Origin of the sequence: Cellulosimicrobium sp. JZ28 (assembly GCF_015327065.1) — a bacterium.
GTDB classification, from domain to species: Bacteria; Actinomycetota; Actinomycetes; order Actinomycetales; family Cellulomonadaceae; genus Cellulosimicrobium; species Cellulosimicrobium funkei.
Map to the genome: position 1 here is coordinate 2,452,390 of NZ_CP017660.1, position 57,373 is coordinate 2,509,762.

Here is a 57,373-nt window from a genome sequence, read left to right on the forward strand (position 1 = left end):
GGTGAGCGAGCCGAGGACGACCGCGCGGCGGGCGCCCGTCGCCCGACGGCGGTGCTCGCCGGCGGCGGTGCCCGGCAGCCCGTGGGCCGACAGGAAGCCGAGGAGCGCGAAGAGGTACGCCTCCTTCGCGTCGACCGGCAGACCGAGCGCCTCGGACGTCACGACCTCGCACGCGTGCGGCACGCGCTCGGCGAGCGCCGCGCGCAGCCGGTCGAGGAGCACGGGGTTGCGCGCTCCCCCGCCGGACGCGACGACGCGGCGCACGTCGCGGCCCGCGAGCGCGTCGGCGACGCTGACCGCGGTGAGCTCGGTGAGCGTCGCGACGAGGTCGGGGCCGGTGAGCCCCGGGCGCACGGACGCGAGCCGGCGGGCCGTGTACGTCGTGTCGAAGAGCTCGCGGCCCGTCGACTTCGGGGCGGGGGCGGCGAAGTACGGGTCGTCGAGCAGGGCGGCGAGCGCCACCGGGTCGACCGTGCCCTGCGCGGCGAGCTCGCCGTCCTTGTCGTACGCGAGACGGCCGTCGGTGAGCGCCGCGACCGCGACGTCGAGCAGGCAGTTGCCCGGGCCCGTGTCCCAGCCGGTGACCGGGTCGTCGACGCGCCCCACGAGGGACACGTTCGCGATCCCCCCGATGTTGAGCGCCGCGGTGAGCCCGGCGTCCGTGTCGTCGGCGCCCGCGTCCTCGCGCCCGAGCCAGAGCGCGTCGAGCACGCTGACGAGCGGCGCGCCGTGGCCGCCGGCCGCGACGTCGGCCACGCGGAAGTCGCTGATGACCGGGCGCTTGACGTGCTCGGCGACCCACGCGGCGTTGCCGAGCTGGAGCGTGCCGCGGGCCCGCGCCCCGACGACCCAGTGGTAGATCGTCTGGCCGTGGGACGCGACGAGGTCGACGTCGCCGCCGGCGACGTCGTCGATCGCGCGCCGACCGGCGCGCCCGAGCTCCTGCCCGATGAGGGTGTCGAGCTGGGCCACCTCGGCCACGTCGACGGCGGCGGGCGGCAGCGCCTTGAGGATGCGCTCGCGCAGGGCGCGCGGCCACGCGTACTCCGTGTGGCCGAGGGGCCGCATGCGCAGCACGCCGTCGTCGCCGAGCGTGAGGTCGGCCGCGGCCGCGTCGATCGCGTCGACCGACGTGCCGGAGGACAGGCCGAGGACGATCATCGCTCTCCCTCCCCCGCCGCGCCGACGGTCAGGTCGGCTCGACGCGTCTCCGGGTCCGGGCTCGTGCGCGGGCCCGCGGCCCCCTGCAGGAGCGCGACGGCGGCGCGCGCGTTGGCACGCCCCGTCCCGCACGCGACCACGACCGTGCGGTCCGCGCCGAACCACGCGCCGACGGCGCCGGGGAACCCGGTGTGCACGACGGCGGCGTCGGGCCGCGCGGCGAGCAGCTCGGTGAGCCGCTCGTGCTCGCCCGAGCCGGGGACCGGCTCGCGCGTGAGGACGACGAGCGGGCGGTCGCCCGCGCGCACGGCGTCGAGCGTGCGCGCCCACGCCTCGGCGTCGGCCGGGCGCAGGTGCCGCACGTCGAGGCCGAACGCGTCGTCGAGCGCGCGCTGGACGTGCTGCGCGGTGCGACCCGCGGCGTGGTCGAACCGCAGGCGCAGGTCGACGACGTCGGGTGCCGTGGGGACGGGCGGATCCTGCGGCGCGGGCCCGGCGAACCGGACGGCGCGCGCTGCGACGCGGGCGCCCACCTGGTCGAGGGCGTCGAGCGCGGCGCGCGCGGACTCCGGCGAGGGGACGACGCCGCTCGCCGCCTGGCGCGCGCGCACCGCGGCAAGGGTGTGCGCCGTGCGCGCGGCGGACGCGCGCAGGCGCTCGACCGTGACCCGGCCGGACGCGACGGCGTCCACGAGGGCGCGCTGCGCCTGGCGGAACAGGACCTCGTCGTCGCGCCCGACGGTCGTGCCCAGGCACAGCAGGTCGGCGCCGGCCTCCACCGCGCGGACTGCGACCTCGCCGATGCCGTGCGGCGCGGCGTCGTCGGCACGGGACGAGGAGCCCGCGTCGTCCGCCGCGAACGTCGCGACCGCGCCCATGTCGAGCGCGTCGGTGACGATCGGGCCGTCGAACCCGAGCTCGCGCACGAGCGCGCCGACGGCGGGCTCGAGCGTCGCGGGCAGCGCGCCGAGCGCGGGGACGACGACGTGCGCCGTCATCACGGCGTCGAGCAGCGCGTCGTCGGAACCGTCGTCCGGGGCGATGGTCGCGACGAACGGCGGCAGGTCGCGCGCTCGGAGCTCGTCGAGGCTCGCGTCCACGACCGGGAGCGCGAGGTGCGAGTCGACGTTCGTCGCGCCGTGCCCCGGGAAGTGCTTGCCGCACGCGCCCGCGCCGCCGGCGTGCAGGCCGCGGACGAACGCTGCGCCGTGGCGGGCGACGAGCGCGGGGTCCGCGCCGAACGAGCGCACGCCGATCACGGGGTTGTCGGGGTCGGAGTTCACGTCGAGGTCGGGCGCGAGGTCGAGGTCGACGCCCGTCGCGGTGAGCAGACGACCGAGCGCGGCGCCGACCTCCTCGGTGACCGCGACGTCGTCGACCAGCCCGAGGGCCGCGTTGCCGGGCAGGCTCGAGCCGGTCGCCGCCTCGAGCCGGGACACGTCCCCGCCCTCCTCGTCGACCGCGACGAGCAGGTCGGGCGACGCGCCGCGCAGGCGCGCGGTGAGCCGCGCGGTGGTCGCGACGTCGGGCGTGTTGTGCCCGAACAGCACGACCCCGGCCAGGCCGTCGCGCGCCGCGTCGACGAGCCACGCCGGCAGGTCGTCCGTGCCGGTGAACCCGGGCAGGAGCACGCCGTTCACGGAGCGCACGACGTCGACGGCGCGCGCCGCCGCGCCCGAGCCTGCGGTCGGGGGCGTCACGGCGCTCATCCCTTCACCGACCCGGCGGTGAGGCCCGACGACAGGTTGCGCTGCACGAGGACGAAGAACACGAGCACGGGCAGCGTGATGATCGTCGACGCGGCCATGACGGCGCCCCAGTCGGTCGTGTTCTCGCCGAAGAACTTCTGCAGCCCGATCGGCACGGTGTACTTGCTCGACTGCTGGAGGAACGTCAGCGCGAAGATGAACTCGTTCCACGCGGTGATGAAGGAGAAGACGCTCGTCGCGACGACCCCGGGCGCGACGAGCGGCACCAGGACCTTCCAGAACATGCGCCCCCACGACGCGCCGTCGAGGAACGCCGCCTCCTCGAGCTCGACCGGGACCGCGGCGACGAAGCCGCGCAGCGTCCAGATCGCGAAGGGCAGCGCGAACGCGAGGTACACGACCGCCAGGCCCAGGAGCGAGTTGAGCATGTTGAGGTTGCGCATCTGGATGAACAGCGGGATGACGAGCGCCTCGAGCGGCACCATCTGCACCATGAGGATGAGCACGAGCATCGACTTGCGGAACCGGAAGCGGAACCGGCTCACCGCGACGGCGGCGAGCAGCGCCACGACCGACGACGCGAGCACCGTGCCGAGCGCGACGAGCACCGAGTTGCGCAGGTAGTGGCCGAACCCGCCGTCGTCGATCACGGTGACGAAGTTGTCCCACGTGACGCCGGCAGGCAGGAGCCGGGCGCCGCGCGTCGCGGCCTCCGGGTCGATCGCCGAGGAGAACATCCAGTAGGCGGGGAAGAGCGAGAAGGCCAGGAGGGCGACGATCCCCACCGTCTTGGCCGCCGCCACGCCGGGACGACGGCGGCGGGTGCGCAGCACCTGCTCGGTGCGGGCACCGGGCCCGGGCGTGGCGCGGGTGTCGACGACGGCGGCGCTCACAGCTCCTCCTCCTTGAACAGGGTGCGCATGTACACGAGCGTGATGCCGAGCAGGATGAGAGTCAGCAGGACCGCGATCGCCGCGCCCATGCCGTACTTGCCCTGCGCGAACGACTGGATGTACGACCACACGCCGAGGTTGAAGACGTCCTTGTTCCCGCCGTTGCCGCCGGGCATGAGGTAGATCTGCGTGAAGACCTTGAAGTCCCAGATGGTCGACAGGATCGTCACGACCGCGAACACGGGGCGCAGGATGGGCGCGGTGATGGCCCAGAACCGGCGCCACGCCGTCGCGCCGTCGACCTTGGCGGCCTCGTGCAGCTCGTGCGGGATCGTCATGAGCCCCGCGAGCACGGTGATCGCGACGAACGGGAACCCGTGGTGCACCACGTTGAGCGTCGCGATCGCGTAGAACGACAGGCGCTCCGTGAACCAGTTGACCGTGCCGGGCTCGATCGCGCCCACGCCCTCCAGCACCGAGGCGACGAGGCCGTTCAGCGGATCGAAGATCCACACCCACACGTACGTGCCCGTGATCGCCGGGACCGCCCAGGCGACCATGATCGCCGTCGCGCCGACGCCCCGCCAGAACCCGCCGAGCGTGTTGAGGAACAGCGCGACCGCCGTCCCGAGCGCGACCGTGAGCACGACGCACGCGAGGGCGAACAGCACGGTGTTGGGCAGGACCGTGGTCCACAGGTAGCTGTCGCCGAGCAGGTCGGCGTAGTTCTGGAGCCCGATCCAGTTCGACTCGCCGCTCGCGATCTGCCGCAGGCCGTAGTCCTGCAGCGAGAGCAGCACGACGCGCACGAGCGGCCACAGGAGCAGGACGCCGAGGACGACGAGTCCCGGGGCCAGCAGCAGCCAGGGGCGCAGCGGGGAACGGTGGCCGAGGCCCGTGCGGCGCCGTCGTGCGGCGGTCGGCACGGTGCTCGACGGCGGCCGGTCGGCCGGGGCGGCCGGGGCCGGCGAGGCGCCGGGCGCGGCTCGAAGGTCTGCCATGGGAGAGGTCCTGTCGCGGGGTGCGGGGCGTGGTGCGGGCGCCGGCGGTCGGGCGCCGCCGGAGGGCGGCGTCCGGCCGCGGGCGGGCTGCCCGCGGCCGGACGCGTCAGGTCAGGAGCCGAACGTCTCGTCCATGTCGGCGGCCGCGGTGTCGGCGGCCTCCTGGACGGTCGCGCTGCCCGACAGGACGGACTGGAGCATCGTCTCCAGCGTCTTCTTGCCCTGGATCTGGCCGTAGAGCGGCGTGACCGGGACCGAGCGGCCGGCCTCGACCATCTGCTGGGCGAACGGCGCGACGATCGGGTCGTCCTCCTCGATGACCTTCTCGAGGAGCGACGTCTGGCCCGGGAAGTAGCCGGACTGCTCGCCCCACGCCTGCGCGAACTCGCCGGTCGTCATCATCTCGACGAACTTCCACGCGAGGTCCTGCTTCTCGCTGGCCTCGAAGACGCCGAGGTGCGAGCCACCGAGGAACGAGTCGGACAGACCCTCGGTCTGGCCGGGGATCGGGAAGGCGCCGATCTTGCCCTCCATGTCCGGGACGTCGGCGAGGATCTTGCCCGGCGTCCAGCTGCCGGAGATCATCATGCCGACCTGGCCCTGCTCGAACGCGGCGAGGAGGTCCGTCTCCTTCCACGTCGTCGCGGCGGCGGTCGAGAAGCCGTGCTCGGTCGCGAGGCCGGTGTAGAACTCGAGGCCCTCGACCGACTCCGGCGAGCTGATCTCCGACGTCCAGGTGTCGCCGTCCTTCACCGCGAGGTCACCGCCCGCGCCCCAGACGAACGGCATGGCGCCGTACTGGCTGTCGCCCGCGACGGGGAACGGGATGATCTCCGGGTTCGCCGCCTTGAGCGCGTCCGCCGCGGCGACGAGCTCGTCCCACGACGTCGGGGTCTCGATGCCCGCGGCCTCGAAGAGGTCGGCGCGGTAGACGACCGAGCGCACGCCCGCGTACCACGGCATGCCGTAGACGCCGCCGTCGAGGGTCGCGGACTCGACGAGCCCGGGGACGAGGTCGTCCTCGAGGCCGGCGTCCGCGATCCGGTCCGAGAGGTCGGCGAGCGCGCCGACGTCCGCGAACTCGCCCGTCCAGGTGGTGCCCACCTCGGCGACGTCCGGCGTCGTGCCGCCGGCGATGGCGGTCGTGAACTTGTCGTGGGCGCTGGCCCACGGCTGGAACTCGATCTGGAGGTCGGCGCCGGTCTCGTCCTTGAACGCGGTCGTCACCTCGTCGAAGAACGCGTCCGCGTCGGGGTTGGTGCCCTCCATGATCCAGACGGTGAGGGTCTCGCCCGAGAAGTCGGTCGCGTCGTCGCCACCGGTCCCCTCGGAGCCGGACCCGCCGCCGGAGCTGCACGCGGCCAGGCCGAGCGCGAGGACGAGGGTGCCCGTGACGGCCACCGTGCTGCGTCGCTGCATGCCGTGACACTTCCTTTCTGGTCGGCCGTCGGGGGAACGGCCGGGTCGTGTGTCCTGACGGTCCCGCGCGGCCGGTCGGCTCCCGCGGTGTGAAACTTACTTCCATCAGTGGACGTATGTGTGGAGATTACTGCCACGCGTGCGCGAACGGAAGCCACGGCGGCAGATGTTGCACGTTCTTAACAATCGCCGGGCGTCGCCCGCCTCTGGCGACCGCTCAGGCCGCGGGGCCCTGCCCGCGGGCGGGCGTCACACTCCCGCGCCGGCCGCGCACGTCCCGGCGCACCACCCCGCGCGTCACGGGACGCGCGCGGTCCACTCCGGCGTGGAGAACTTCGTCCGCGCGAGCTCCTGCGCGCGCTCGCGCTCCTCGGGGGTGACCGCACCCTCGACCGTGCGGTACCGCGAGCGGAAGTGGTCCTTGAACGCCTCGATGACGTCCTCGCGCGCCATGCCCGTCTGCGAGCGCACGGGGTCGACGCGCTTGTTGGCGCTCGTGGTGCCCTTGTCCGAGAGCTTCTCGCGCCCGATGCGCAGCACCTCGGTCATCTTGTCGGCGTCGATGTCGTACGCCATGGTCACGTGGTGGAGCACCGCTCCCCCGCGCAGCCGCTTCTGCGCCGCGCCCGCGATCTTGCCGGCCGGCGACGCGATGTCGTTGAGCGGCTTGTACGTCGCCTCCACGCCCAGGTCGGCGAGGGCGCCCAGCACCCAGTCGTCGAGGAACGCGTACGAGCGCTCGAAGCTGAGCCCCTCGACGAGCGACCCCGGCACGTACAGCGAGTAGGTGATGGTGTTCCCCGGCTCGACGAACATCGCGCCCCCGCCCGAGATGCGCCGCACGACCGTCACCCCGTGCCGCTCCGCGCCCTCCGGGTCGACCTCGTTGCGCAGCGACTGGAACGAGCCGATGATCACCGCGGGCGACGCCCACTCCCAGATCCGCAGCGTCGGGCCGCGACGGCCCTCGTCGAGCTCCTCCGTCAGCACCTGGTCGAGCGCGAGGTGCATCGCCGGCTCCTCGGGCCCCTCGTGCACGATCTCGAACGTGTGGTCGCCCCACCCCGTCGCCCGGCCGAGCGCCCGGCGCACCGCGATCGCGACCGCCTCGGGCGAGAACCCGACCATCGTCACGTCGGGCCCGAGCGCGGCCTGCACGGCGCTCGCGAGCTGTGCGACCGTCGCCGTCTCCGGCATGCCCGTCAGGGCGCCGTCGATGTCCTCGAGCGCGTCGTCCGGCTCGAGGAAGAAGTCGCCGCTGACCGCGACCCGGGCGAGCCGCCCGGCCTCCACCTCGACGTCGACCGCCACGAGCTTGCCACCGGGGACCTTGTACTCACCACGCACGCGTCCACCCTAAGCCCGACGCGCGCACCTCCGGCTCAGCGCGGCTCGACGCCCGCGTGGACCAGCCCGTAGATCGCCGAGTCGGTGAGCGCCTCCCAGGCCGCCTCGATGAGGTTGGGCCCGACGCCGACCGTCGACCACGACGTCGAGCCGTCGGTCGTCTCGATGAGCACGCGCGTGATGGCGTCCGTGCCCTGCTCGGTGTCGAGGATGCGCACCTTGAAGTCGATGAGCTCGAACACCTCGATCTCCGGGTAGACGCGCCCGAGCGCGAGCCGCAGCGCGTGGTCGAGCGCGTTGACGGGGCCGTTGCCCTCGCCCGTGGAGACGATGCGCTCGCCCCCGGCGTGCAGCTTGACGGTCGCCTCCGCCGTCGCCTCGGTGCCGCGCGACCCGGCGCGCTCGACGATCGTGCGCCAGCTCTCGACCCGGAAGTACGGCGGGCGCTCCCCCGCGATCTCCTCGCGCAGCAGCAGCTCGAACGACGCGTCGGCAGCCTCGTACGTGTAGCCGCGCGCCTCGTCGTCCTTGACGCGGTTCGTCACGCGGGTGAGGAGGTCGCCCTGGCCCGACAGGTCGAACCCGAGCTCGCGCCCCTTGAGCTCGATCGACGCCCGGCCCGCCATGTCGGAGACGAGCATGCGGATGTCGTTGCCCACCGCCGTCGGGTCGATGTGCTGGTACAGGTCCGGGTCGACCTTGATGGCGCTCGCGTGCAGGCCCGCCTTGTGCGCGAACGCGCTCGCCCCGACGTACGGCTGGCGCGCGTACGGGGAGATGTTCGTGATCTCGCTGATCGCGTGCGAGATGCGCGTCGCCTCCTCCAGGCCCTCGCCCGTGAGCGTGCGCACCCCGTGCTTGAGCTCGAGGTTCGCCACGACCGTGAGCAGGTCGACGTTGCCCGTGCGCTCCCCGTACCCGTTCACCGTGCCCTGCACGTGCGCGGCGCCCGCCTCGACGGCGGCGAGCGTGTTCGCGACGGCGCAGCCCGAGTCGTTGTGCGCGTGCATCCCGAGCAGCGCGTCCCCCGGCAGCGCGTCGCGCCCGTGCGGGAGCCCGACGGCGTCGCGCAGCTCCGCGACGGTCTCGGCGACCCACGTGGGGAGCATGCCGCCGTTCGTGTCGCACAGCGCGACGACCTCGGCGCCCGCCTCGAACGCGGCCTGCACGGCCGCGCGCGTGAACGCCGCGTCGTACCGGTAGCCGTCGAAGAAGTGCTCGGCGTCGACGACGACCCGGCGCCCCTCGCCCACGAGGAACGACACCGTGTCGGTGATCATCGCGAGACCCTCGTCGGGCGTCGTGCGCAGCGCGCGCTCGACGTGCCGGACGTCGGACTTCGCGACCAGCGTGACCACCGGCGCCTCGGAGTCGACGAGCGCCCGCACCTGCGGGTCGTCCCAGGCCCGCAGCCCGGCCTTGCGCGTCGCGCCGAACGCCGCGAGCACCGCCCGGCGCAGGTCGAGCTCCTTCGCCGCGCGGCGGAAGAACTCGGTGTCCTTGGGCACGGCGCCCGGCCAGCCGCCCTCGATGAAGCCGACGCCGAGCTCGTCGAGCAGCGGGGCGATGGCGAGCTTGTCGGCGACGGAGAGGTTCATGCCCTCCTGCTGCGCGCCGTCGCGCAGGGTCGTGTCGTAGACGTGGAAGACCCGGGGCTCGTGGGGACCGGTCCCGGGGGTCGTCGCCGAGGTCATGGTGCCTCTTCCTGCCGTTCGTCGTGTCGCGGGCGTCGCTGCGCCCGCCCCTGCGGTGCGTCTCCCGACGCCGGGCGGGGCCCTCGTGAGGCGGTGGGCCCGGCATCCGTGCCGCCGGGCGGAGGTGGTGCCCAGCAACAAAAAAACCCCCCGAGGGTGCGGGAGGTCTGCGCGTCCGGTGGGTGCTACCGGGCGCGCTACTCGATAATGAGCTGGGAGACGAGGTGTGTCACAGGGCACATGGTGCCACAGGTTCCGCCAGGATGGACCAGAGCGTCCATCCACTGAGCCGCCCGCCGCCCGTCGGCGCGACGGCGACCGAGCGAGGAGTGACGATGAGCGACCCGACCCCGGGTGGTTACGACCCGCAGAACCCTCCGACGCGGCGCTACGGCCAGCCGCCGGTCCCCCCGCAGTCCCCGCCCCCGGCGATCCGCCCGACGGACCCGCAGGCCCAGTTCCCCGAGCCCCGCACCCCCGTGAGCCCGGCGGACCCGCGCCTCACGGTCGAGGCCGGCCGGTTCTGGGCGGGAGCCGCCGCTACCGCGCTCGTCGCCGCCCTCATCGGGCTGCTCGGCGTGATCATCTTCGAGCGCATCTTCGCGATCACCCTCGTCCCGCCGCCCGACCTCTTCGCCACGGGGTCGCGCCAGGCGGCGTGGGCGATCGACGGCGCGATCCTCGCGCTGCTCGCCGCCGGGGTGCTGCACCTGCTCATCCTCAGCACGCCCCGGCCGCGCGCGTTCTTCGGCTGGATCATGGCGCTCGTCGTGGTGGCGATCGCCGTCCTGCCGTTCGCGTGGTCGAGCGACGTCACCGCGGCGGCGCTGTCCGGGCTCATCAACCTGCTCATCGGCGTCGCGGTGTGGTCGCTGCTCGCAGGCGTCGCGGGGCGGACGATCGTCGCGCGGCCCGCGCCCGTCGTCTGACCCGGAGCACCCGGGCAGACCCACCGCGCCGCAGTCCGTACGACACGGGGCGCCCCTCCCGCGGGAGGGGCGCCCCGTGTCGTGCGGGCGGGCTCGGGCGAGCCGACGCAGCCGGCGCTCAGGCGAGCCGGCGCAGCCAGCCGTGGCGGTCGGCGGCGCGGCCGGTCTGGATGTCCGTGAGCTCGGTGCGGATCGTCATGGTCAGCGAGCCCGCCTCGCCGGTGCCGATCGTGTGGTCGAAGTCCGAGCCGGCGAGCCGGCCGATCGGCGTGATCACGGCGGCGGTGCCGCACGCGAAGACCTCCGTGACGGAGCCGTCCCGGATCCCGGCGAGGACGTCGGCCAGCGGGATGCGGCGCTCGACGACCTCGTGCCCGCGGTCGGTGAGGAGGCGGATGATCGACGAGCGCGTCACGCCCTCGAGGATCGAGCCGCTGAGCTCCGGCGTCTCGACCGAGCCGTCGGCCTTGACGACGAACACGTTCATGCCGCCGAGCTCCTCGAGGAAGGTGCGCGTCGCGGAGTCGAGGAAGCACACCTGCTCGCACCCGTGCTGCTGCGCGACCACCTGCGGGAGCAGGCTCGAGGCGTAGTTGCCGCCGCACTTCGCGTCGCCGGTGCCGCCCGCGCCGGCGCGGCTGTACTCGCGGTCCACCCAGATGGACACGGGCTTCACGCCGCCCGAGAAGTACGGGCCGACGGGCGACGCGATGACGAGGTACTCCGCCTCGAGCGACGGGCGCACGCCGAGGAACGCCTCCGAGGCGTACATGAACGGGCGCAGGTAGAGGCTCGCCTCCTCGCCCGACGGGACCCAGTCCACGTCCGTGCGCACGAGCGCGGTGATCGAGCCGACGAAGTCGTCCACCGACAGCGCGGGCAGCGCGAGGCGGTGCGCCGAGCGGGCGAAGCGCGCGGCGTTGGCCTCGGGCCGGAACGTCCACACCGAACCGTCGGCGTGGCGGTACGCCTTCATGCCCTCGAAGATCTCCTGCGCGTAGTGCAGGACGGCGGTCGCCGGGTCCAGGAGGAGCGGGCCGTACCTCTCGATGCGGCGGTCGACCCACCCGTCGGTCGAGTTCCAGCTGATCCGCGCCATGTGGTCCGTGAAGACGGTGCCGAACTTCGGGGCCGCGATGGCGGCCTCGCGCTCGGCGGGCGGCGTCGGGGAGTCCGTGGGGCGGACGTCGAACAGGGCGACGAGGTCCTCCGCCGAGGAGGACGGCTGGTGCTGCGCTGCGAGGGTGCTCATCATGAGGCCTTTCACCTGGCGACCCGGGTGGTCTCCGCCTAGTTTTCCACGCCGGTGCGGCTCGTGCGGAGATCCGCGCGAGGGCACGACGACGCGGGGCGCCACCGGGTCAGAACGGGAGGGATCCGGTCCTGGGGCGATGACGACCGAGGTGCGGGGACTGCGGCGAACCGGTGCCCGGGCCCGCGAGGGCCCGTGACGGCGTGTCAGCCGGCGACGCGAGCGGCGAGCTCGCGGCCCACCTCGGCCGTCGAGCGTACTCGGCTCCCCCGCTCGGCGAGGTCGGCGGCGACGGCCGCCTCGACGCGCTGCGCCTCGTCGCCGAGGCCCAGGTGGTCGAGGAGCAGCGCGACCGACAGCACCGTGGCGGTCGGGTCGGCCTTGCCCTGCCCGGCGATGTCCGGTGCCGAGCCGTGCACGGGCTCGAACATCGACGGCGCGGTGCGGTCGGGGTTGATGTTCGCGGACGCGGCGAGGCCGATCCCGCCCGTGATCGCGGCGGCCTGGTCGGTGAGGATGTCGCCGAACAGGTTGTCGGTGACGATCACGTCGAAGCGCGAGGGCTTCGTCGTGAGGAAGATCGTCGCGGCGTCGACGTGCAGGTAGTCGGTCGTGACGTCGGGGAACTCCGCGTTGACGGCCTCGACCGTGCGACGCCACAGGTGGCCCGCGTGCACGAGGACGTTGTGCTTGTGCACGAGCGTGAGGTGCTTGCGCGGACGCGCCTGGGCGCGGGCGAACGCGTCGCGCACGACGCGCTCGACGCCGAACGCCGTGTTGAGGGAGACCTCGGTCGCGATCTCGTGCGGCGTGCCCGTGCGGAGCGAGCCGCCGTTGCCGACGTACGGGCCCTCGGTGCCCTCGCGCACGACGACGAAGTCGATCCCGCCCGGGTCGGCGAGCGGCGACGTGACGCCCGGGTACAGCTTGCCCGGGCGGAGGTTGACGTAGTGGTCGAGCGCGAAGCGCAGCTTGAGCAGCAGGCCGCGCTCGAGGACGCCGGACGGGACGCTCGGGTCGCCGATCGCGCCCAGGAGGATCGCGTCGTGCCCGCGGATCGCGTCGAGGTCCGCGTCGGTGAGCGTCTCCCCCGTGGCGTGCCAGCGGCGCGCACCCAGGTCGAACGGCGTCGTGGAGACCTTCACGTCCGAGCCGGCCACGGCGGCCTCGAGCACGGCGAGCCCCTGCTCGACGACCTCGGTCCCGATGCCGTCGCCGGCCACGACTGCCAGATCAATGGTGCGCGTCATGCCGGCGAGCCTACGCCGCGCCGCCACGCTTCGGGACGGTGGTCTCACGTCTCGGACGGGCATCGAGTTGCGTTCCGCGCGTAGGCGGTCCACTATTAGTAAACTTTCCTAAAGCCCGTCGAAGGACCGACCATGACCGCGCCCGCCACGTCGAGGGTTCCCGGCACCCCGGGGCTCCTGCGCACCATCAACGACCGCGCGGCCCTGGAGCTCCTCCTCGACGTCGGGCCGCTGACCCGGTCCCAGATCGGTGACCGCACCGGCGTCTCGCGACCGACCGCCTCCCAGATCGTCGCACGGCTCGAGCAGTCGGGACTCATCGAGCCCACCGGCTCCGTGCAGGGCGCGCGCGGCCCCCAGGCCACGCAGTACGCCGCCCGGACCGACGTCGTCGTGGGACTCGCGCTCGACGTCGTGCCCGCCGGGGTGCGCGCCAGCGTCGTCGACGCGCTCGGCCGCACGCTCGGCGAGACGACCGTCGCCGCCGGTCCCGAGCGCTCGGCAGCCGCCGACGTCCTCGCCGCGCGGGACGAGGCCTGCGCCGACGCCGGCATCCCCGTCTCCCGCGTCGCGACCGCGGTCGTCGGCGTGCAGGCCGCCGTCGCGCCGCGCACCGGCGACATCGCCCTCGTCGGGGAGCTCCCCGGCTGGCCGCGCCGCGGGCTGCGCGCGCACCTCCAGGACGCGCTCGGCATCGACGTCCACGTCGAGAACGACGTCAACCTCGCCGCGATCGCCGAGCGCGACGCCGGCCGCGACGAGGAGAGCTTCGCGCTGCTGTGGCTGGGCGAGGGCATCGGCATGGGCGCGTGGCTCGAGGGCCGCGTGCACCACGGCACCGCGGGTGGCGCCGGTGAGATCGGCTACCTCCCCGTGCCCGCCGCCGGCATCGACGACTCGGTCAACGTGCAGGACCTCGTCGGCGGTCTCCGCCTCGTCGAGCTCTGCGCCCGCGCGGGGGTCCCCGGCATCACCGAGGAGGGCTCCTCCTACGGCGACGCCGTCGCCGCCCTCGCCGCGCACCGCGACAGCACCGCCGTGCACGACCTCGTGCAGGACCTCGCGCTCCGCGTGGCGATCGTCCTCCAGCCCGTCGTCGCCATCCTCGAGCCCGACGCCGTCGTGCTCGGCGGGCCCACGGGCGTCGCGTGCGGTGCGGCGCTCGCCGAGGCGACCGCCGCCGTCCTGCGCGGCACCGACCAGCGGACGGGAGCGGTCGTCGCGAGCGCCGTCCCCGAGCTCGCCGTCCTGCGCGGCGCGCGCTCCGTCGTCGCCGAGGACGTGCGCGCCCTCCTGCTCGCCGCCGCGGGACGACCGGACCACCCGGTCGTCGCGCCCTCCGTCCCGGGGTAGTCCTCTTCACCTACCTCGCGAGCGGTGGCCGGCCGACCGTGGCACGGCCGGCCACCGCTCATCCTCGCCGCGCTCAGCGCGGGTAGCGCAGCTCGAACCGCTCGCACACCAGCGGCATGTCCGGCGCGAACTCGCGCGACAGCACCCGGCGGAAGTACTTCTCGTGCTCGACGCGCCACGACTCCAGCGACCGGTCGTCCTCGCCCTCCGCGTGCGCGAAGTCCGCGTCGACGTCCTCGAACGCGACCACCTCGACCGACGTCGTGCGGATCAGCGCGCGCGGGTGGCCCGCGCCGTCGAGCAGGATCGACAGCTCGCCGACGCGCGGCACCGCCTCGCCCGTCTCCTCGTACTCCCACAGCGCCGACGACGTCGCCGTCTTCTCCCCCGTGAGCACCGCCATGAGCAGGTCGTCGGCCAGCGCCGGGTTGTCCCCGAACGACCACGCCGGAGGCGGCACGCTCTCGGACACCGTGGTGCCCGTGACGACGCCGAGCCGCGCCATGCCCGCGCTGGGCCGCGCCAGCTCCCAGAACGCCAGGATCTCCGCCGCCCGCTCGTCCACCGTCACGTCGTCCGTCACCGGGTCTCCCTCGTCCGTCTCTCGGGTCATGCCCCCATCCTGGCGCACGGCGCCGCGCACCACCCGCACCGCCCGCCCACCGGCCCGGCCGGTCGCGACGCGACGACGAACGGCCGGCCGGGCCGGTGGGACGACGAAGGGGTGGGTGACCCCTGTCGCGCGACAGGGGTCACCCACCCCCAGAGGTGAGCCGAGCTCAGAAGTCGAGGATCAGCGTGCGGCGCTGCCCTCGGTACCTCCGGTCGGGCAGACACCTCCCGCCGACTCCGGCAAGAGCTCCTCCGTCGCCCTGCCTGCGTCAGCGTGCGGCGCTGCCCTCGGTGTAGTCGGCGTCCTGCTGCTTCCACGCGAACAGCGACCGCAGCTCCTTGCCGACCTTCTCGATCGGGTGCTGCGCGGCCTTCTCGCGGAGCGCCGTGAACTCCGGCGCGCCAGCGTCCTGGTCGTCGATGAAGCGCTTGGCGAACGCGCCCGACTGGATGTCGGCGAGGACGCCCTGCATGTTCTCCTTGACGCGGGCGTCGATGACGCGCGGGCCGGAGACGTAGTCGCCGTACTCGGCGGTGTCGGAGACGGACCAGCGCTGCTTGGCGATGCCGCCCTCCCACATGAGGTCGACGATGAGCTTGAGCTCGTGCAGCACCTCGAAGTACGCGATCTCCGGCTGGTAGCCGGCCTCGGTCAGCGTCTCGAAGCCGTACTGGACGAGCTGCGACACACCACCGCAGAGCACGGCCTGCTCGCCGAACAGGTCGGTCTCGGTCTCCTCGGTGAACGTCGTCTTGATGACGCCCGCGCGCGTGCCGCCGATCGCCTTCGCGTACGACAGCGCGACGTCCCAGGCCTGGCCCGACGCGTCCTTCTCGACGGCGATGATGTCCGGGATGCCGCGGCCCGCGACGAACTCGCGACGCACCGTGTGGCCCGGCGCCTTCGGGGCGACGAGGATGACGTCGACGCCCTCGGGGGCCTCGATGTAGCCGAAGCGGATGTTGAACCCGTGCGCGAACGCGAGCGTCTTGCCCGTGGCGAGGTTCGGCTTGATCTCGTCGTTGTAGATCGAGCGCTGGTGCTGGTCCGGCGCGAGGATCATGATCAGGTCGGCCCACGCGGCGGCGTCCGCCACGGACTTGACCTCGAAGCCCTCGTCCTGGGCCTTCGCGACGGACTTGGAGCCCTCGCGCAGGGCGACGACGACCTCGACGCCCGAGTCGCGCAGGTTCTGGGCGTGCGCGTGGCCCTGGCTCCCGTAGCCGACGATCGCGACCTTCTTGCTCTGGATGATGGACAGGTCGGCGTCGTCGTCGTAGAACAGCTCAGCCACGATGGATCTCCTCGGTTCTTCGTTGCGGTGCAGGGGTCTGTTGCGGTGTCGCGCGGAACGGCGACCGGTGCGCGCCGACGCCCACGGGGGTCTCGGTGCGAGGGTAGGCGATGGTCAGGCGGAGCGGACGACGCGTTCCAGCGCGCGGTCCGTGATGGAGCGGGACCCGCGCCCGACGGCGACGGTCCCCGACTTCACGATCTCGCGCACGCCGTAGGGCTCGAGGGCCCCGAGCAGCGCGTCGAGCTTCTCCCCCGTGCCCGTCGCCTCGATGGTCACGGCGTCGGGGACGACGTCGACCACCTTCGCGCGGAACAGGTTGACGACCTCGAGCACGCCGGTGCGGTGGGCGCCGTCGGCACGCACCTTGACGAGCAGGAGCTCGCGCTGGACCGACGCGGACGAGTCGAGCTCGACGATCTTGATGACGTTGACCAGCTTGTTGAGCTGCTTCGTCACCTGCTCGAGCGGGCGCTCCTCCACGTCGACGACCACGGTGATGCGCGAGATCTCCTCGTGCTCGGTGGGGCCGACGGCGAGGGAGTGGATGTTGAAGGCGCGGCGGGCGAACAGGCCCGCGACGCGCGTCAGCACGCCGGGCTTGTTCTCGACGAGCACGGAGAGGGTGTGGCGGGACATCGGTCAGTCCTCCAGGGACAGGGGTCGGATCGGGGCTGCATTGCGCTGCAGCCGAGTGCCTTGCTTCGCTGCGGCCCTCAACCTCCGCTGCATTCCGCTCAGTCCTCCCGGTCCCAGGCGGGCGAGATGCCCCGCGCGTACTGGATGTCGTCGTTGCTCACACCGGCGGCGACCATCGGCCACACCATCGCGTCGCGCGAGACGTTGAAGTCGATGACGACCGGACGGTCGTCGATCTCCATCGCGCGCTTGATCGCGGCGTCCACCTCGCCCATCGACTCGACGCGGATGCCCTCGCACCCGTACGCGTCGGCGAGCTTGACGAAGTCGGGCACGCGCGCCGTGCCGTGGCCGGTGTGCAGGTCCGTGTTCGAGTAGCGCTGGTCGTAGAACAGCGTCTGCCACTGGCGCACCATGCCGAGCGAGCTGTTGTTGATCAGCGCGACCTTGATGGGGATCTCGTTGATCGTGCAGGTGGCGAGCTCCTGGTTGGTCATCTGGAAGCAGCCGTCGCCGTCGATCGCCCACACCGTGGCGTCGGGGCGTCCGACCTTCGCGCCCATGGCCGCCGGGATCGAGAAGCCCATGGTGCCGAGGCCTCCGGAGTTGAGCCACGTCCGCGGGTGCTCGTAGCGGATGAACTGGGCCGCCCACATCTGGTGCTGCCCGACGCCCGCGACGTAGATCGACTCGGGGCCCGAGATCTCGCCCAGGCGGGAGATGACGTGCTGCGGGGCGAGGTGGCCGTCGTCGGGCTCCGTGTAGCCGAGCGGGTACGTCTCGCGCCAGTCGTCGATCTGGCGCCACCAGGCTTCGACGTCCGGCTTGCCCTTGGCCTCGTGCTCACGCTCGAGCTCCGGCAGCAGGTCGGTGATGACCTCCTTGAGGTCGCCGACGATCGGCACGTCCACGTCGCGGTTCTTGCCGATCTCCGCGGGGTCGATGTCGGCGTGCACCACCTGCGCGTGCGGGGCGAAGCTCGACAGCGCGCCGGTGACGCGGTCGTCGAAGCGGGCGCCGAGCGACACGACGAGGTCGGCCTTCTGCAGCGCCGCCACGGCCGGCACGGTCCCGTGCATGCCGGGCATGCCGAGGTTCTGGGGGTGCGTGTCGGGCACCGCGCCGCGCGCCATGAGCGTCGTCACGACGGGCGCGCCCGACAGGTCGACGAGGCGGCGCAGCTCGGCCGACGCGTTCGCGCGGATCACGCCGCCGCCCACGTACAGGACCGGGCGGCGGGCCGTCGCGAGCAGGCGTGCGGCCTCCTTGATCTGCTTGCTGTGCGGCTTCGTCACCGGGTGGTAGCCGGGCAGCTGCACGTCCTGCGGCCAGGAGAACGTGGTGCGGGACTGCATCGCCGACTTCGCGATGTCGACGAGCACCGGGCCCGGGCGGCCGGTCGAGGCGATGTGGAACGCCTCGGCGATGGTGCGCGGGATGTCGTCCGGGTCGGTGACCAGGTAGGAGTGCTTGGTGATCGGCATCGTGATGCCGACGATGTCCGCCTCCTGGAAGCCGTCGGTGCCGATCATCGACTCGGCGACCTGGCCCGTGATCGCGACGAGCGGGATCGAGTCCATGTTCGCGTCGGCGATCGGGGTCACGAGGTTCGTCGCGCCCGGGCCCGACGTCGCCATCGTGACACCGACACGTCCCGTCGCGTGGGCGTAGCCCTGCGCCGCGTGGCCGCCGCCCTGCTCGTGGCGCACGAGGATGTGGCGCAGGCGCTGGGAGTCCATGAGCGGGTCGTACGTCGGGAGGATCGCACCACCCGGGATGCCGAAGACGACCTCGGCACCGGCCTCCTCGAGCGAGCGGACGATCGACTGCGCGCCCGTCATCTCCTCGCCCGTCGGGGCGCCGTTCGAGGCGCCGGCCGGGCGAGCCGTGGCTGCGCGCCGGACGTCGCCGCGCGGGGCGACCGACGCGGGTGTCGGGGCGGGCTTCGGCGCCGCGGCGGCGGGCGCCGGGGCGCCCTGTCGCGGAGGTGCCGGGGTGGGACCCTGGGCCATGGTGTCTCCTGCGTGTCGTGGCCTCGGCCCGGCGGGCGCCCCGTGGGGCGCTCCGCCGGGAGCCGGAGCCGACCGTGGTGGTGCGGTCGTGCTGGTCGCGGTGTGCGGGTGCCGGTCCTCGCGGGTCTCGCGGGTGCGGCGCTCGCGGTGGCCGGGTAGGCCTGCCGCGGTCTGTCTGCCGTGCTGATGGCGTTGTGGTGGCAACAAAAAACCCCTCGGACCCGGGATGCCGGGCTGGACGAGGGGTGAGCGCGCTGACGAAGCCTGGTGGCGTGGCCTCAGCCGGCGCGCTCAGGAAGTACTACAAGGAGGATCGTCTGCACGTCTGGGACTGTACGCCCATGTCCCGGTGATGTCACGTGTCGAGGCGGCCGTCTCACGCACTGGGACGTGCGGGGCGCGGCCCGGTGCGCCGGAGCACCCGCCCCTCCCACGGCTCGAGGTGCCCGACGGCGCCCGGCCGGGCGCCGTCGTCAGCCCGCCCGGGGTGCGTGGTCACGAGGACCGACGCCTCCTCCCAGCCCGTGAGCGTCCCGGTCGGGACGTCCTGCGGGACGCCGCCGACGTTGACGAGCACGAGGAGCTCGTCCCGGACGGTCGTGCCGTCGGGCCCGGGCGCGTCGAGGGCGCGCGTGAACGCGTAGACCGCCTCGTGGTCAGGCAGCAGCATGCGGAAGTCGCCGAGCGCGACGACCGGCTCCTCCCGGCGCAGCGCGACGAGCCGCCGGTAGAAGTGCAGCACGGAGTCCTCGTCGGCCCAGGCGGCCTCCGCGTTGATCGTCGTGTGGTTGGGGTTGACCTCGAGCCACGGCGTCCCCGTCGTGAAGCCGGCGTTCGCGCTCGCGTCCCACTGCACGGGCGTGCGGGCGTGGTCGCGGCTCGCGTGCGCGAGCACGGCGAGCATCTCGCCGTCGGTCCGCAGGCGCGGGGCGCCCGTGCGACCGGTGAGCTCGCGGAAGTACCCGAGCGACTCGACGTCCTGGTACTGCTCGATCCGCGTGAACGGCGCGTTCGTCATGGCGAGCTCCTCGCCCTGGTAGACGTACGGCGTGCCGCGGTGCAGGTGCAGCAGGAGGGCGAGCGCCTTCGCCGAGGCGACGCGGTGCTCCGGGGAGTCGTCGCCGAACCGCGAGACGACGCGCGGCTGGTCGTGGTTGTCCCAGTAGAGGGCGTTCCAGCCCCGGTGGGCGAGGCCCGCCTGCCACCGGCCGAGGGTCGCCTTGAGGTCGGCGAGGTCCCACCGGACCGGGTCGTAGCGGGTCGCGCCGTGGTCGATGCCCATGTGCTCGAACTGGAACACCATGTCGACCTCGCGACGGTCCGGGTCGGTGTACCGCACGCCGTGCTCGACCGTCACGCCCGGCGTCTCCCCCACCGTGAGGATCTCCCGGCCCTGGGCGAGGTACGGCGCGAACACCTCGCGGTGCATCTCGGCGAGGAACTCGTGCACGCGCGGGCCGTCCGTGTAGTGCGGGCTCCCGTCCCCGTACGTGCCCCAGTGCACCTCGCCGTCGGGCAGCGAGCCGTCGGGCGCGACGTCCTTGGAGATGAGGTTGATGACGTCCATGCGGAAGCCGTCGACCCCGCGGTCGAGCCACCGCCGCATCATCGCGTAGACCGCCTCGCGGACGTCGGGGTTCTCCCAGTTGAGGTCCGGCTGCTTGGTGTCGAACAGGTGCAGGTAGTACTCGCCCGAGGCCTCGTCGAACCGCCACGCGCTGCCCCCGAAGAACGAGCGCCAGTTCGTCGGCTCGGCGCCCGGGGCGCCGGGCTCCATGCCCTCGCGCGCGGGGCGCCACCAGTACCAGTCGCGCCGCGGGCTCTGCGCGGACGAGCGCGACTCGACGAACCACGGGTGCTCGTCGCTCGTGTGGTTGACGACGAGGTCCATGACGAGCTTCATCCCGCGCGCGTGCAGCCCCTCGATCAGGGTGTCGAGGTCTGCGAGCGACCCGAACAGCGGGTCGACGTCCTCGTAGTCGCTGATGTCGTAGCCGTTGTCCGCCTGCGGCGACCGGTACACCGGGGACAGCCACACGACGTCGACGCCCAGCCGCTCCAGGTGGTCGAGGCGTCGCGTGATCCCGGGGAGGTCCCCGATGCCGTCGCCGTCGGTGTCCTGGAACGAGCGCGGGTACACCTGGTAGACGACCGAGCGCGTCCACCAGGGGGCCTCCGCCGGCGTCTCGGCGCCGGGCCACCCCCCGCGGCGTGCGTCCTCGGCCTCGGTCCGGGCGTGCTGCGACATCGTCGGTCCTCTCTGCTCCAGGTCTCGTCCCTCACCCTGCCCGACCGTGCCGCGGGGCGCGCGTCCGGCACGCCGGGCGGACGTCCCCCACGACCGGGTCGAAGGACGGGGCGAGCACCGGTGCATCGCTCACCACGCGTGCGCCCCGGCGAACGACGTCGGGGGCGGGTCGACGCCCAGGACGTCGCGCAGGACCGCGAGGTCGTAGGTGCGTTCCATCGCGAGGTGGCTCAGCGCGTACCGGGTCAGGCGTGGCGGCTCGGGGCGGCGCAGCCGCCGGGCGACCGTCTCGACCGCGCCCGCGAGCGCCCAGGCGGGGCGCCCCGGGACGGCGACGACCCGCACGGCGGTACCGCGGCGGCGCAGCGCGTCGGCGAGCGCGTCGCGCAGCACCACCGGCTCGGCGTCGGCGACGTTCGCGACGAGCCACCCCGGTGTGGGCCCTCCCTCGCCGCCGGGCGCGCGGGCGGCGGCGTCGGGCAGCACGACGGCGGCGCGCACCGCGGCGAGCAGCGTGTCCACGTGGGTCAGGGACTGGAGCACGCGTCCGCCGCCGGGCAGGACGAGCCGTCCGCCCCGTACGGCGGCCTCGACGCGCGGCAGGAGCGTCGTGTCGCCCGGCCCGTAGACGGCGTGCGGGCGCAGCACGACGACAGCGCCTCGGTCCGGGTGCCGCGCGACGTCGCGGGCCAGCGCGCGCTCGGCCTCCGCCTTCGTCGTGCCGTAGGCGTCGAGGTACCGGGCGACCGGCGCCTCGTCCTCGCGGGCGCGGACGCTCGGGCGGTACGGGTCGTACACGCTGCCGGACGAGACGTGCACGAACCGCGCGCCGGGGAACGTGTCGCGGACCGCGAGCGTCCCGGCGACGTTCGTGGCGCGCGCGACGTCGAGCGCGCACCAGTCGGACACGGCGGCGCCCGCGTGCACGACGGCGTCCACCGAGGGCGCGTCGGTGAGCGGACCGGTGGTGAGGTCCCAGGCGAGGTGCCGGGCGCCGTCGACCGCCGGGTCGCGGCGGGAGGACGTCCAGACCTCGTGGCCGTCGGCGACCAGCCCGCGCGCGACCGCTCCCCCGACGAACCCCGACGCCCCGGTGACGACAACCCTCACGCGCGGGTGCCGGGGGTGTCTCGGCCGACGGCGGTCGACGCGGCGGCTACCACCGGCTCGACGGGTCCGGCCGGAGCGGCGGGCACGGTCGGCGCGGCGCTCCCGAGCGGCGCGGCGGCCACCAACTGCGCGGCGGCGCGCGAGAGCGCGGCCCGGTCGGGCTTGCGCGAGCGACCGGCGAGCGGCACGCGGTCGGCGTGCAGCACGACGTCGGGCAGCGCGTCGTGGTCGAGAACGCTCGGCAGCGCGGTGCGCACCCGGTCCACGAGCGGGTGGTGCGGGTCCAGATGCACCGCCGCACCGGCGTCGGGCCGAGGGTCGGTCCCGGTGCCCGCGTCCGGCCGAGAGTCTTCCGACGCCGAGGTGACGACGAGCGCGACCCGTTCGTCGCCGTCCACCTGGGGCACCCCCACGAGCAGCGCCTCGCCGACGCCGTCGAGCGCCGCGACGCGCGGCTCGTAGAGGCCGGGGTAGATGTTCGTCGTGCCGCGGATGATCATGTCCCGCGTGCGGCCGACGAGGACGAGCCGCCCCGCGTCGTCGAGGCGCGCGAGGTCGCCGGTGCGGTGCTCTGCGGCCCGTGCGCCCGCGCACCGGGCAGGGGCGTCGAGGTCGTGCAGGTAGCCCGCCATGAGCGACGGCCCGGACAGCACGAGCTCCCCGACGCCGTCGTCGCGGCCGTCCTCGGGCTCCTCGCCCTCGATCGGGTCGAGCCGCGCGACCGTGCCGGGCAGCGGGACGCCGACGAGGTCGCCGTCGCCCGCGTACGCGAGCTTCTCGCGGGCCTCGACCACCGCGACCGGCAGGATCTCGGTCATCCCGTACACCGCGACCCACCGCGTGCCGGGCAGCACGCGCGTCGCGCGCTCCAGGAGCGCGCGGGTCACGGGAGCGCCGCCGACGAGCGCGACGCGCGGCCCGTGCGCGGGCACCGCCCCGGCCTCGATCGCGTCGAGCAGTGCCGTGACGTCCGCGGGCACGAGGTACGTGCCCGCGGCGCCGTCGAGCTGGCGCGCGAAGGTCGTGATGTCGCGGCTCGGCGGGTCGGCCGGCACGGACCACGTGGCACCCGCGAGCAGCGCCGGGACGCCGAGCAGCATCTGGTCGGTGTGCACGACGTCGCCCGGCGCGAGCGCGAACACGTCGCGCAGCAGGTCGCACCCGGCGAGCAGCGACCCGGCCGTGTGCACGACGGCCTTCGGCTGCGCCGTCGTGCCGGACGTGAAGACGGTGAGCGCCTCACGGTCCGGGTCGAGCGGCGGCAGCGCCGCGCGGTCGACCGGGCTCGCGGCGAGGCGGCGGGCGGCGCGCGAGCCGCGCGGCACCCCGGGGAGCCACGGGCCGGCGTGCACGTGCCGCAGCGGGAGGCTCGCGTAGTCGGGCAGGAGCAGGCCCCGTGACCGGGCCAGACGGCGCAGCGGCCCGCGCGAGACGGCGTAGAGCAGCGACTCGGTCGTCGCGAGCGACGGCCCGGCTGCACCCACGCGCGCCGCGAAGAGCTCGGGCGTCGAGCCGGGGTCGACGAAGACGACGGTCCCGCCCGCCCGGACGACCCCGAACGCGAGCACGACGCCCTCCGGCCGAGGTCGCACCGAGAACAGGGCGCGGTCGCCCGGCGCGAGGCCGTCGGCCGCGAGCGCCGTCGCGGTCGCCTCGACGCGCCGCGCGAGGTCGGCGTACGTGACCTCCTCACGCACGCGCGCACCGCGGCGGCCCGGCCGCGTCCAGCGCCGGAGCGCGACCGCGTCGGCGGACGCGTGCCCGGCGGCCCCGCGGGCGAGGATCGGGGCGAGCAGGTGGCGGGGTACGGCGTCGGGCGCGGTCACGCCGCCTCCCCCGCCGACGACGCGGCCGATCCGGCGACCGGGCCCGGTGCGCGCACCTCGCCGCCGACCGCCCGCACGACGAGCGAGCGGTACGCCGGGATGAGCACACCGCGGGCGACGGCGCGGTCGGTGACCTGAAGGCTCCGACCCGCCGCGGCGACCGGGCGCAGGGCGTCCAGGACGGCGTCGACCTGGGCCGTCGCGAGCGGCATCCCGAGGCAGAAGTGCGGTCCGGCGCCGAACCACAGGTGCCGCACCACCGGGTCGACGGGGGCGTCCGGGTCGAAGGGGCCCGCGTCCTGGCAGCAGGAGATCGTCGCGATCACGACCCGGTCGCCCGCGCGGACGCGGACGTCGCCCACGGTCGCGTCGGCGCGCACCGAGCGCAGCATCGCGGGAGTCGGTGCCGTGACGCGCAGCGCCTCCTCGACGACGCGACCGCGCAGCGCGGCGGCCTCCGGCCCGGCGCCGGGGTCGGCCGCGAGGAGCCGGTCGAGCCAGCCGGTGTCGGCGGCGAGCGCGACGAGGCGCGGCACGAACGACTGGATGGTCTCGGTGCCCGTGAGGACGAACGCGCCGACGGCGCCGAGCGCCTCCTCCTCCGAGAGCCCGAGCTCGCGCATGCGCCCGGGGACGGTCGCGGGGTCCCCCGCGCGGTACGCGTCGCGCGCCGGCGCGGACAGCCGTGCGAGGACGGCGCGCGCGTGCCGCACCTGGCTGGGCGTGAGGCTGCGCCGGTGCAGGCGCACGAGGCCGACCACGGACTGCGCGGCGGTCATCGCCTCACGGACGGCGGCGTCCGTCGGGGGCAGCCCGGTCATCGCGCAGACGACCGTCCCGGCCATGGTCGCCGTCTCCGCCACGAGGTCGACGCGCTCCCCCGCGAGCAGCCGCGGAGCGAGGCCCGCGAGGACGTCGGGCACGCTCACCGCGACGAGGTCGCGCACCGCGCGGGGCGTGAAGAGACCCGACAGCGCCCGGCGCAGGCGCGCGTGGTCGGCGCCCTCCATGTTGAGGAGCACGGACGGGCCGAGCACGGGCGTCCACAGGTCCGACGGCGACCCCGGGCCCACCTTGGAGAAGTGCTCGGTGTCGAGCAGCACGGCGCGCGCCGTCGCGGCGTCGGACACGACCACCCCGATCCCGGGGACGCGCACGACCGGGCCGCGGTGCCGCAGGGCCCGGATCGCCGGGTAGACGAGCGGGTGCGCCCCGCGCTGGACCCGCTCCTCCCAGCGCATCGCCGCGGCGAGCCCGGCGGGTGCGGGGGCGAGCGCCGTACCGGTCATCGGATGTCCACGAGCTCGGGCCGGTAGCGGTGGTCGGCGTACCAGCCGAGCGTGCGGACGAGGCCCCACGCGTGCGCGCGGCGTGTCGAGGCCCGCACGACGACGTCGCGGTGCGCGCCGTACCGTCGCGTGAGGCGGCGCACCGCGTTGACGAGCGCCCGGTCCTCGTGGACGTCCTCGATCGCGGTGCGCGGGAACCCGCCCGCCGCCTCGTACAGCGCCGCCGTGATCGCCATGTTGCAGCCCGGCGCCATGACGTAGGGCCCGAGGTAGGACGGGTCCTGGTTGCCGGGGCGGAAGCGCCCGAACGTGCTCGCGACGCTCACCGCCGCGGAGAGCACGCCCTGCTGGACGCGCGAGACCGGGCGGTCGTCGGTGCGCGGCACGAGCCGTCCCGCGACGAGGTCGTGCCCGCTCGCGAACGCGGCGCGCACGCGTCGGGTCCAGTCGGGCAGCGGCAGGCAGTCGGCGTCGGTGCGCGCGAGGTGCGTCGCGCCCTGCGCGATCGCCGCCCGCATGCCCGTGTCGGCCGCCGCGCCCGTGCCCTTCTGCGGCTCGTCGACGACGCGCCACCGCGTCATGCCCCACGCCGCCGCGGTCGCGCGCACCAGGTCGCCCGTGCCGTCCGACGACCCGTTGTCCACGACGACGAGGTCGAAGTCCGTGTCCTGCTGGTCGCGCAGCGCCTCCAGCGTCGCGACGATCCCGTGCGCCTCGTCGCGCGCGGGCACCACGACGGCGAGCCGCTGCGTGCTCGTCACTCCTCGCGTGAACCGCCGGGTGCTCACAGCCGCACCACCGTCGCGCCGATGCTGATGCCGCCCGCGAGGCCGACGAGCACGACGACGTCGCCCGGCCCGACCCGACCTGTCTCGAGCGCGGTCGCGAGCTGCAGCGGGAGCGTCGCGGAGGCGACGTTGCCGTGGTCGGCGACGGTGACGAGCGTGCGGCCGGTCGGCAGGCCGAGCGCGGCGTGCACGTCGTCGAGGTAGGCGACGGCGACCTGGTGCACGGCGACGAGCGCGACGTCGTCCCACGTGAGCCCCGCACGGCCGAGCGCGTCGAGGACGACGCCCGGCCCGAGCGCGAGGAACGCGTCCCGGAGCCGGGACCCGTCGATCTCGAAGTAGGTGCGCTCGAGGTCGCGCGGGTGCGCGGTGCCGCCCCCGGGGAGCATGCCGACGTCCCAGTGCGTCGACTCGGCGCCGAACGAGCTCGCGAGGATGCCGCGGGGCGCGGGGGCGCCGGAGCCGTCGCGCGCGTCGGCCTCCGCCGCGGTGGCGCGGCGCACGAGGACGGCGGCCCCGGCGTCGGACATGGTGTAGCCCGGGGCGGAGAGCAGGTAGGTCGCGCGGTCGGGGACGTCCCAGCGCACGGCGCGCGACGGCGCCTCCCCGCACGCGACGAGGACCGTCCCGTACCGGCCCGTCGCGACGAGCGCCTCGGCGACCTCGATCGCGTTGAGCACGGAGTTGCACGCGTTCTTGACGTCCATGACGGGCGCCCGGACCCCGAGCTTCGCGGCGACGATGTGGCTCGTCGCGGGCTCGACCATGTCCTGGCTCGCCGAGGCGAAGAGCAGCAGGTCGACGTCGTCGGGCGCGAGGCCCTGGGTCGCGAGCAGCTTCTCCGCGGCCGCGACGGCGAGGTCGGAGGCGTCCCAGTCGTCGGGGAGCACGTGGACCTGCCGCACGCCCGTGAGGCGCGAGACCATCGGCACGCGCGGCGCCGCGCCCGGGTTGCGCTCCGCGAGCGCGCGCTCCGCCTCGCGCACGTCGACCACGCGCTCGGGCAGGTGGACCCCGACGGCGGCGATCACCGCCGCGGGACGCACGGGTGCGGACCCGGGGGCTACCGGGCGGGGTGGGTTCTCTGGCACGCGCGACACAGTAGCCAAGCAGACCCTCTCGGACGGCGGTCGTCCACAGGTTCCGATGGGGTGAAGTGCCCATCCCCGGACGGCGGCGCGGCCGCCCCGTGGCCCTGCCGGTGCGCCACACTGACCCCGTGACTGCGACCACGACCGGACCCGTGCCCACCCGCGAACGACGTCGCGCCCTGCCCACGACCCGGCACGAGCTGCAGGTCCTCGCCGCCGCGCGCCCCGCGATGGCCGGCGTGCTGCTCGTGGGCGGCGCGCTCACCGGGCCGCGTCCGGGCGGAGGGCTGCGCCGGGTCCCGGGCCTCGGGTGGGTGACGGCCGACCCGACCGTGGGTCGCCGCATCCTCACCGACCACCGGCACTTCACGATCGTCGGCGAGGGCGGGGTCGGGCACCTGTGGGCCCAGATCCTCGGCGACTGGGTCCTCGACCTGTTCGACGGGCCCGGCCACCACGACCTGCGCACCCGCTCGCGCGAGCTCTTCACCGAGACGAGCGCCGCGGCGCTGGTCGACGGCGCGTGGTCGCTCGCGCTCGACGACGCGCGCCGCACCCTCGCCGCGGGCGGGACGGTCGACGTCGGACGGCTCGCGCGCGTGCTCGTCGGCCGGATGATGATCTCGCTGCTCGGCATCCCGTCCCCGGCGGCCACCGGGGCGAGCTCAGGGGCGGGCTCAGCGCCGGGCTCAGCGGCAGGCGCCGGGACCGGTGCGACGCCGGAGGCCGTCCCGACGGACGACGACGCCCTGGCGGCCTTCGCGACGGGCGAGCGGCTCGCGTCGATCGCGCTCGGGAGCGCCGGCTCGACGTACCTCGCGCCGGGCCAGGTCGCCGCGGCGCGGGAGATCGTCGCCGAGCTGACCCAGGGCGTCCCGGACGGGTGGCGGCACGCGCCGGCCGACCGCCTGCTGGGCCGGTGCCGCGAGCTCGGCCTCGGGCTGGAGGAGACGACCGGGCTCGCGAGCCTGCTCATGGTCGCGGGCACCGAGACGTCGGCATCCGCGATGGCCCGCACCACCGCGCTCCTGATCGACACGGGCGAGCAGCACCGCCTGCTCCGGCTCCTGGCCGACGAGCGCGCCCACCCCGTCCAGCGGGCGGCCGGCGAGCCGGACGCCGTCGAGAACGCCGTGCGCGAGGGTCTGCGCGTGACGAGCCCGGCCTCGGTGATCGGCCGGGGCGTGTCGGCCGACGTCGAGGTCGCGGGCCGCACCCTGCGCGCCGGGGAGCGCGTCATGATCCTCACGTGGGCGGCGAACGCGGCGGCCGGGCCGTTCCGCGCCGACCGTCCGTACGTGCGCGAGACGCGCCAGCTCTGGTTCGGTGCGGGGCGCCACCTGTGCCTCGGGGCCGCGCTTGCCCGCGCCGAGATCGCCGCGCTCCTGCACGCGCTGTTCGACGACGGCGCACCCCTGCGCGTCGTCTCGCGCCACGCCAAGCGGCGGGTGCTGGTGCCCGGCTACGACGAGCTCGTCGTCGCGCGCGCCTGACCCGCAGGCCGGGTCTCGTCAGCGGCACACCGGGCGTCAGCCCTGCGGGGTGACGCTCCACGTGCCGGCGGTCTTCACGGCGAGGACGCCTGGCAGCGCGAGGTCGTACGTCTCGGTGAACGCCTCGGAGTCGCCGAACATGCGCGACGCCTCGCGCGTGACCCCGAAGTATCGGCCCTGGAACGAGTCCTCGGGGCCCGCCGGCGTCCACGACACCTCCGCGCTCGTCGTGCTGCCGTCGAGCCGCAAGACGGTCGGCCCCGTGCCCGACTGCGGCCCTGCGACGGGCGGCAGGTCGTTCCAGCTCTCGAACCGCAGGGACCACTCCCCCGACGCTTCGAGCCAGATCGACTGCTGCGGCGCGGAGTCCTCGAAGACGTCCATGAGGTACGACCCGGTCGTCTCACCGAGCGCGCCCGGGTACGGCGTGACGTCCGTCGGCGCCATGAACGCGCGCGTCCCTGCGCAGTCGCCGCAGTCCAGGTGCACGACGACGGCGAAGTCGCCGTCGCGCGCGAACGTCACGGCGGCGCTCCCTGTCCCGCTCGCCGCGGCGGGTGCACCGGCGGCGACCGTTCCCGCGTCCACCGCCTGAGCGGGTGGCGCGGAGGGACGGTCGGCGAGCGGGTCGACCGCCTCCGGCGTCGTCTCCTCCGACGGCTCCTCGCGCGTGCCCAGCGGGTCCTCGGTGGCCGTCGGGCTCGGGGCGGAGGACCCCGGAGCGGCCTCCGGCTCCCCGGCGGCCGTGCACCCGCCGAGCGCGACGACCGCGACCGTCACGATGGCCAGCGGGACGACGGCGGACACGGCCCGGCGACGGCGCGGCGATCTCTCCGGACGGGCGCTCACGGGACCAGCCTCGCAGAGACCGGACGGTTCGTGCGCGCTCGGCTCACCCCCGGCGCCACCGGGCGCGGTCAGTCGCGCGCCTGCCAGGTGCAGACGCACGCCTCGTTGCCCTCGGCGTCGGCCAGGACCCAGAACGCGGGCGCGCGACGGTCGGACACGAGGTGCCCGCCCGCGGCGATGGCGGCGGTGACGCGCGCCTCCGCGACGTCGTGCGGGACCGTCACGTCCACGTGGATGCGGTTGCGCTGCTCGCGCGGCGCATCCATCTGCTGGAACCAGAACGCCGGGGCGCGCCCGCTCGGGTCGCGGAGCTCGGGCGCGGGCAGCTCCGGGGCGCCCTCGTCGAACCCGAGGACCGCGCGCCAGAACGGCTGCACCGCCGTGCCGACGAGGGTGTCGATCGCGATCTCGAGGTCCTGCACCGCCGTCGGGTCCGCGACGAGGTCGAGCTCGCGCGCCGCCGCGGAGATCTGCCGGGCGAGGGCCACGTCGCGCGCGCTGACGCCCCCGACGTCGTGCGAGGTCAGCCGGACCGTCACCGTCCCGTACCGCAGGTCGACGTCGGGGTGGTGGTTCGCCGCCTCGGCGAGCTCGCCGATCGCGTCGACGAGCTCCACCCCCGCGGTGAACGACCCCGTGCGGAACAGCGTCTGCACCGTCCTGAGGATGAACCGCCAGTCCTCGACGCCGTCGCTGTCGTGGAACTGGCGCGCGGTGATGCGGTCGTCCGCCGTCTGGGTCATGGCCGTCCTCCGGGGTGCGTCGCTGCGGCGAGGTGCGACACCACGCTAGTGCGCGCCTCCGACGCCCGCGCGCTCCGCGGTCACTCGAGGATCGCGCCGCGCGACGCCGACTGGACGAGCTTGGCGTACTTGGCGAGCACCCCGCGCGTGAACGTCGGGGGCAGCGGCGCCCACCCGTCGCGACGCGCGGCGACAGTGTCGGCGTCGACGAGCAGGTCGAGCGTCTTGTTCGCGACGTCGAGCCGGATCGGGTCGCCGTCGCGCACGAACGCGATGGGGCCGCCGTCGACCGCCTCGGGCGCGACGTGCCCGACGCACAGGCCGGTCGTCCCGCCGGAGAAGCGGCCGTCCGTGAGCAGCAGGACCGTCTTGCCGAGCCCCGCGCCCTTGATCGCGCCCGTGATGGCGAGCATCTCGCGCATCCCCGGGCCGCCCTTGGGCCCCTCGTACCGGATGACGACGACGTCGCCGTCCGTGATCGTGCCGTCCTCCAGGGCGTCGAGCGCCGCGCGCTCGCGCTCGAAGACGCGGGCGGTGCCCTCGAACACGTCCTCGTCGAACCCGGCGGACTTCACGACGGCGCCCTCGGGTGCGAGCGACCCGTGCAGGATCGTGATGCCGCCCGTGTGGTGGATCGGGTCGTCGAGGGCCCGCAGGATCTTGCCGTCCGGGTCGGGCGGGTCGATCTCGGCGAGATTCTCCGCGACGGTGCGGCCCGTGACGGTGAGCGCGTCGCCGTGCAGCAGGCCGGCGTCGAGCAGGGCCTTCATGACGACGGGCACGCCGCCGATGCGGTCGACGTCGTTCATCACGTAGCGCCCGAACGGCTTGAGGTCGCCGAGGTGCGGCACGCGGCTCGCGACGCGGTCGAAGTCGGCGAGCGTGAGGTCGACCTCGGCCTCGTGCGCGATGGCGAGCAGGTGCAGCACCGCGTTGGTGGAGCCGCCGAACGCCATGACGACGGCGATCGCGTTCTCGAACGCCTCCTTCGTCATGATGTCGCGCGCCGTGATGCCGAGCCGCAGCAGGTTGACGACGGCCTCGCCCGAGCGGTGCGCGAACGCGTCCCGGCGCCGGTCCGCCGACGGCGGCGCCGCCGAGCCGGGCAGCGACATGCCCATCGCCTCGGCGACCGACGCCATCGTGTTCGCCGTGTACATGCCGCCGCACGCGCCCTCGCCGGGGCAGATGGCGCGCTCGATGCGGTCCACGTCCTCGCGGCTCATGAGCCCGCGCGCGCACGCGCCGACCGCCTCGAACGCGTCGATGAGCGTGACGTCCTTCTCCGTGCCGTCGGAGAGCTTGACCCAGCCGGGCATGATCGAGCCCGCGTAGAGGAACACGCTCGCCAGGTCCAGCCGCGCGGCCGCCATGAGCATCCCGGGCAGGGACTTGTCGCACCCGGCGAGGAGGACCGTCCCGTCGAGGCGCTCCGCCTGGACGACCGTCTCGACCGAGTCCGCGATGATGTCGCGGCTCACGAGCGAGAAGTGCATCCCCTCGTGGCCCATGGAGATGCCGTCGGAGACGGAGATCGTCCCGAACTGCAGCGGGTACCCGCCGCCCGCGTGCACGCCCTCCTTCGCGCCCTGCGCGAGCCGGTCGAGCGACAGGTTGCACGGCGTGATCTCGTTCCACGAGCTCGCGATGCCGATCTGCGGCTTGGCGAAGTCCTCGTCGCCCATGCCGACGGCGCGCAGCATGCCGCGCGACGCCGTCGCCTCCAGGCCGTCGGTGACCTGGCGGGAGCGCGGCTTGAGGTCGGGTCCGGCGTCGGACCCCGAGGTGTGCCCAGTCATGACCCCACTCTAGGAACGGCACCGGCGCGGGGCGCGGCGGGACGCGCCGGACGCGCCGCGGCACGGAGGCGCGCCCGGCCCGTGCAGGCCCGAGACGGGCCGACCGCGGCGCGAGGCGCACGGCATCATGGGGCCGTGCACACACGCCCCGGAGCCGTCCGAGCCCTCCTGCCCGTCCTCGCCCTGGCCGCGACCGCCGCGTGCGCGGCTCCCGCGCCGTCGGGCACGAGCCCCGGCTCCCCTACCTCCGCGACGTCCGCCCCCGCACCGGACGCGACGACCGGGACGCCCGACGACGCCGCGACCGCGACGGAGACCGCGAGCGCCGAGGAGGCTCCCCAGGGGCAGGTCGAGACGCCCGAGGAGTCGTTCCGCGCGTGGCTGGCCGCGAGCCGCGCGCCGGACGTCGAGGTCGCGTGCGGCTACCTCGCACCGGAGCTCGTCGACCGGATGGTCGCCGAGATGACGGCACAGGGGTGGCCGGGCATCACGGACTGCGCGTCGATGACCACGACCACCGCCGGTCTCTACGCGGCCGTGGGCGACGTGCCGGAGGTCGAGGTCGGCGTCCGCGAGGAGCGCGCCGACGCGACGGTGCTGTCCGTCGTCTACGACGGCGGCGACTGCGGGACCGCCGTCATGGTGCCGCAGGGCACGCGGTGGGTCGTCACCGAGCAGTCCGAGGAGGAGTGCTGACCCTCGCCGCGTGGGGCTCCGTGCCCGGGCACGACGACGGGCCCGCACCTCGGGAGGTGCGGGCCCGTCGTCGTCGGGTCAGCGGCGCTTGATCAGCGACACGTCGCGGACGGCGCCGCGGTCGGCGGACGTCGCCATGGCGGCGTAGGCCTGGAGGGCGGGCGAGACGTAGCGGTCGCGGTCGACCGGCTGCCACGGGTTCTCGCGCGCCTCCATCTTGGCGCGGCGCTCGGCGAGCACGTCGTCGGCCACGTTGAGGCGGATGAGGCGCGTGTCGACGTCGATCTCGATCTCGTCGCCGTCCTCGACGAGGCCGATGACGCCGCCCGCGGCGGCCTCGGGCGAGACGTGGCCGACGGAGATGCCCGACGACCCGCCGGAGAACCGGCCGTCGGTGATGAGCGCGGTGACCTTGCCGAGGCCGCGGCCCTTGATGAACGACGTCGGGTACAGCATCTCCTGCATGCCGGGGCCGCCCGCGGGCCCCTCGTAGCGCACGACGACGACGTGGCCGGGCTGGACCTGCTTGGTGAGGATCTTCTCGACGGCCTCGTCCTGCGACTCGCAGACGAGCGCCGTGCCGACGAAGTGGAAGACGTCCGGGTCTACCCCGGCGGTCTTGAACACGGCGCCGTCCTCGGCGAGGTTGCCGCGCAGCACGGCGAGCCCGCCCTCGACGGTGTACGCGTGCTCGAGGTCGCGGATGCAGCCCTCGGCCGCGTCGGTGTCGAGCGACTCCCAGCGGTTCGACGTCGAGAACGCCTGCGTGGTGCGCACTCCCCCGGGCGCCGCGTGGAACAGCTCGACGGCCCGCTCGGTCGCCTTGCCGCCCCGGACGTCCCAGTCGTCGAGCCACTCGCGCAGCGTCGGCGTGTGCACGCTCGTGACGTCGTGGTCGAGCAGGCCCGCGCGGTCGAGCTCGCCCAGGAGGGCGGGGATGCCGCCGGCGCGGTGCACGTCCTCCATGTGGAAGTTCGGGTGGTTCGGCGCGACCTTGGACAGGCACGGCACCTGGCGGCTGATGCGCTCGATGTCGGTGAGGTCGAAGTCGACGCCCCCCTCCTGCGCGGCGGCGAGGATGTGCAGCACGGTGTTCGTCGAGCCGCCCATCGCGACGTCGAGCGCCATGGCGTTCGAGAACGCGGCCTTGGTCGCGATCGAGCGGGGCGCGACGGAGTCGTCCTCGTCCTCGTAGTAGCGCTTCGCGAGCCCGACGATCGTGCGGCCGGCCTCGAGGAAGAGCTCCTTGCGTGCGGCGTGCGTCGCGAGGGTCGAGCCGTTGCCGGGGAGCGACAGGCCGAGCGCCTCGGTGAGGCAGTTCATCGAGTTCGCGGTGAACATGCCGGAGCACGACCCGCACGTGGGGCACGCGTTCTCCTCGACCTGGGCGAGCGCGGCGTCGGACACCGCGTCGTCGGCCGAGTAGTTGATCGCGTTGACGAGGTTGAGCGGGGTCTTCGCGACGCCGTCGGCGACGACCGCCTTGCCCGCCTCCATGGGGCCGCCGGACACGAAGATCACGGGGATGTTGAGCCGCAGCGCGGCGTTGAGCATGCCGGGCGTGATCTTGTCGCAGTTCGAGATGCACACGAGGGCGTCGGCGCAGTGCGCGTTGACCATGTACTCGACCGAGTCGGCGATGAGGTCGCGGCTCGGGAGCGAGTAGAGCATGCCGCCGTGGCCCATGGCGATGCCGTCGTCGACGGCGATGGTGTTGAACTCCTTGGAGACGCCGCCGGCCTCGCGGATCGCGGACGCGACGAGGTCGCCCATGTCCTTGAGGTGTACGTGGCCGGGGACGAACTGCGTGTACGAGTTGGCGATCGCGATGATCGGCTTGCCGAAGTCCTCCGCGCCCATGCCGGTCGCGCGCCAGAGGGCGCGGGCGCCGGCCATGTTGCGGCCGTGGGTGGACGTCCGAGAGCGCAGGGGGCGGCTCATTCCGGGTCAGCTCCTTCGACGGGGTGCTGCGACCGATCCTCCGGCCGCCGGGTCACATTACGCCTCGTCGGGGCGGTCCGGCCGAGGCGTCCGCCTCGTGGTCGTGCGGCCTACGTACGTAGCTACGAGGGACCTACGGGATGTCCACGCGATCCGGACGTAAGGGTTGAACCGCCTCGCGTACCCCTGCCACCGTGGGCGAGCACGTCACGGCCGGACGACCACCGCGACGCCTCGACGGGGAGCGGCACACCGCTCGGGTCGGGGCAGGTCCTCGCCGGCCCCGACCCGACCACTTCTCTCCCCGAGGGGGCACCTCCATGTCCACGTCCACCACGTCCGCGCCGCCCGGCGCCACCTCTGGGGCCGCAGCGCGCACCACCGACCCCGTCACCCAGGACGACGTCGTCACGCGCTCGTCGGCCCGCCACGCCCTCGCGCTCACGCGGATCGGCACGGCCGTCGTCTTCCTGTGGCCGTTCACCGACAAGCTCGTCGGCCTCGGGTACGCGACCCCGCGCGAGCGCGCGTGGCTCGCGGGGGGCGCGCCCACGCAGGGCTACCTGGAGAACGGCGCCCAGGGCCCGCTCGCGAGCACGTTCGCCGCGATGGCGAGCCCTGTCACCGACTGGCTCTTCATGCTCGGGCTGCTGGGCGTCGGCCTCGCGCTCCTGCTGGGGATCGGCCTGCGCGTCGCTGCGGTGAGCGGCACGGTCCTCTTCGCGATGCTGTGGCTCTCGCAGTGGCCGCTCGCGGCCGGTTCGAACAACCCGGTCGTCGACGACCACGTCCTCGTGATCCTGCTCCTCGCCGTCCTCGCGACGACGCTCGCGGGCGACACGTGGGGCCTCGGCCGACGCTGGGCGGCCCTCCCCCTCGTGCGCCGGGCGGCCTGGCTGCGCTGACGCGCCTTGAGACCGGCACCCCCACGGGTGCAGGACCGGAGCGGGGCCGCGACGTCGCGGCCCCGCTCCGTCGTCGGGCGTCGCCCTCAGGCCCCGGCGGTGTGCGCGCCCTCGAGCTCGTCGGCGTGGCGGATGTGCCGCGTGACCCACGGCGCGAGCGCGAACAGCGCGAGCGCGAACACGAGGGTGATGGCGCCGATGCCGCCGAAGTACGCGGTGTCGGACGCGCCCTCGGTGACCTGCACGACCTGCGCGGTGATGGCCTGCCCGGCGGCGGGCGCGAGGAACCACAGGGCCATCGCCTGGGACCGGAACGCCTTGGGCGCGAGCAGCGTCGTCGCGGCGAGGCCGACCGGCGACAGGCACAGCTCGCCGAGCGTCTGGATCACGTAGACGAGCACGAGGACCCACGACGGCGCCTTGCCGTCGCCGACGACGGCCGACGCGGCCGCGAGGAAGAGGAACGACACCGACGCGAGGGTGAGGCCGATCGCGAACTTGTTGGCCGTCGTCGGGCGGTCGCCCGTCTTGAGCCAGATCCACGCGAACACGGGCGCGAGGACGATGATCGACAACGGGTTCACCGACTGGAAGAACTCGGGGCTGATGCCCACGCCGAAGAACGTCAGGTCGGTGCGGTCCTTCGCGAACGCCGAGAGCGTCGTGGCCGCCTGCTCGAAGATCATCCAGAAGAGCATCGCCGCGACGAACAGCGGGATGTACGCGATGACACGCGGCCGCTCGGCGTCCGTCACGCGCGGCGAGCGGTACATGACGATGAAGTACGCGATCGGCGCGAGGAACGCCAGGTAGGACATCGTGTCGATGAAGGTCGAGATCTCGAACCCGCCCGCGACGAGGACGGCGACGAGACCGACGAGCACCACGCCGCCCGCGATGAGGAGGAAGATCCGCGCGATCTTGGCGCGCTCCTCGGGGCGGACGGGGTTGGGCACGTGCGCGCCCGCCTCGCCGAGGTAGCGCCGGCCCGCGACGAAGAACACGAGCGCGACCGCCATGCCCACCGCCGCGACGGCGAAGCCCGCGTGGTACCCGCCCCAGGCGCGCGCGGCGCCCACGAGGAACGGCGCGACGAACGAGCCGAGGTTGATGCCCATGTAGAAGATCGAGAAGCCGGAGTCGCGGCGCGGGTCGTCGCGCGCGTACAGCTCGCCGACCATCGACGACACGTTGGGCTTGAGCAGGCCGGTGCCGAGCGCGACGAGCGCGATGCCCACCATCGAGAAGCCCGTGCCGGGGATCGTGAGGCTCACGTGCCCGGCCGCGATGATGATGCCGCCGTACAGGACCGAGCGCCGGGACCCGATCACGCGGTCGGCGAGCCAGCCGCCCACGACGGACAGCAGGTACACGCTGGTCCCGTAGATCGACACGAGCGCGAGGCCCGTCGTCTCCCCGATGCCCAGGCCGCCGTTCGCGACGGTGTCCGTGAGGTAGAACAGCAGGATCGCGCGCATCCCGTAGTAGCTGAACCGCTCCCACAGCTCGGTGGTGAAGAGCGTCAGCAGCCCGCGCGGGTGCCCGAAGAACGCGTGGTCCCCGACGATCGCCCCCGCGGCGGGCCCCTCGGCCGCCCCCACTCCGGCCGCGGTACCGGGCCCGAGGGGCGGAGCCCCGGCCTCCGGCTCGGTGCGCGCCTCGCGCCCGAGCGCGCGGCGTCGCGCGTCGTCCTGCTCTCGTCGGTCGTCGCCACCCATCCTGCGATGCTCCCACCGGCGTGCACCGCCTGCGACCGTTAGCGTGGCCGGATGCCGACGCTCTGGTGGTGCCGCCGCGACCTCCGCCTCGCCGACAACCCGGCCCTCGTGGCGGCGGTGCAGGCCGCCCGGGACGCGGACGACGAGGTCGTCGCGCTCTACGTGCTCGACCCCCGCCTGTGGGGCTCCGCGGGCGACCCGCGCCGCGCCTACCTCGCGCGGAGCCTCGCCGCGCTCGACGAGGCGACCGGCGGCCGGCTCGTCGTCCGGCACGGCGACCCGCGCGCCGTCGTGCCCGCCGTCGCGCGCGAGGTCGAGGCGCGCGACGTGCACGTCGCGGCGTCGTTCGAGCCCTACGGCGTCGCCCGCGACGTCGCGGTCGAGGAGGCGCTGCCCGACGCCGGCGCGCACCTCGTGCGCACCGGCTCGCCCTACGCCGTCGCGCCGGGGCGCCTGCGCACGCGCACCGGGACCCCGTTCCAGGTCTTCACGCCGTTCCGCGACGCGTGGGTCGAGCACGGCTGGCGCGACCCGGCGCCGCGACCGCGCGACGTGCCGTGGGCCACGCTCCGGTCGGACGGCGTCCCCGCCGACCCCGGCACCGACGCCCGGCTCCCCGCCGCGGGCGAGGCCGCCGCGCGACGGCGCTGGCGCGACTTCCTCGCGGACCACCTCGCGGGCTACGCGACGGAGCGCGACCGCCCGGACCGGCCCGCGACGTCGGGCATGTCCGTGCCGCTGAAGTGGGGCGAGCTGCACCCGCGCACGCTCCTCGCCGACGTGCGGAGCGCCCTGCACGACGGGCTCGCGCCGTCCGACGACGCGCTCGCCTACCGCTCCGAGCTCGCCTGGCGCGAGTTCCACGCCGACGTCCTGTTCCACCACCCGGGGGCGGCGCAGCGGTCGCTCCGGGACGTCGTGCCCGAGGACGCGTGGGCGGAGGGTGCCGCCGAGGACGCGTACCTCGCCGCGTGGGCCGAGGGCCGCACGGGCTACCCGCTCGTCGACGCCGGGATGCGCCAGCTCCTCGGCGAGGGGTGGATGCACAACCGCGTGCGGATGGTCGTGGCGTCGTTCCTCGTCAAGGACCTGCACGTGCGGTGGCAGCGCGGCGCAGAGCACTTCATGGCGCACCTCGCGGACGGCGACGTCTCGCAGAACCAGCTGAACTGGCAGTGGGTCGCCGGGACGGGCCGCGACGCCGCGCCGTACTTCCGCATCTTCAACCCCGTCACCCAGGCGAAGAAGTTCGACCCCGACGGCTCGTACGTGCGCCGGTGGGTGCCGGAGCTGCGGGAGGTCGAGGGCCGGGCGGTCCACGAGCCGTGGACGCTGCGCGAGCAGCCGACCGGGTACCCGGAGCGGATCGTCGACCACGCCGTCGAGCGGAAGGTCTCGCTCGACGACTTCGAGCGGGCCCGGCGCGCCTGACGCATCTTTCTCAACCAGAGGGTTGACGACTCTGCGGACGCGGCGTAGCGTCGTTGTCAACCAATGAGTTGACGAACCGGACGCCGCACCCCGGCGCCCCACGAGGAGGTCCTGTGACGGCCGACCCGCTCTCCCGCGTGTTCTCGGCGCTCGCCGACCCCACGCGCCGCGACATGGTGGCCCGGCTCGCGTCGGGAGACGCCAGCGTCGGCGAGCTCGCCCGGCCGTACGACATGTCCGTCCAGGCGGTGTCCAAGCACCTGCGCGTGCTCGAGGACTCCGGCCTGGTGACCCGCACGACGGACGCCCGGCGCGCCCCCGTGCACCTCGAGGCGGAGGTGCTGGACCTCATGACGAAGTGGATCGAGCGCTACCGGCGCGAGGCCGAGGACCGCTACCGCCGCCTCGACGACGTCCTGCGCGACCTGCCCGACCGACCGGGCACCACCGAGAACGACCCGACGACAGGAGCAGCACCATGACCACCACCGGCACCCACGAGACCGAGATCGTCGTCCCCACGGACCTCCCGATCGTCCGCATCGTGCGCGAGTTCGACGCGCCCGCGGCGAAGGTCTTCCGCGCCCACCTCGACCCGGAGCTCTTCGCGCGCTGGAACGGCCCGCGCTACCTCACCCAGCGCAACGAGCTCTGGGACGTGCGCACGGGCGGCGCGTACCGGTACGTCCAGGTCGACCCGGACGGCAACGAGTACGCGTTCTTCGGCAGCGTCCACGAGGTGCGCCCGGACGAGCTCATCGTCCAGACGTTCACGTTCGAGGGCTTCCCCGACGGCGTCTCGCTCGACCGCCTCGTGTTCGAGGACCTGCCCGACGGCCGCAGCCGACTCACCGCGACGTCGCTCGTCGACTCGTTCGAGGGCCGCGACGGCTTCGTCGCGAGCGGCATGGAGGTCGGCGTGCGCGAGGGCTACGAGCAGCTCGACGAGCTCCTCGCGGGGTCCTGACCCGCCCTCTGCCCTACCCGCGCGCGACGAGGGGCGGCACCCACCAGCGGTGCCGCCCCTCGTCGCGCGCGGGTCAGGTGGTTCCCCGTGCCCGGCCCCCGCGGCCGGGCACGGGAGTCTCAGCCCCTCACGCGTCGCCGCGCGCGAGCAGGCGGCCCGTGGGGCGGTCGAGGGTGATCTCCTCGCCCCGCAGGTACGTCGCGACGACGGCGCCCGAGAGCGCGCGGTCGGCGTACGGCGTGATGGGGTTCTTGTGGTGCAGGGCCTTCGGGTCGACGACGAACGCCGTGTCCGGCTCGACCACCGCGAGGTCCGCGTCGAAGCCGAGCGCGATCGAGCCCTTGCGCCGCAGGCCCGCGACGGCCGCCGGGCGAGCCGACATCCACTCGACGACGCGCGCGAACGACACGCCGCGCGTCCGCGCCTCGGTCCACACGATCGCGAGCCCGAGCTGGAGCGACGACACGCCGCCCCACGCCGTCCCGAAGTCGCCCGTGTCGAGCTCCTTGAGGTCGGGCGTGCTCGGCGAGTGGTCCGAGACGATGCAGTCGATCGTGCCGTCGAGCAGCCCCTCCCAGAGCAGCTCGCGGTTGTCGATCTCCCGGATGGGCGGGCAGCACTTGAACTGCGTCGCGCCGTCGGGGATCTCCTCGGCCGCGAGCGCCAGGTAGTGCGGGCACGTCTCGACCGTGAGGCGCACGCCCTCGCGCTTCGCGCTCCGGATCATCGGCAGCGCGTCCGAGCTCGACAGGTGCAGCACGTGCGCGCGCGCCCCGGTCCAGCGCGCCGCCTCGATCACCGCGGCGATCGCGACGTTCTCCGCGCCGCGCGGGCGCGACGCGAGGAACGTGTCGTAGTGGTCGCCGTGCGGGGTGGGCGCCCGCTCGATCGCGCGCGAGTCCTCGGCGTGCACGAGCATGAGCCCGTCGAAGTCGGCGAGCAGGCGCAGGTCGGCCTCCAGCTCGTCCGGCTCGAGGTACCCGAACTCCTCGACCCCCGAGTGCAGCAGGAAGCACTTGAACCCGAACACGCCCGCGTCCCACAGGGGCCGCAGCTCGTCCGCGTTGCCGGGCACGGCGCCGCCCCAGAACCCGACGTCGACGAACGCCTGGTCGCGCGCGACCTTCTGCTTGGTCTCGAGCGCCTCGACGTCGACCGTCGGGGGATCGAGTTGAGCGGCATGTCGACGATCGTCGTCACCCCGCCCGCGGCGGCGGCCCGCGTCGCGGACGCGAACCCCTCCCACTCGGTGCGCCCCGGCTCGTTCACGTGCACGTGCGTGTCGACGAGCCCGGGGACCAGCACCTGGTGCGGCCCCAGCTCGACGACGCGCGCGCCGTCGAGCCCCGCGCCGAGCGGCTCGATCGCGCGGACCACTCCCCCGACGACACCCACCTCGCGCGGGTGCTCGCCACCGGCGACGAGCACGCGCTCGCCGCGCACGACGAGGTCGTACTCGTGCCCGCGACCGCCCACCTCACCCGTGCCCATCGCGCCCTCCGTCATGTCTCCTGCTCCCTGGGTGCGGCGTGCTCAGTCGAGCAGCGCGGTGGCGGTGGGGGCGTCCTCGGCCGAGATCGCGAGGTCCTCGAACTCGTTCACGCCCGTGATCTCGACGCCCATGGCGATGTTCGTGACGCGCTCGAGGATGACCTCGACCACGACCGGCACGCGGAACTCCGCCGCCATGGCCTGCGCCTTCGCGAACGCCTCGCCGAGCCCCTCGGGGTCGGTCACGCGGATCGCCTTGCAGCCCAGGCCCTCGGCCACCTTGACGTGGTCGACGCCGTAGCCGCCCAGCTCGGGCGAGTTGACGTTCTCGAACGACAGCTGGACGTGGTAGTCCATGTCGAAGGCCCGCTGCGCCTGGCGGATCAGGCCCAGGTAGGAGTTGTTCACGACGACGTGCACGTACGGCAGGTTGAACTGCGCACCGACCGCGAGCTCCTCGATCATGAACTGGAAGTCGTAGTCGCCCGAGAGCGCGACGACCGGCTCGTCCGGCACGGCCTTCGCGACGCCGAGCGCCGCGGGCCCCGTCCAGCCGAGGGGCCCGGCCTGGCCCGCGTTGATCCAGTGCCGCGGCTTGTACACGTGGAGGAACTGCGCGCCGGCGATCTGCGAGAGCCCGATGGTCGTGACGTAGCGCGTCTCGGGGCCGAAGGCCTTGTTCATCTCCTCGTACACGCGCTGCGGCTTGATCGGGATCTCGGTGAAGTGCGTCTTGCGCTGCAGCGTCCGCTTGCGCTCGGCGCACTCGGCCGCCCAGCCCGCGTAGTCGCGCGCACGGCCGGCGTCGCGGCGCTCGCGCGCGACCTCGACGAACAGCTCGAGGGCCGCCTTCGCGTCCGACACGATGCCGTAGTCGGGCGCGAACACGCGACCGATCTGCGTCGGCTCGATGTCGACGTGGACGAACGTGCGGCCCGCGCGGTACGTGTCGAGGCCGCCCGTGTGGCGGTTGGCCCAGCGGTTGCCGATGCCGAGCACGAAGTCGGACGCGAGCAGGTTCGCGTTGCCGTAGCGGTGCGACGTCTGGAGACCGGCCATGCCGGCCATGAGCGCGTGGTCGTCCGGGATGACGCCCCAGCCCATGAGCGTGGGGATCACGGGGACGCCGAGCGTCTCGGCGAGCTCGACGAGCAGGTCCTCGCCGCCCGCGTTGACGATGCCGCCGCCCGCGACCAGCAGGGGACGCTCCGCCGCGAGCAGCAGGTCGATCGCCTTCTCGGCCTGGGCGCGCGTCGCCGTCGGGCGGTGCACGGGCAGCGGCTCGTAGGTCGCCGGGTCGAACTCGATCTCCGTGAGCTGCACGTCGATCGGCAGGTCGACGAGCACCGGGCCCGGGCGGCCCGAGCGCATGAGGTGGAACGCCTGCTGGAAGACCTGCGGCACCTGCCCGGCCTCGAGGACGGTCTTGGCCATCTTCGTCACCGGAGCGGCGATGCTCGCGATGTCGACGGCCTGGAAGTCCTCCTTGTCGAGCTTGGCGACCGGCGCCTGGCCCGTGATGCAGAGCATCGGGATCGAGTCGGCCCACGCGGCGTAGAGGCCGGTGATCATGTCGGTGCCCGCGGGGCCCGACGTGCCGATGCAGATGCCGATGTTCCCCGGCTTCGCACGGGAGTAGCCGTCGGCCATGTGCGACGCGCCCTCGACGTGGCGGGCGAGCACGTGGTCGATGCCGCCGTGCGCGCGCATCGCGGAGTAGAAGGGGTTGATGGCGGCGCCGGGCAGGCCGAACGCCTGGGTCGCGCCCTCGATCTCGAGGATCGCCACTGCGGCGTCCACCGCACGCATACGAGGCATGGTTTCTCTCCTTGCTGGAGGTGACGTCGTCGTCAGGGGGAAGGTCAGGAGCCGTCGCGGCCGGACAGGCGCTCGACGCCGCGGAACAGGCCGGAGTGGTCGAGGCCGCCGTCGCCGTTCGCGCGGGCGGAGGCCATGAGCTGGGCGACGAGGCCGCCGAGCGGCGCGACGACGCCCGCCTCGCGGGCCGCGGCGGTGACGATGCCGAGGTCCTTGTGGTGGAGCTCGATCCGGAAGCCGGGGCCGAAGTCGCGGTCGAGCATCTTGCGCGCCTTCTGGTTCAGCACCGCCGAGCCCGCGAGGCCGCCGCCCAGGACCTCGATCGCGGCCTCGGTGTCGACGCCGTAGGCCTCGAGGAAGACGACCGCCTCGGCGAGCGCCTGGATGTTCGCGGCGACGATGAGCTGGTTCGCGGCCTTGACCGTCTGGCCGGAGCCGTTCGGGCCCACGTGCACGACCGTCTTGCCGACGACGTCGAGGAACGGCTTCGCCGCCTCGAAGTCCTCGGGCGTGCCGCCGACCATGATCGACAGCGCGGCGTTGATCGCGCCCGGCTCGCCGCCCGAGACGGGGGCGTCGACGATCCGCAGGCCCGCGTCCTTCGCCTGCTGCGCGAGCGCGACCGTGACGTCCGGGCGGATCGAGGAGAAGTCGACGACGAGCGCGCCAGGCTTCGCGTTCGCGAGGACGCCGTCGTCGCCGGTGAGCACCGCCTCCACGTCGGGCGAGTCCGGGACCATGATCGCGACGACGTCGGCGCCCGAGACCGCGTCGGCGACCGACCCGGCCGCGCGACCGCCCGCCTCGACGAGCGGCGCGGTCTTCTCGGGGCTGCGGTTGTAGCCCGCGACGTCGTGCCCGGCGTTCTGCAGGTGGACGGCCATGGGGCTGCCCATGATGCCGAGTCCGATGAAGGCGATGGAGGCCATGGTGTGCTCCTCTGGGTGGTTCAGGTCGGGGGTCGGGGCGGCCGACGGACGGCCGGGGGTCGCGTCAGCGCTCGGCGGCAGGGAGCCACGCGAACGGGTCGGCGGCCGCGGTCTTGTACTCGAGGCCGATCCAGCCGTCGTAGCCGCCGGCGCGCAGGTCCTTCGTCCAGCGCTCGATCGGCAGGTCGCCCGTGCCGGGCTCGCCACGACCGGGCGCGTCCGCGACCTGCACGTGCGCGATGCGGCCGCGGTAGGTCGACAGGGCCGCGTCGACGTCGTCGCCGTTCACGGCCAGGTGGTAGACGTCGAACAGGAGACCCAGGTTCGTCTCGCCGTGGTCGGCGGCGACCCGGTCGATGACGCGCACGGCGTCGGCCGCGGTCTTCAGCGGGTAGGCCGGCGCACCGCTCACGGGCTCGACGAGCACCGTGCCGCCGATGCGCCCGACGGCCCGCGCCGCGAGCGCGAGGTTCTCGGCGCCGAGCTCGTCCTGCGCCTCGGGCGTCGCGCCCTCCTGGCGGTTGCCGTAGAGCGCGTTGAACGCGCGGCAGCCGGTGCGCTCCCCGATCGCGGTGACGACGTCGAGGTTCGCGCGCAGGTCGGCCGAGCGCGCGGGCCACGACACGAGGCCGCGGTCGCCGCCGGGCATGTTCCCGGCGTCGAAGTTCAGGCCCGTGAGCTGCACGCCCGCCGTCTCGATCGCGCCGACGAACGCGTCGACCTCGTCGCGTGCGGGCGTGGGCGACGCGAACGGCCACCAGAACTCGACGCCCCGGAACCCCGCCGCCGCGGCGGCGGCCGGCCGCTCGAGCAGCGGCAGGTCCGTGAGCAGGATCGAGCAGTTGACGGTGTACGTCGGTGCGGGGCTCATCGTCGTCTCCCTGGGTCCGTCCGCGTCTCGCTGCGTTGCGATTCCATCTTGCGGAACTTTTCTTCTGCTGTATGGAAGTGTAGGCACGCGCGTCGCCGGGCGTCAACAGCGACATCGCCGTCGACCCGGAGCGCACGGACGACGAAGGGCCCGGTCCCTCCAGGGGGACCGGGCCCTTCGCGCGACGTCGCCGACGGTCGTCAGCGCCGACGGTCGAGCTTGACCTGCCGGTTCACGTCCTTGTAGAGCAGGTAGCGGAACGGCTTGGGGCCGCCCGCGTAGCAGGCCTGCGGGCAGAACGCGCGGAGCCACATGAAGTCGCCCTCCTGGACCTCGACCCAGTCGCCGTTGAGGCGGTAGACCGCCTTGCCCTCGAGCACGTAGAGCCCGTGCTCCATGATGTGCGTCTCCGCGAACGGGATGGACCCGCCGGGCTGGAACGTCACGATGTTGACGTGCATGTCGTGCGCGAGGTCGTCGGGGTCGACGAACCGCGTCGTCACCCACACGCCGTCCGTGTCCGGCATCGCACGCGGCTCGACGTCCTGCTCGCGCGTGACGAACGACGTCGCGGCGTGGCCCGGGATCGGCTCGTACACCTTGCGGATCCACTGGAACGCGGCCTTCGCGTCCGAGCGGTTGTGCAGCGCCCACCGCTCCCCCGCCGCCAGGTACGCGTACCCGCCCGGCTCGAGCACGTGCTCGACCCCGGCGAGCGTGAGCACGAGCGTGCCCTCGGTGACGAAGACGACGGACTGCACGGTCTCCTCGTCCTCGCCCTGGTCCGACCCGCCGCCGGGCGAGACCTCCATGACGTACTGCGCGAACGTCGTCGCGAAGCCCTCGATCGGCCGGGCGAGCACCCACAGCCGGGTCTTGTCCCAGCCGGGCAGGTTGCTCGTGACGATGTCGCGCAGCACGCCGCGCGGGATCACCGTGTACGCCTCGGTGACGATCGCGCGGTCGGTGAGCAGCTCGGTCTGGCCGGGCAGGCCACCCTGCGGGGTGTAGTAGGGGGTGGTCTGGGTCATGGGGTCACTCCTCGGAGGTCGTGGCCGTGCCGGTGGCGGCGCCACGGCGGACGGCGGGAAGGATGGGAGGGCCGGCGGGCGCTCAGCCCGCGACGGGCTGCGGCGCGCGCCCGGAGACGCGGACCGCGTCGAGCCCGGCGCGGTCGAGGCCGGTCGCGGTGCGGACCTCGGTCTCGGTGAGCGCGCCGCAGTCGACGCCGCGTCCGAGGAACCAGGCCATCGCCTTGGCGGTCGCCGGCTCGTCGAGGACGCCCCCGGCGTCGGGCACGAACCCGACGTACGCCGCGAGGCGCGCGAGCGCCGACGCCGCGCCCTCGCGGTAGAAGGCGTACGTCGCGGCGAACCGGCTCGGGAGCTGCGCGGGGTGCAGGTCCCAGCCCTGGTAGTACCCGCGCTCGAGCGAGCGGCGCACGAGCCGCCCGTGCAGTCGCCACGCGGCGTCGACGGCCTGGGGGTCACCGACGGGCAGGACGTTCGTCGACCCGTCCGACAGGCGCACGCCCGTGCCCGCGACGGCGAGCTGCATGACCGACTTCGCGTGGTCGGCCGCGGGGTGCTCCATCGACTGGTACGCCGCCGCGATGCCGAGCGACGCCGAGTAGTCGTACGTGCCGTAGTGCAGCGCCGTCACACGACCCGGCGCGGCGTGCACCAGGCGGGCGACCGTCGCCGTGCCGTCGGCCGCGAGCAGCGCCTGCGGCGTCTCGACCTGCACCTCGAACCGCAGGGTGCCCGGTTCGAGGCCGTTCGCCTCCTCGACGTGCTCGCACGCGCGCGCCATCGCCTCGACCTGCTGCGGCGCGGTGACCTTGGCGAGCGTCACGACGAACCCGTCCGGCAGGGCGCGGGCCTCGCCGGCCCCGGCGCGACCCGCGACGAGCTCCGCGACGAACAGCGCGAGGGTGCGCACGCCACGTCGGCGCGTCGCCTCCTCGAGGCACTTGACGCGGATGCCCGCGAACGGCGTCGCGGTGCCCTGCGCCTCGGCCCGGACGAGCTCGCGCGCCGCCGCGATCACCGCGGCGTCCTCCGCCGCGTCGCCGCGGTCGCCGAACCCGTCCTCGAAGTCGATCCGGAGGTCCTCGATCGCCTCGACCGCGAGCTTCGCGCTCACGCGCTCCGCGACGGCGTCCGCGAGGTCGCCCCCGGCCCCCTCTCCGACGCCCAGCAGGTCCACGAGCCGGCGGACGCCGCCCGCGCCGTCGACCGCCTCGCGCGCCCGGGCCGCCCACTCCGGCGCGAGGCCGGCCGCGTACCGGTCGCCCGGCACGTAGACGGTGTGCACGGGCTGGCGCGAGCCGTCGTCGCCCGGGTAGCGGGCCGCGAGCTCCGCGTCCCAGGGCGCGAGCAGCCCGTCGAGCGACGCGTGCAGCGCCGCGACGCCGTCCTCGCTGAAGCCGCGGACCGAGCCCGCCTCGGGACCGGCCGGCATCAGGACGCGTCCTGCTCGTGCGCGACGACGTCCTCGTACGCGGGCAGCGTGAGGAAGTCGACGTAGTGCTCGTTGAGCGCGATGTCCTCGACGAGCGCCGCCGCCCGGTCGTACGGCCCGGCGTCGTAGGCCTCGTGCCCGACGTCGTCCCGCAGCCGCGCGGTCTCCTCGCGCAGGAGCGTGCGGACCAGGTCGGCGGTGACGGTCGTGCCCGCGCTCTCGCCCGCGGTGAACGACGCGCCCGAGCGCACCCACTGCCACACCTGCGAGCGCGAGATCTCCGCGGTCGCGGCGTCCTCCATGAGGTTGTGGATCGCGACCGCGCCGTTGCCCGCGAGCCACGCCGCGACGTACGCGACGGACACGTAGAGGTTGTTGCGCAGCCCCGCCTCGGTGACGTCGCCCTGCGCGGACGCCACGTCGAGGAGCTGGTCGGCCGTGACGTGGACGTCGGGGCGCTGCCGGTCGAGCTGGTTGGGTCGTTCGCCGAGCACCCCGTCGAACACCTCGCCGCACACCGGCACGAGGTCCGGGTGCGCGACCCACGACCCGTCGAAGCCGTCGCCGACCTCGCGCTGCTTGTCGGCACGCACCTTCTCGAACGCCTGGGCGGTGACCTCGGGCTCACGGCGGTTCGGGATGACGGCCGCCATGCCGCCCATCGCGAACGCGCCGCGCCGGTGGCACGTCTGCACCAGCAGCTCGGTGTACGCGCGCATGAACGGCGCGGTCATCGTGATGGACCCGCGGTCGGGCAGCGTGAACGACGGCCCGGAGTCGCGGAAGTACTTGATCACGGAGAACAGGTAGTCCCAGCGGCCCGCGTTGAGCCCGGACGCGTGGTCGCGCAGCTCGTAGAGGATCTCGTCCATCTCGAACGCGGCCGGGATCGTCTCGATGAGGACCGTCGCCCGGATCGTCCCGTGCGGGATGCCGAGCGCCTGCTCCGCGTGCGTGAAGACCTCGTCCCACAGGCGCGCCTCGAGGTGGGACTCCATCTTCGGCAGGTAGTAGTACGGCCCGGAGCCGCGCGCGACGAGCTCCGCGGCGTTGTGGAAGAAGTGCAGCCCGAAGTCGACGAGCGCGCCCACGGCGGGCGTCCCGTCCACGGTGAGGTGCACCTCGTCGAAGTGCCACCCACGGGGCCGCACGACCATGACGGCGAGCGGGTCGCCGTCGGTCTCCGGGCGCAGCGCGTACTGCTTGCCCTCGGGCGACGTGAACGCGAGCGTGCGGCGCGTCGCGTCGTGCAGGGCGACCTGCCCCCCGACGACGTTGCTCCAGTGCGGCGTCGACGCGTCCTCGAGGTCGGCGAGCCAGACCTTCGCGCCCGAGTTGAGGGCGTTGATCGCCATCTTGGGCGTCGGGGGCCCGGTGATCTCGACGCGGCGGTCCCGGAGGTCGGCGGGCGCGCCGGCGACCGTCCAGTCCCCCGCGCGCACGTCGGCAGTCTCGGGCAGGAAGTCGAGGCGACCCGTGCGGGCGACCTGCTCGCGCCGCGCGGCCCGGGCGGCGAGCAGCTCGTCGCGGCGGGCGCCGAACCGGCGCTGCAGGTCGGCGACGAAGTCGAGCGCGTCCGGCGTGAGGATCTCGTCGGACCGCTCGACGGCGGGTCCGTGGACGGCGACGGCCGTGGTGGTGGTCATGGTGGTGTCCTTTCTGCGGGGCGGGCCGGGCTGACGAGGGTGCGTCAGGACCGGGCTGCCGACCCGACGTGGTGGCCCGACGTGCTGCTCTCCTGAGCCTGGCCCGCGCGGTCGCGCTCCGCGACCTCGGCGACGGCGCGCGCGACGGCCGTGGAGACGGCCGGCTCGAAGACGCTCGGGACGATGTAGCTCGCGCTGAGCTCCTCGGGCGCGACGGCGTCGGCGATCGCGACGGCCGCGGCGCGCAGCATCTCGTCGGTGATCTCGCTCGCGCCGACGTCCAGCAGGCCGCGGAAGAGGCCCGGGAAGGCGAGCACGTTGTTGATCTGGTTCGGGTAGTCGCTCCGGCCCGTGGCGACGACCGTCGCGTGCTGCGCCGCGGCGATCGGGTCGACCTCCGGCGTGGGGTTCGCCAGCGCGAAGACGATCGCGTCGTCGGCCATGGTGGCCACGTCGTCGCCCGTGAGGATGTTCGGCCCGGAGACGCCGATGAAGACGTCGGCCCCGGCCAGGCCCTCGCGCAGCGTGCCCGTGAAGCCGTCGGGGTTGGTCGTCTCCGCCAGGCGGCGGCGGTGCTCGTCGGTGAGGCTCGCGCCGGGGTGGATCGCGCCCTGGCGGTCGAACGCGACGATGTTGCCCGCGCCCTGGCCCTGGAGCAGCGCGATGATCGCGTTGCCCGCCGCGCCGACGCCGGAGACGACGATGCGCACGTCCTCGATGGCCTTGCCCACCACGCGCAGCGCGTTCGTCAGCGCCGCGAGCACGACGATCGCCGTGCCGTGCTGGTCGTCGTGGAACACGGGGATGTCGAGCTCCTCGCGCAGCCGGCGCTCGATCTCGAAGCAGCGCGGCGCCGAGATGTCCTCGAGGTTGATGCCGCCGTACACGGGCGCGATGGCCTTCACCGTGCGGATGATCTCCTCGGTGTCGGTCGTGTCGAGGCACACCGGCCACGCGTCGACGCCCGCGAACTGCTTGAACAGCGCGGCCTTGCCCTCCATGACGGGGAGGGCCGCGGCGGGACCGATGTCGCCCAGGCCGAGGACGGCGGTGCCGTCGGTCACGACCGCGACCGTGTTGCGCTTGACCGTCAGACGGCGCGCGTCCTCGGGCCGCTCCGCGATGGCGAGGCACACGCGCGCCACGCCGGGCGTGTAGGCGCGGGCCAGGTCGGCGCGGTGGCGCAGCGGCACCTTGGGGTTGACCTCGAGCTTGCCGCCGAGGTGCATGAGGAACGTCGCGTCGCTCACGTGCCGCACGGTGAGGCCGTCGAGCGCGCTCAGCGCGTCCCGGATCTGCTCCACGTGCGCGGCGTCGACGGTGTCGGCCGTGATGTCGACGACAAGGCGGTCGGCGCCCGACTCCGAGACGTCGACGCCCGTGATCGCCGCACCCGTCGCGCTCACGGCCGCGACGAGGTCGCTCGCGGTGCGGTGACCGCTGGGGGCCTCGACGCGCAGCGTGATGGAGTAGCTCGGGCTGGTCGCGGCGTTCTTCGCCGTCGCGGCCTGCGTCTCCGGGGCCTTCGTCTCGGACGTCATGTTCGTTCCTTCTTCTCGTATGCTGATGCGTGTCTTCCGTGATGCGGAAGGGAGCGCGGGAGGTTCCCGCACTGCTCAGGCGAGGTGCGCCCGCCGTCGGGCGGCACCTGGTGGACAGGAGATGGTGAGATGGCCGAGACACCGGCGGCGACGGAGCCGACGGAGACCGCGCCGGGCACGCGGGCGGCGAAGCCGGCCGGGGGCGTGCAGTCCGTGGACCGCGCGATCGAGCTGCTCGAGCTGCTCGCCGACTTCGGCGGCGAGTCCGGCCTGAGCGAGCTCGCGCAGCACGCGGGGCTCCCCCTGCCCACGATCCACCGCCTGCTGCGCACGCTGCTCGCCCAGGGCTACGTGCGCCAGACGCCGTCGCGGCGGTACACCCTCGGCCCGCGCCTCATCCGGCTCGGCGAGTCGGCGGGCCGCCAGCTCGGCGCCGGTGCGCGCCCCTACCTGGAGCGCCTCGCCCACGACCTCGGCGAGTCGGCGAACCTCGCGATGATCGACCGCGACATGGCGGTCTACGTCGCCCAGGCGTCGTCGAGCCACTCGATGCGGATGTTCACCGAGGTCGGCCGGCGCGTCTACACGCACTGCACGGGCGTCGGCAAGGCGGTCCTCGCCCAGCTCCCCGACCAGACGGTGCGCGAGATCATGGGCCGCGTCGGCATGCCGCCCGCGACGGACCAGTCGATCACCGACGTCGACGCGCTCCTCGCGGAGCTCGCCGCGACCCGCGAGCGCGGGTACGCGATCGACGACGGCGAGCAGGAGCTCGGCGTGCGCTGCTTCGCCGTCGCGGTGCCCGACGCCCCGACCCCCACCGCGCTGTCCGTCTCCGGGCCCGCGGCCCGCGTGACGTACGAGTTCGGCGAGCACGCGGTCCCGGTGCTGCACCGCGTCGCGAGCGAGCTCACGCGCGAGCTCATCACTGCGGCGCCCTGAGATGGGCGCGCCCTGCCCGGCCGCGGGGGATCCGTGGCCGGGCAGGGCGCGTCCGTCCGTCATGTCGGCTCAGCAGAACCCGGTGACGGTCGCCCAGGCGCGCGGCTCGGCCGGGACGTCCTCGCGCAGGACGGTCGCCTCGATGAGGCCGTACGGGCGGTCGGCCGCGTAGAAGACCTCGTTCGGGTTGTCGAGGCCGAACGGCGCCAGGTCCACGAGGAAGTGGTGCTTGTTCGGCATCGAGAACTTGATCTCCGCGATCTCCGGGACGGCCTCCAGGACGGCCTTGCCCATCGCGAAGAGCGTCTGCTGGAGCGCGAGCGAGTGCGTCGTCGCGAACGCCTCGAGCTGGATCGCGCGGACCTTCGCGTACACCGCGTCGAAGTCGACGTCGGTGGTCGTGTAGCGCCAGCGCGAGGTGACCGACGTCGCGAGGATGCGGTCGTCCGTCTCGACGAGCGTCGTGTAGCGGTCGCGCGGGAACCCGTGGAACTCCGAGCCCGTCGACTTGAGGACGACGAGGTCCGTGAGGCCCGAGACGACGAAGACCTCGTCGCCGTCGCGCTGCACGACCGTGGTGCGCGTCTCCTGGTTGTTGCGGACGAACGCGTGGTCGTGCTCGCCGTCCGAGGTCTCGATGCGGTTCCAGGAGTACTGCTCGATCTCCCAGCGCCCGCCCTCGATCCACTCGAAGTCCTCGACGAAGTGCTGCCCGAGGCGGATCGCGAAGTCCTCGATCGCGCCCACGCCGTCGCGGGCGAACGCGTAGATCGTGTTCTTCTGCGTGTCCGTCGCGACGCACCGGGAGTTGTCCCCCTCGCGGTGCGTGGCCTCCTGCCCGCCCCTCAGCTGTGAGGAGACGTTGACGTCCGTGATCTCGTGGCGGGGCGTGGAGCGGTCGACGCGCACGAGGCGCACCTCCGCCTTGCCCCACTGGTTGTCGCCCAGGACGATGGCCCCGCTGCTCTGCGTGGCCGCCGACTGCTCGGCAGTCGTGGTGGTGCTCATGTCAGCTCCCTCGATAGGTCGAGTAGGCGAACGGGCTGAGCAGGACGGGGACGTGGTAGTGCTGCTCAGCGCTCGCCACCCGGAAGACGATGACGACCTCCGGGTAGAAGGACACGGTGTCTCGCCGGTCGAAGTACTCGGCCGTGTCGAACACGAGCCGGTACGTACCGGGGACGAGGGTCTCGGGCCCGAGCTGGGGCACGCGACCGTCGTCGTTCGTGCGGGAGGACGCCACCAGGGACCAGCCCTGCCCCGTCGTCCCCTCCGCGATCTCCGGAGCCGCCTCCAGGCGGACGGTGATCCCCTCGGCGGGCCTACCGCTGGCCGCGTCGAGTACGTGCGTGGTGATGTGGCTGGCGTGGGTGCTCATGCCGTCAGCATTCCCTTCAGCCGCAGCGCGGCGATCTCGCGCAGGTTGCGGGCGGCGTTCGCCCGCTCGGTCTCGGCGTCGTTGCCCAGCCGCTCGGTGAGCTGCTCGAGGATCTCCTCGGCGCTGCGCCCGGCGGCCCGGACGAGGAACACGTGGCCGAACCGCTGCTCGTACGCGCGGTTCCCCTCGGCGAGCCGGCGCGTCACGTCGTCGTCGGAGGTGTCGACGCCGGCCTGCTCGGAGCGCGACATGCTCGCGTCCGCGGCCTCCCCCTCGGCCCGCTCGCCGATCCGGGGGTGGCGCGCCAGCGCGGAGTCGACCTCGTCGTCCGTCCACGGGTCGGCGGCGGTGAGCGCCGCCTCGGCGGCGTCCTCCACGGTCGCGTACGGGCGACCGGCCGCGACCTCCTCGGCCCAGCGGTCCACGTGGGCGCACGCGAGGAGCGCGTCCCGCGCCTCGTCGGGCGACCACCGGTTGAACTCGTCCAGCGTCATCGCTGCGTTCCCTCTCGACGACCGGGCTGGGCGGCACACCGCCCAACCTTCGGAGTGAATTCCACATCTCGGAAGTTTGTTTCCGTCTTATGAATGTACGTCGTGGGTCGGGTGATGTCAACCACGGTGCCGCTCCAGGGGTCGGGCGGCGAGCGTCGCGCCCCGAGCACCCCGGCAACGGAGGACGACGAAGGGCCCGGCAGCGGATGCTGCCGGGCCCTTCGTGCGGTCGTGCGGTCGTGCCCGCGGACGGCTCAGGACGCGCCGAGGCCCGCCCGGAACTCGTCCTCGAGGATGCTCATGACCGTCGCGTCCGCCCACCCGTCGCCGTCGCGGTAGACGTCGCGCAGCCGACCCTCCTCGCGGAAGCCCAACGACTCGTAGAGCATCCGGGCGCGGGGGTTGATGCTCAGCACGTCGAGGCTCACGCGATGCAGGCGCGGTCCCTCGTGCCGGACGCCGTCCACGTCGGTCGACCCGTCGAACGCGAACCGCAGCACCTCGAAGATGGCCTCGCGACCGTAGCCGCGCCCGCGGTAGTTCGGGAGCAGCGCGAGCCGCAGGTTCGCCGAGCGCGCGTGCTCGTCGAGGTCGTTGAGCACGATCTCGCCGATCAGCTCGTCGCTCACCGGCTGCCCGTCACGCACCGCGCCCGGCGTGATGGCCCAGTCGTACCGGCCGTCCCGGTCGCTGACGGTCGCCACCCACTCGTCGATCTGGTCGCGCGTGAAGGTCGCCGTCGTCCCCGTGAGCCGGTTGGCCTCCGGGTCCTGCAGCGACTCCCACATGCGGTCCGCATCCCGCGCCTCGATCGGGCGCAGACGCACCATCTCCCCCAGGACGACCGGTCCGCGCGTCACGGCGGTCAGCCGATCCGCTCGAGGACGAGCTCGCGCACGCGGCCCGCGTCCGCCTGGCCGCGGGTCGCCTTCATCACGGCGCCGATGATCGCGCCGACGGGCCCGAGGTTCCCGCCCCGGACCTTCTCCACGATGTCCGGCTGTGCGGCGAGCGCCTCGTCGATCGCGGCGAGCAGCGCACCGTCGTCGGAGACGACCTCGAGGCCCCGGGCGGTGACGACCGCCTCCGGGTCCCCCTCGCCGGCGAGCACGCCGTCGAGCACCTGGCGCGCGAGCTTGTCGTTGATCCGGCCCGCGTCGACGAGACCCTGCAGGGCGGCGATCTGCGCGGGCGTGACGGGCAGCGCCTCGAGCGCCACCTCGTCCTGCTTGGCGCGGCGCGCGAGCTCGCCCATCCACCACTTGCGCGCACCTGCCGGGCTGGTGCCCGCGGCGACGGTGGCCTCGATGAGGTCGAGCGCGCCCGCGTTCACGACGTCGCGCATCTCGGCGTCGGCGTAGCCCCACTCGCCCTGGAGCCGACGGCGGCGCGCGACCGGGAGCTCGGGGAGCCCGGCACGGATCTCCTCGATCCACTCGCGCGGCGGCGCGATCGGGACGAGGTCGGGCTCCGGGAAGTACCGGTAGTCCTCGGCGTCCGACTTCACGCGGCCCGACGTCGTGATGCCGGTGTCCTCGTGCCAGTGCCGGGTCTCCTGGATCACCGTGCCGCCCGCGTCGAGCACGGCGGCCTGGCGCGAGACCTCGTAGCGCACGGCCCGCTCGACGGAGCGGAACGAGTTGACGTTCTTCGTCTCGGTGCGCGTGCCGAGCGGCGACTCGGGCGTCGGGCGCAGCGAGAGGTTCACGTCGGCGCGGACGTTGCCGCGCTCCATGCGCGCCTCGGACACGTCGAGCGCCCGGAAGATGTCGCGCAGCGTCTGCACGTACGCGCGCGCGACCTCGGGGGCGCGGTCGCCCGCGCCCGTGATCGGCCGCGTGACGATCTCGACGAGCGGGATGCCGGCGCGGTTGTAGTCGACGAGCGAGTACTCGGCACCGTGGATGCGACCGGTCGCCCCACCCACGTGGGTGTTCTTGCCGGCGTCCTCCTCCATGTGCGCGCGCTCGATCTCGACGCGGAACACGGTCCCGTCCTCGAGCTCGACGTCGATCCACCCGTCGTAGGCGATGGGCTCGTCGTACTGGGACGTCTGGAAGTTCTTCGGGACGTCCGGGTAGAAGTAGTTCTTGCGCGCGAACCGGCACGTCTCGGCGATCTGGCAGTTGAGCGCGAGCCCGATGCGGATCGCGTACTCGACGGCCTTGCCGTTGACGACCGGCAGGGCGCCCGGGAGCCCGAGCGAGACCGGGGTCACCTGGGTGTTCGGCTCGGCGCCGAAGCTCACCTCGGCCGGGCAGAACATCTTGGTCAGCGTGCCGAGCTCGACGTGGACCTCGATCCCGATGACGGGGTCGTAGCGGCGCGTGGCGTCGGCGTAGTCGACGAGGTCGACGGTCGTGGCGGTCATCCGACCTGGCCCTCCTGTGCGTTCGTGGCCGTGGGCAGCGCAGGCGCGCGGTCGAGCAGCGGTCCGCCCCACGAGCCGACCAGGGCGGCCTCGAGCGCGGCGCCCACCCGGTACATGCGGTCGTCGGCCTTGGCCGGCGCGAGGATCTGGAAGCCGACGGGCAGGCCGTCGTCCGACAGGCCCGACGGCACCGACATCCCGGGGACCCCCGCGAGGTTCGCGGGGATCGTCGCGACGTCGTTGAGGTACATGGCGAGCGGGTCGTCGAGCTTCTCGCCGAACCGGAACGCCGTGGTCGGCGCCGTCGGCGAGACGAGGACGTCCGCCTGCTCGAAGGCGGCGGCGAAGTCCCGCTGGATGAGCGTGCGGACCTTCTGCGCGCTGCCGTAGTAGGCGTCGTAGTAGCCGGCCGAGAGCGCGTAGGTGCCGAGGATGATGCGGCGCTTCACCTCGTCGCCGAAGCCGGCGCCGCGCGTGGCGGCCATGACGCGCTCCGCGGTCACAGGGCCCTCCTCGGGCTCCACGCGCAGGCCGAAGCGCATGCCGTCGAACTTCGCGAGGTTGCTCGACGCCTCCGACGGCATGATCAGGTAGTACGCGCCGAGCGCGTACTCGAAGTGCGGGCACGAGACCTCGACGATCTCCGCGCCGAGCCCGCGCAGGAGGTCGAGCGACTGCGCGAAGCGCGCGCTCACGCCCTCCTGGTAGCCCTCGCCCGTGAGCTCCTTGACGACGCCGACGCGCAGGCCCGAGAGGTCGCCCGTGGCGCCCTGGACCGCGGCATCGACGAGCGCCGGCCCGCGGCCGGGGATCGACGTGGAGTCGCGCGGGTCGTAGCCGCCGATGAGCTCGTGCAGCAGCGCGGCGTCGAGCACCGTGCGCGTGACGGGGCCCGCCTGGTCGAGCGAGGATGCCATCGCGATGAGCCCGTACCGGGAGACGCCGCCGTACGTCGGCTTGACGCCGACGGTGCCGGTGACGGCCCCGGGCTGACGGATCGAGCCGCCCGTGTCCGTGCCGATCGCGAGGGGTGCCTCGAACGCCGCCACCGCCGCGGCGGAGCCGCCGCCCGACCCGCCGGGGATCCGGTCGAGGTCCCACGGGTTGCGGGTGTTGCCGTACGCGGAGTGCTCGGTCGACGAACCCATCGCGAACTCGTCCATGTTCGTCTTGCCGAGGATCGGCAGCCCGGCGCCGCGGATCTTCTCGACGAGCGTCGCGTCGTACGGCGGCACCCAGCCCTCGAGGATCTTGGAGCCGGCCGTCGTCGGCATGCCCTTCGTCACGACGACGTCCTTGACCGCGATCGGCACACCGGCGAGCCGGTGCACCGGCTCGCCCGCGACGCGGCGGTCGTCGACCGAGCGCGCCGTCGCAAGCGCCTCGTCGGTGTTGACGTGGAGGAACGCGTTCACCGCGCCCTCGACCGCGCCGATCCGGTCGAGATGTGCCTGGGTGGCTTCGACGCTCGAGAAGTCGCGCGCCTCGAGCCCTTCGGCGAGCTCGGCCGCGGAGAGCCGTGTCAGGTCCGTCATCTCACTCCTCCCCGAGGATCTGCGGTACGGAGAACCGACCGTCCTCCGCCGCGGGCGCGCCCGCGAGGACGTCCTCGACGGGCAGCGGCGGCTCGGGGATGTCGTCACGGAAGACGTTCGACATCGGGATCGGGTGGCTCGTCGCGGGGACGTCGGGCGTCGCGACCTCGCTGACCTTGGCGATGGCGTCGACGATCACGTCGAGCTCGCCGGAGAGCCGGTCCAGCTCCTCGGGTCGCAGATCGATGCGGGCCAGCGCGGCGACGCGCGCGACCTCGTCACGGGAGATGGTGGACATGCCCCCATTCTAGTGGGGACACGCGCCGTGGCCCGCCTCCGGCCGGCCCGCAGCCTGATCAGCCTGCGCCCGCCGGCGCTCGGTGGCGCAGGTTCGCCGCTCTGCGCGGAGTCCGGAGAAGCGTGGTGCGAGGTGC

At 73.9% G+C, this 57,373-nt stretch carries 47 protein-coding genes and 1 pseudogene (1 of these 48 cut by a window edge); 9 read left to right on the forward strand and 39 right to left on the reverse strand.

The genetic code is table 11. The features are described from left to right. From BJP59_RS11245 to cimA, 7 genes are all read right to left on the reverse strand, one after another. Positions 1–1,161, reverse strand: partial view of an anhydro-N-acetylmuramic acid kinase gene (locus BJP59_RS11245; RefSeq protein ID WP_086151207.1) — the 5' portion only. Its footprint begins 138 nt before the window's first position; only the first 1,161 of its 1,299 coding nucleotides appear in the window; the start codon lies at positions 1,159–1,161; its stop codon lies off the left edge, out of view. Continuing rightward, on the reverse strand, positions 1,158–2,870 hold the full coding sequence (locus BJP59_RS11250; RefSeq protein WP_194520967.1) for a glycoside hydrolase family 3 N-terminal domain-containing protein: 1,713 nt from the start codon (positions 2,868–2,870) through the stop codon (positions 1,158–1,160). The genes BJP59_RS11245 and BJP59_RS11250 overlap by 4 nt, the downstream gene beginning before the upstream one ends. After that, the gene (locus tag BJP59_RS11255; protein WP_378225129.1) at positions 2,867–3,703 is read right to left on the reverse strand and encodes a carbohydrate ABC transporter permease; all 837 of its coding nucleotides are present in this window, start codon (positions 3,701–3,703) and stop codon (positions 2,867–2,869) included. Before BJP59_RS11255 ends, BJP59_RS11250 begins: the two co-directional genes overlap by 4 nt. A 56-nt stretch (positions 3,704–3,759) precedes the next feature. After that, complete coding sequence (locus tag BJP59_RS11260; protein ID WP_085387622.1) at positions 3,760–4,764, reverse strand: carbohydrate ABC transporter permease; 1,005 nt, start codon at positions 4,762–4,764, stop codon at positions 3,760–3,762. A 111-nt stretch (positions 4,765–4,875) separates the two neighbouring features. Continuing rightward, a complete protein-coding gene (locus BJP59_RS11265) occupies positions 4,876–6,183 on the reverse strand; it encodes a sugar ABC transporter substrate-binding protein (RefSeq protein ID WP_034654404.1) in 1,308 nt (435 codons plus the stop codon). A 297-nt stretch (positions 6,184–6,480) separates the two neighbouring features. After that, complete coding sequence (locus BJP59_RS11270) at positions 6,481–7,530, reverse strand: lipoate--protein ligase family protein (protein ID WP_034654406.1); 1,050 nt, start codon at positions 7,528–7,530, stop codon at positions 6,481–6,483. Between the two features lie 35 nt (positions 7,531–7,565). Beyond that, positions 7,566–9,224 (reverse strand): citramalate synthase, encoded by a 1,659-nt coding sequence (gene cimA / locus BJP59_RS11275; RefSeq protein ID WP_076405729.1) that lies wholly within the window; start codon positions 9,222–9,224, stop codon positions 7,566–7,568. A 335-nt stretch (positions 9,225–9,559) separates the two neighbouring features. Here cimA and BJP59_RS11280 point away from each other — a divergent pair, with 335 nt between their 5' ends. Next, entirely contained in the window at positions 9,560–10,153 is a 594-nt protein-coding gene (locus tag BJP59_RS11280; protein ID WP_051028087.1) for a hypothetical protein, read from the forward strand. Between the two features lie 118 nt (positions 10,154–10,271). Here the strand turns inward: BJP59_RS11280 and BJP59_RS11285 are convergent, their stop codons facing one another. Then, a complete protein-coding gene (locus tag BJP59_RS11285) occupies positions 10,272–11,405 on the reverse strand; it encodes a branched-chain amino acid aminotransferase (RefSeq protein WP_194520968.1) in 1,134 nt (377 codons plus the stop codon). A 206-nt stretch (positions 11,406–11,611) separates the two neighbouring features. Beyond that, positions 11,612–12,655 (reverse strand): 3-isopropylmalate dehydrogenase, encoded by a 1,044-nt coding sequence (locus tag BJP59_RS11290; RefSeq protein ID WP_194520969.1) that lies wholly within the window; start codon positions 12,653–12,655, stop codon positions 11,612–11,614. A 132-nt stretch (positions 12,656–12,787) separates the two neighbouring features. On the opposite strand from BJP59_RS11290, the gene BJP59_RS11295 reads away from it, so the two are divergent. Beyond that, positions 12,788–14,008 carry an ROK family transcriptional regulator gene (locus tag BJP59_RS11295; protein ID WP_194520970.1) on the forward strand — a complete coding sequence of 407 codons (1,221 nt, stop codon included), beginning with the start codon at positions 12,788–12,790 and terminating at the stop codon, positions 14,006–14,008. Between the two features lie 73 nt (positions 14,009–14,081). On the opposite strand, the gene BJP59_RS11300 is transcribed toward BJP59_RS11295, so the two are convergent. The 10 genes from BJP59_RS11300 to BJP59_RS11345 form a co-directional block, all read right to left on the reverse strand. Beyond that, on the reverse strand, positions 14,082–14,621 hold the full coding sequence (locus BJP59_RS11300) for an ASCH domain-containing protein (protein ID WP_074809855.1): 540 nt from the start codon (positions 14,619–14,621) through the stop codon (positions 14,082–14,084). Between the two features lie 268 nt (positions 14,622–14,889). Next, entirely contained in the window at positions 14,890–15,915 is a 1,026-nt protein-coding gene (ilvC, locus tag BJP59_RS11305) for a ketol-acid reductoisomerase (protein WP_021481959.1), read from the reverse strand. Positions 15,916–16,029: 114 nt separating this feature from the next. Beyond that, the gene (gene ilvN / locus BJP59_RS11310; protein ID WP_021481958.1) at positions 16,030–16,554 is read right to left on the reverse strand and encodes an acetolactate synthase small subunit; all 525 of its coding nucleotides are present in this window, start codon (positions 16,552–16,554) and stop codon (positions 16,030–16,032) included. 98 nt (positions 16,555–16,652) lie between these two features. Then, positions 16,653–18,566: an acetolactate synthase large subunit gene (locus BJP59_RS11315; RefSeq protein ID WP_034654410.1), complete on the reverse strand. Its 1,914-nt coding sequence runs from the start codon at positions 18,564–18,566 to the stop codon at positions 16,653–16,655. Positions 18,567–18,942: 376 nt separating this feature from the next. Then, a complete protein-coding gene (locus BJP59_RS11320) occupies positions 18,943–20,814 on the reverse strand; it encodes an alpha-glucosidase (RefSeq protein ID WP_194520971.1) in 1,872 nt (623 codons plus the stop codon). Between the two features lie 129 nt (positions 20,815–20,943). Further along, a complete protein-coding gene (locus BJP59_RS11325) occupies positions 20,944–21,924 on the reverse strand; it encodes an NAD-dependent epimerase/dehydratase family protein (protein ID WP_194520972.1) in 981 nt (326 codons plus the stop codon). Then, a complete protein-coding gene (locus BJP59_RS11330; RefSeq protein WP_194520973.1) occupies positions 21,921–23,750 on the reverse strand; it encodes a class I adenylate-forming enzyme family protein in 1,830 nt (609 codons plus the stop codon). Before BJP59_RS11330 ends, BJP59_RS11325 begins: the two co-directional genes overlap by 4 nt. Next, the gene (locus tag BJP59_RS11335) at positions 23,747–25,039 is read right to left on the reverse strand and encodes a cytochrome P450 (RefSeq protein WP_228485014.1); all 1,293 of its coding nucleotides are present in this window, start codon (positions 25,037–25,039) and stop codon (positions 23,747–23,749) included. Before BJP59_RS11335 ends, BJP59_RS11330 begins: the two co-directional genes overlap by 4 nt. Next, complete coding sequence (locus tag BJP59_RS11340; protein WP_228485015.1) at positions 25,036–25,827, reverse strand: glycosyltransferase family 2 protein; 792 nt, start codon at positions 25,825–25,827, stop codon at positions 25,036–25,038. The genes BJP59_RS11335 and BJP59_RS11340 overlap by 4 nt, the downstream gene beginning before the upstream one ends. Then, the gene (locus BJP59_RS11345) at positions 25,824–26,918 is read right to left on the reverse strand and encodes a 3-oxoacyl-ACP synthase III family protein (protein WP_228485016.1); all 1,095 of its coding nucleotides are present in this window, start codon (positions 26,916–26,918) and stop codon (positions 25,824–25,826) included. The genes BJP59_RS11340 and BJP59_RS11345 overlap by 4 nt, the downstream gene beginning before the upstream one ends. Positions 26,919–27,046: 128 nt before the next feature. Between BJP59_RS11345 and BJP59_RS11350 the strand changes: the two genes are divergently transcribed. Further along, positions 27,047–28,411 (forward strand): cytochrome P450, encoded by a 1,365-nt coding sequence (locus tag BJP59_RS11350; protein ID WP_228485017.1) that lies wholly within the window; start codon positions 27,047–27,049, stop codon positions 28,409–28,411. A 36-nt stretch (positions 28,412–28,447) separates the two neighbouring features. Here the strand turns inward: BJP59_RS11350 and BJP59_RS11355 are convergent, their stop codons facing one another. The 3 genes from BJP59_RS11355 to ilvD (BJP59_RS11365) form a co-directional block, all read right to left on the reverse strand. After that, positions 28,448–29,218 carry a hypothetical protein gene (locus BJP59_RS11355; protein WP_194520974.1) on the reverse strand — a complete coding sequence of 257 codons (771 nt, stop codon included), beginning with the start codon at positions 29,216–29,218 and terminating at the stop codon, positions 28,448–28,450. Between the two features lie 110 nt (positions 29,219–29,328). Further along, positions 29,329–30,003: a 4a-hydroxytetrahydrobiopterin dehydratase gene (locus tag BJP59_RS11360; protein ID WP_021482629.1), complete on the reverse strand. Its 675-nt coding sequence runs from the start codon at positions 30,001–30,003 to the stop codon at positions 29,329–29,331. Between the two features lie 80 nt (positions 30,004–30,083). Beyond that, positions 30,084–31,802 carry a dihydroxy-acid dehydratase gene (gene ilvD, locus BJP59_RS11365; protein ID WP_194520975.1) on the reverse strand — a complete coding sequence of 573 codons (1,719 nt, stop codon included), beginning with the start codon at positions 31,800–31,802 and terminating at the stop codon, positions 30,084–30,086. A 135-nt stretch (positions 31,803–31,937) separates the two neighbouring features. Between ilvD (BJP59_RS11365) and BJP59_RS11370 the strand changes: the two genes are divergently transcribed. Beyond that, on the forward strand, positions 31,938–32,498 hold the full coding sequence (locus BJP59_RS11370; RefSeq protein ID WP_171468154.1) for a hypothetical protein: 561 nt from the start codon (positions 31,938–31,940) through the stop codon (positions 32,496–32,498). Between the two features lie 78 nt (positions 32,499–32,576). Here BJP59_RS11370 and ilvD (BJP59_RS11375) read toward each other — a convergent pair whose 3' ends face one another. Then, a complete protein-coding gene (gene ilvD, locus BJP59_RS11375; protein WP_194520976.1) occupies positions 32,577–34,439 on the reverse strand; it encodes a dihydroxy-acid dehydratase in 1,863 nt (620 codons plus the stop codon). 320 nt (positions 34,440–34,759) lie between these two features. On the opposite strand from ilvD (BJP59_RS11375), the gene BJP59_RS11380 reads away from it, so the two are divergent. Then, positions 34,760–35,344, forward strand: a complete 585-nt coding sequence (locus BJP59_RS11380) for a DoxX family protein (protein WP_194217078.1) — start codon at positions 34,760–34,762, stop codon at positions 35,342–35,344. An 86-nt stretch (positions 35,345–35,430) separates the two neighbouring features. On the opposite strand, the gene BJP59_RS11385 is transcribed toward BJP59_RS11380, so the two are convergent. Beyond that, on the reverse strand, positions 35,431–37,062 hold the full coding sequence (locus BJP59_RS11385; protein WP_163187230.1) for a peptide MFS transporter: 1,632 nt from the start codon (positions 37,060–37,062) through the stop codon (positions 35,431–35,433). 51 nt (positions 37,063–37,113) lie between these two features. Here BJP59_RS11385 and BJP59_RS11390 point away from each other — a divergent pair, with 51 nt between their 5' ends. The 3 genes from BJP59_RS11390 to BJP59_RS11400 all read left to right on the forward strand — a co-directional run bounded on the left by BJP59_RS11390 (position 37,114) and on the right by BJP59_RS11400 (position 39,460). Beyond that, the gene (locus tag BJP59_RS11390) at positions 37,114–38,493 is read left to right on the forward strand and encodes a cryptochrome/photolyase family protein (protein ID WP_194520977.1); all 1,380 of its coding nucleotides are present in this window, start codon (positions 37,114–37,116) and stop codon (positions 38,491–38,493) included. Positions 38,494–38,606: 113 nt separating this feature from the next. Then, positions 38,607–38,975, forward strand: a complete 369-nt coding sequence (locus BJP59_RS11395; protein WP_043654229.1) for an ArsR/SmtB family transcription factor — start codon at positions 38,607–38,609, stop codon at positions 38,973–38,975. Continuing rightward, positions 38,972–39,460, forward strand: a complete 489-nt coding sequence (locus tag BJP59_RS11400) for an SRPBCC family protein (protein WP_074809869.1) — start codon at positions 38,972–38,974, stop codon at positions 39,458–39,460. The genes BJP59_RS11395 and BJP59_RS11400 overlap by 4 nt, the downstream gene beginning before the upstream one ends. 127 nt (positions 39,461–39,587) lie before the next feature. Here BJP59_RS11400 and allB read toward each other — a convergent pair. The 8 genes and pseudogenes from allB to BJP59_RS11440 form a co-directional block, all read right to left on the reverse strand. After that, positions 39,588–40,951: pseudogene (gene allB, locus BJP59_RS11405) on the reverse strand (allantoinase AllB). A 42-nt stretch (positions 40,952–40,993) separates the two neighbouring features. Beyond that, entirely contained in the window at positions 40,994–42,769 is a 1,776-nt protein-coding gene (gene gcl / locus BJP59_RS11410; protein WP_021481125.1) for a glyoxylate carboligase, read from the reverse strand. 44 nt (positions 42,770–42,813) lie between these two features. Next, positions 42,814–43,698, reverse strand: a complete 885-nt coding sequence (locus tag BJP59_RS11415) for a 2-hydroxy-3-oxopropionate reductase (protein WP_043654226.1) — start codon at positions 43,696–43,698, stop codon at positions 42,814–42,816. A gap of 64 nt (positions 43,699–43,762) precedes the next feature. Continuing rightward, positions 43,763–44,569 carry a hydroxypyruvate isomerase family protein gene (locus BJP59_RS11420; protein ID WP_021481127.1) on the reverse strand — a complete coding sequence of 269 codons (807 nt, stop codon included), beginning with the start codon at positions 44,567–44,569 and terminating at the stop codon, positions 43,763–43,765. 200 nt (positions 44,570–44,769) lie between these two features. Continuing rightward, positions 44,770–45,600 carry a bifunctional allantoicase/(S)-ureidoglycine aminohydrolase gene (locus BJP59_RS11425; RefSeq protein WP_194520978.1) on the reverse strand — a complete coding sequence of 277 codons (831 nt, stop codon included), beginning with the start codon at positions 45,598–45,600 and terminating at the stop codon, positions 44,770–44,772. Positions 45,601–45,682: 82 nt separating this feature from the next. Next, positions 45,683–47,032, reverse strand: a complete 1,350-nt coding sequence (locus tag BJP59_RS11430; protein WP_194520979.1) for a DUF6986 family protein — start codon at positions 47,030–47,032, stop codon at positions 45,683–45,685. Then, positions 47,032–48,678: a malate synthase A gene (gene aceB, locus BJP59_RS11435; RefSeq protein WP_194520980.1), complete on the reverse strand. Its 1,647-nt coding sequence runs from the start codon at positions 48,676–48,678 to the stop codon at positions 47,032–47,034. The genes BJP59_RS11430 and aceB overlap by 1 nt, the downstream gene beginning before the upstream one ends. Before the next feature lie 44 nt (positions 48,679–48,722). Next, positions 48,723–50,219, reverse strand: coding sequence for an NAD-dependent malic enzyme (locus tag BJP59_RS11440; protein WP_137280992.1), 1,497 nt, complete (start codon positions 50,217–50,219; stop codon positions 48,723–48,725). A gap of 129 nt (positions 50,220–50,348) precedes the next feature. Here BJP59_RS11440 and BJP59_RS11445 point away from each other — a divergent pair, with 129 nt between their 5' ends. Next, on the forward strand, positions 50,349–51,161 hold the full coding sequence (locus BJP59_RS11445) for an IclR family transcriptional regulator (RefSeq protein ID WP_021480426.1): 813 nt from the start codon (positions 50,349–50,351) through the stop codon (positions 51,159–51,161). A 69-nt stretch (positions 51,162–51,230) separates the two neighbouring features. Here BJP59_RS11445 and pucL read toward each other — a convergent pair whose 3' ends face one another. The 7 genes from pucL to gatC all read right to left on the reverse strand — a co-directional run bounded on the left by pucL (position 51,231) and on the right by gatC (position 57,237). Beyond that, positions 51,231–52,169 (reverse strand): factor-independent urate hydroxylase, encoded by a 939-nt coding sequence (gene pucL, locus BJP59_RS11450; protein WP_021480425.1) that lies wholly within the window; start codon positions 52,167–52,169, stop codon positions 51,231–51,233. Between the two features lies 1 nt (position 52,170). After that, positions 52,171–52,539 carry a hydroxyisourate hydrolase gene (gene uraH / locus BJP59_RS11455; RefSeq protein ID WP_021480424.1) on the reverse strand — a complete coding sequence of 123 codons (369 nt, stop codon included), beginning with the start codon at positions 52,537–52,539 and terminating at the stop codon, positions 52,171–52,173. Next, positions 52,536–53,033 (reverse strand): 2-oxo-4-hydroxy-4-carboxy-5-ureidoimidazoline decarboxylase, encoded by a 498-nt coding sequence (gene uraD, locus BJP59_RS11460; protein WP_021480423.1) that lies wholly within the window; start codon positions 53,031–53,033, stop codon positions 52,536–52,538. Before uraD ends, uraH begins: the two co-directional genes overlap by 4 nt. A 254-nt stretch (positions 53,034–53,287) precedes the next feature. Further along, the gene (locus BJP59_RS11465) at positions 53,288–53,893 is read right to left on the reverse strand and encodes a GNAT family N-acetyltransferase (protein WP_043654210.1); all 606 of its coding nucleotides are present in this window, start codon (positions 53,891–53,893) and stop codon (positions 53,288–53,290) included. 5 nt (positions 53,894–53,898) lie between these two features. Beyond that, positions 53,899–55,404 carry an Asp-tRNA(Asn)/Glu-tRNA(Gln) amidotransferase subunit GatB gene (gene gatB / locus BJP59_RS11470; RefSeq protein ID WP_021480421.1) on the reverse strand — a complete coding sequence of 502 codons (1,506 nt, stop codon included), beginning with the start codon at positions 55,402–55,404 and terminating at the stop codon, positions 53,899–53,901. Continuing rightward, on the reverse strand, positions 55,401–56,939 hold the full coding sequence (gene gatA / locus BJP59_RS11475) for an Asp-tRNA(Asn)/Glu-tRNA(Gln) amidotransferase subunit GatA (RefSeq protein WP_194520981.1): 1,539 nt from the start codon (positions 56,937–56,939) through the stop codon (positions 55,401–55,403). The genes gatB and gatA overlap by 4 nt, the downstream gene beginning before the upstream one ends. A 1-nt stretch (position 56,940) precedes the next feature. After that, positions 56,941–57,237 (reverse strand): Asp-tRNA(Asn)/Glu-tRNA(Gln) amidotransferase subunit GatC, encoded by a 297-nt coding sequence (gene gatC, locus BJP59_RS11480; RefSeq protein WP_021480419.1) that lies wholly within the window; start codon positions 57,235–57,237, stop codon positions 56,941–56,943. Positions 57,238–57,373 lie beyond the last annotated feature (136 nt).

Bases quoted from the DNA above. Each gene is read 5' to 3' on its own strand.
- BJP59_RS11250 (WP_194520967.1), bottom strand. From the start codon at position 2,870: ATGAGCGCCGTGACGCCCCCGACCGCAGGCTCGGGCGCGGCGGCGCGC.
- BJP59_RS11260 (WP_085387622.1), bottom strand. From the start codon at position 4,764: ATGGCAGACCTTCGAGCCGCGCCCGGCGCCTCGCCGGCCCCGGCCGCC.
- BJP59_RS11265 (WP_034654404.1), bottom strand. From the start codon at position 6,183: ATGCAGCGACGCAGCACGGTGGCCGTCACGGGCACCCTCGTCCTCGCG.
- cimA (WP_076405729.1), bottom strand. From the start codon at position 9,224: ATGACCTCGGCGACGACCCCCGGGACCGGTCCCCACGAGCCCCGGGTC.
- BJP59_RS11280 (WP_051028087.1), top strand. From the start codon at position 9,560: ATGAGCGACCCGACCCCGGGTGGTTACGACCCGCAGAACCCTCCGACG.
- BJP59_RS11285 (WP_194520968.1), bottom strand. From the start codon at position 11,405: ATGAGCACCCTCGCAGCGCAGCACCAGCCGTCCTCCTCGGCGGAGGAC.
- BJP59_RS11290 (WP_194520969.1), bottom strand. From the start codon at position 12,655: ATGACGCGCACCATTGATCTGGCAGTCGTGGCCGGCGACGGCATCGGG.
- BJP59_RS11295 (WP_194520970.1), top strand. From the start codon at position 12,788: ATGACCGCGCCCGCCACGTCGAGGGTTCCCGGCACCCCGGGGCTCCTG.
- BJP59_RS11300 (WP_074809855.1), bottom strand. From the start codon at position 14,621: ATGACCCGAGAGACGGACGAGGGAGACCCGGTGACGGACGACGTGACG.
- ilvN (WP_021481958.1), bottom strand. From the start codon at position 16,554: ATGTCCCGCCACACCCTCTCCGTGCTCGTCGAGAACAAGCCCGGCGTG.
- BJP59_RS11315 (WP_034654410.1), bottom strand. From the start codon at position 18,566: ATGGCCCAGGGTCCCACCCCGGCACCTCCGCGACAGGGCGCCCCGGCG.
- BJP59_RS11320 (WP_194520971.1), bottom strand. From the start codon at position 20,814: ATGTCGCAGCACGCCCGGACCGAGGCCGAGGACGCACGCCGCGGGGGG.
- BJP59_RS11335 (WP_228485014.1), bottom strand. From the start codon at position 25,039: ATGACCGGTACGGCGCTCGCCCCCGCACCCGCCGGGCTCGCCGCGGCG.
- BJP59_RS11360 (WP_021482629.1), bottom strand. From the start codon at position 30,003: ATGACCCAGACGGCGGACGACCGCATCACCGCGCGCCAGTTCCACGAC.
- ilvD (WP_194520975.1), bottom strand. From the start codon at position 31,802: ATGACTGGGCACACCTCGGGGTCCGACGCCGGACCCGACCTCAAGCCG.
- ilvD (WP_194520976.1), bottom strand. From the start codon at position 34,439: ATGAGCCGCCCCCTGCGCTCTCGGACGTCCACCCACGGCCGCAACATG.
- BJP59_RS11380 (WP_194217078.1), top strand. From the start codon at position 34,760: ATGTCCACGTCCACCACGTCCGCGCCGCCCGGCGCCACCTCTGGGGCC.
- BJP59_RS11385 (WP_163187230.1), bottom strand. From the start codon at position 37,062: ATGGGTGGCGACGACCGACGAGAGCAGGACGACGCGCGACGCCGCGCG.
- BJP59_RS11390 (WP_194520977.1), top strand. From the start codon at position 37,114: ATGCCGACGCTCTGGTGGTGCCGCCGCGACCTCCGCCTCGCCGACAAC.
- BJP59_RS11400 (WP_074809869.1), top strand. From the start codon at position 38,972: ATGACCACCACCGGCACCCACGAGACCGAGATCGTCGTCCCCACGGAC.
- gcl (WP_021481125.1), bottom strand. From the start codon at position 42,769: ATGCCTCGTATGCGTGCGGTGGACGCCGCAGTGGCGATCCTCGAGATC.
- BJP59_RS11415 (WP_043654226.1), bottom strand. From the start codon at position 43,698: ATGGCCTCCATCGCCTTCATCGGACTCGGCATCATGGGCAGCCCCATG.
- BJP59_RS11420 (WP_021481127.1), bottom strand. From the start codon at position 44,569: ATGAGCCCCGCACCGACGTACACCGTCAACTGCTCGATCCTGCTCACG.
- BJP59_RS11425 (WP_194520978.1), bottom strand. From the start codon at position 45,600: ATGACCCAGACCACCCCCTACTACACCCCGCAGGGTGGCCTGCCCGGC.
- BJP59_RS11430 (WP_194520979.1), bottom strand. From the start codon at position 47,032: ATGCCGGCCGGTCCCGAGGCGGGCTCGGTCCGCGGCTTCAGCGAGGAC.
- aceB (WP_194520980.1), bottom strand. From the start codon at position 48,678: ATGACCACCACCACGGCCGTCGCCGTCCACGGACCCGCCGTCGAGCGG.
- BJP59_RS11440 (WP_137280992.1), bottom strand. From the start codon at position 50,219: ATGACGTCCGAGACGAAGGCCCCGGAGACGCAGGCCGCGACGGCGAAG.
- BJP59_RS11445 (WP_021480426.1), top strand. From the start codon at position 50,349: ATGGCCGAGACACCGGCGGCGACGGAGCCGACGGAGACCGCGCCGGGC.
- pucL (WP_021480425.1), bottom strand. From the start codon at position 52,169: ATGAGCACCACCACGACTGCCGAGCAGTCGGCGGCCACGCAGAGCAGC.
- uraH (WP_021480424.1), bottom strand. From the start codon at position 52,539: ATGAGCACCCACGCCAGCCACATCACCACGCACGTACTCGACGCGGCC.
- uraD (WP_021480423.1), bottom strand. From the start codon at position 53,033: ATGACGCTGGACGAGTTCAACCGGTGGTCGCCCGACGAGGCGCGGGAC.
- gatB (WP_021480421.1), bottom strand. From the start codon at position 55,404: ATGACCGCCACGACCGTCGACCTCGTCGACTACGCCGACGCCACGCGC.
- gatA (WP_194520981.1), bottom strand. From the start codon at position 56,939: ATGACGGACCTGACACGGCTCTCCGCGGCCGAGCTCGCCGAAGGGCTC.
- gatC (WP_021480419.1), bottom strand. From the start codon at position 57,237: ATGTCCACCATCTCCCGTGACGAGGTCGCGCGCGTCGCCGCGCTGGCC.